The organism is Citrobacter sp. RHBSTW-00599, assembly GCF_013784065.1.
Lineage (GTDB): Bacteria > Pseudomonadota > Gammaproteobacteria > Enterobacterales > Enterobacteriaceae > Citrobacter > Citrobacter braakii.
The window spans coordinates 4,076,618-4,134,288 of record NZ_CP056717.1 but is presented as its reverse complement, the minus strand read 5'-3'; the positions used below and the strand labels follow the sequence as shown (position 1 = coordinate 4,134,288).

Annotated in this window: 52 protein-coding genes, 3 tRNA genes, 3 rRNA genes and 1 pseudogene (2 of these 59 running past the window's edge); 43 read left to right on the top strand and 16 right to left on the bottom strand. The window is 52.0% G+C overall.

Annotated features, from left to right (window positions below):
* The 18 genes from pyrH to tilS form a co-directional block, all read left to right on the top strand.
* Window positions 1–555, top strand: the 3' portion of a protein-coding gene (pyrH, locus tag HV243_RS20245) for a UMP kinase (protein ID WP_005132114.1). It extends 171 nt beyond the left edge of the window; only the last 555 of its 726 coding nucleotides appear in the window; its start codon lies off the left edge, out of view; the stop codon is at window positions 553–555.
* Window positions 556–694: 139 nt separating this feature from the next.
* Window positions 695–1,252 carry a ribosome recycling factor gene (gene frr, locus HV243_RS20240; protein WP_016151760.1) on the top strand — a complete coding sequence of 186 codons (558 nt, stop codon included), beginning with the start codon at window positions 695–697 and terminating at the stop codon, window positions 1,250–1,252.
* A 218-nt stretch (window positions 1,253–1,470) separates the two neighbouring features.
* A complete protein-coding gene (gene ispC / locus HV243_RS20235) occupies window positions 1,471–2,667 on the top strand; it encodes a 1-deoxy-D-xylulose-5-phosphate reductoisomerase (RefSeq protein WP_053389219.1) in 1,197 nt (398 codons plus the stop codon).
* Between the two features lie 312 nt (window positions 2,668–2,979).
* The gene (gene ispU / locus HV243_RS20230; protein WP_003018543.1) at window positions 2,980–3,738 is read left to right on the top strand and encodes a (2E,6E)-farnesyl-diphosphate-specific ditrans,polycis-undecaprenyl-diphosphate synthase; all 759 of its coding nucleotides are present in this window, start codon (window positions 2,980–2,982) and stop codon (window positions 3,736–3,738) included.
* Between the two features lie 12 nt (window positions 3,739–3,750).
* The gene (cdsA, locus tag HV243_RS20225) at window positions 3,751–4,608 is read left to right on the top strand and encodes a phosphatidate cytidylyltransferase (protein WP_016151762.1); all 858 of its coding nucleotides are present in this window, start codon (window positions 3,751–3,753) and stop codon (window positions 4,606–4,608) included.
* 11 nt (window positions 4,609–4,619) lie between these two features.
* Window positions 4,620–5,972 (top strand): sigma E protease regulator RseP, encoded by a 1,353-nt coding sequence (rseP, locus tag HV243_RS20220; RefSeq protein ID WP_046275344.1) that lies wholly within the window; start codon window positions 4,620–4,622, stop codon window positions 5,970–5,972.
* A gap of 29 nt (window positions 5,973–6,001) precedes the next feature.
* Window positions 6,002–8,416 (top strand): outer membrane protein assembly factor BamA, encoded by a 2,415-nt coding sequence (gene bamA, locus HV243_RS20215; RefSeq protein ID WP_016151764.1) that lies wholly within the window; start codon window positions 6,002–6,004, stop codon window positions 8,414–8,416.
* A gap of 122 nt (window positions 8,417–8,538) precedes the next feature.
* Window positions 8,539–9,024 carry a molecular chaperone Skp gene (skp, locus tag HV243_RS20210; RefSeq protein ID WP_016151765.1) on the top strand — a complete coding sequence of 162 codons (486 nt, stop codon included), beginning with the start codon at window positions 8,539–8,541 and terminating at the stop codon, window positions 9,022–9,024.
* A 3-nt stretch (window positions 9,025–9,027) separates the two neighbouring features.
* On the top strand, window positions 9,028–10,053 hold the full coding sequence (gene lpxD, locus HV243_RS20205; RefSeq protein WP_003018531.1) for a UDP-3-O-(3-hydroxymyristoyl)glucosamine N-acyltransferase: 1,026 nt from the start codon (window positions 9,028–9,030) through the stop codon (window positions 10,051–10,053).
* A 103-nt stretch (window positions 10,054–10,156) separates the two neighbouring features.
* Entirely contained in the window at window positions 10,157–10,612 is a 456-nt protein-coding gene (gene fabZ, locus HV243_RS20200; RefSeq protein WP_003018528.1) for a 3-hydroxyacyl-ACP dehydratase FabZ, read from the top strand.
* 3 nt (window positions 10,613–10,615) lie between these two features.
* Entirely contained in the window at window positions 10,616–11,404 is a 789-nt protein-coding gene (gene lpxA / locus HV243_RS20195) for an acyl-ACP--UDP-N-acetylglucosamine O-acyltransferase (RefSeq protein WP_003018525.1), read from the top strand.
* Entirely contained in the window at window positions 11,404–12,552 is a 1,149-nt protein-coding gene (gene lpxB, locus HV243_RS20190; protein WP_053389218.1) for a lipid-A-disaccharide synthase, read from the top strand. Before lpxA ends, lpxB begins: the two co-directional genes overlap by 1 nt.
* Window positions 12,549–13,145, top strand: a complete 597-nt coding sequence (rnhB, locus tag HV243_RS20185) for a ribonuclease HII (protein WP_019078405.1) — start codon at window positions 12,549–12,551, stop codon at window positions 13,143–13,145. Before lpxB ends, rnhB begins: the two co-directional genes overlap by 4 nt.
* 24 nt (window positions 13,146–13,169) lie before the next feature.
* Window positions 13,170–16,652 carry a DNA polymerase III subunit alpha gene (gene dnaE, locus HV243_RS20180; protein ID WP_016151769.1) on the top strand — a complete coding sequence of 1,161 codons (3,483 nt, stop codon included), beginning with the start codon at window positions 13,170–13,172 and terminating at the stop codon, window positions 16,650–16,652.
* A 12-nt stretch (window positions 16,653–16,664) separates the two neighbouring features.
* Window positions 16,665–17,624, top strand: coding sequence for an acetyl-CoA carboxylase carboxyl transferase subunit alpha (gene accA, locus HV243_RS20175; RefSeq protein ID WP_181603868.1), 960 nt, complete (start codon window positions 16,665–16,667; stop codon window positions 17,622–17,624).
* A gap of 99 nt (window positions 17,625–17,723) precedes the next feature.
* A complete protein-coding gene (ldcC, locus tag HV243_RS20170) occupies window positions 17,724–19,862 on the top strand; it encodes a lysine decarboxylase LdcC (protein WP_016151770.1) in 2,139 nt (712 codons plus the stop codon).
* A 66-nt stretch (window positions 19,863–19,928) separates the two neighbouring features.
* Window positions 19,929–20,318: a VOC family protein gene (locus HV243_RS20165; protein WP_049269214.1), complete on the top strand. Its 390-nt coding sequence runs from the start codon at window positions 19,929–19,931 to the stop codon at window positions 20,316–20,318.
* 61 nt (window positions 20,319–20,379) lie between these two features.
* Entirely contained in the window at window positions 20,380–21,672 is a 1,293-nt protein-coding gene (tilS, locus tag HV243_RS20160) for a tRNA lysidine(34) synthetase TilS (RefSeq protein WP_053389217.1), read from the top strand.
* Window positions 21,673–21,726: 54 nt separating this feature from the next.
* On the opposite strand, the gene rof is transcribed toward tilS, so the two are convergent.
* Entirely contained in the window at window positions 21,727–21,987 is a 261-nt protein-coding gene (rof, locus tag HV243_RS20155; RefSeq protein ID WP_016151773.1) for a Rho-binding antiterminator, read from the bottom strand.
* Window positions 21,974–22,174 carry a YaeP family protein gene (locus HV243_RS20150; protein WP_003018499.1) on the bottom strand — a complete coding sequence of 67 codons (201 nt, stop codon included), beginning with the start codon at window positions 22,172–22,174 and terminating at the stop codon, window positions 21,974–21,976. Before HV243_RS20150 ends, rof begins: the two co-directional genes overlap by 14 nt.
* Before the next feature lie 188 nt (window positions 22,175–22,362).
* Between HV243_RS20150 and HV243_RS20145 the strand changes: the two genes are divergently transcribed.
* The 3 genes from HV243_RS20145 to nlpE are packed head-to-tail and all read left to right on the top strand — an operon-like array spanning window position 22,363 to window position 24,059.
* The gene (locus HV243_RS20145) at window positions 22,363–22,908 is read left to right on the top strand and encodes a YaeQ family protein (RefSeq protein ID WP_046275338.1); all 546 of its coding nucleotides are present in this window, start codon (window positions 22,363–22,365) and stop codon (window positions 22,906–22,908) included.
* Window positions 22,905–23,327 (top strand): alternative ribosome rescue aminoacyl-tRNA hydrolase ArfB, encoded by a 423-nt coding sequence (gene arfB / locus HV243_RS20140; protein ID WP_053389216.1) that lies wholly within the window; start codon window positions 22,905–22,907, stop codon window positions 23,325–23,327. Before HV243_RS20145 ends, arfB begins: the two co-directional genes overlap by 4 nt.
* 30 nt (window positions 23,328–23,357) lie before the next feature.
* Complete coding sequence (gene nlpE, locus HV243_RS20135) at window positions 23,358–24,059, top strand: envelope stress response activation lipoprotein NlpE (RefSeq protein WP_100250057.1); 702 nt, start codon at window positions 23,358–23,360, stop codon at window positions 24,057–24,059.
* A gap of 47 nt (window positions 24,060–24,106) precedes the next feature.
* Here nlpE and HV243_RS20130 read toward each other — a convergent pair whose 3' ends face one another.
* From HV243_RS20130 to metN, 7 genes are all read right to left on the bottom strand, one after another.
* Complete coding sequence (locus HV243_RS20130; protein WP_053389214.1) at window positions 24,107–24,931, bottom strand: YaeF family permuted papain-like enzyme; 825 nt, start codon at window positions 24,929–24,931, stop codon at window positions 24,107–24,109.
* A 52-nt stretch (window positions 24,932–24,983) separates the two neighbouring features.
* Entirely contained in the window at window positions 24,984–26,702 is a 1,719-nt protein-coding gene (proS, locus tag HV243_RS20125) for a proline--tRNA ligase (RefSeq protein WP_016151778.1), read from the bottom strand.
* Between the two features lie 113 nt (window positions 26,703–26,815).
* Entirely contained in the window at window positions 26,816–27,523 is a 708-nt protein-coding gene (tsaA, locus tag HV243_RS20120) for a tRNA (N6-threonylcarbamoyladenosine(37)-N6)-methyltransferase TrmO (protein WP_047417110.1), read from the bottom strand.
* Entirely contained in the window at window positions 27,520–27,924 is a 405-nt protein-coding gene (rcsF, locus tag HV243_RS20115) for an Rcs stress response system protein RcsF (RefSeq protein WP_016151780.1), read from the bottom strand. Before rcsF ends, tsaA begins: the two co-directional genes overlap by 4 nt.
* Before the next feature lie 116 nt (window positions 27,925–28,040).
* Window positions 28,041–28,856: a methionine ABC transporter substrate-binding lipoprotein MetQ gene (gene metQ / locus HV243_RS20110; RefSeq protein ID WP_006686809.1), complete on the bottom strand. Its 816-nt coding sequence runs from the start codon at window positions 28,854–28,856 to the stop codon at window positions 28,041–28,043.
* A gap of 44 nt (window positions 28,857–28,900) precedes the next feature.
* A complete protein-coding gene (locus HV243_RS20105; protein ID WP_003018471.1) occupies window positions 28,901–29,554 on the bottom strand; it encodes a methionine ABC transporter permease MetI in 654 nt (217 codons plus the stop codon).
* Window positions 29,547–30,578 carry a methionine ABC transporter ATP-binding protein MetN gene (metN, locus tag HV243_RS20100; RefSeq protein WP_053389213.1) on the bottom strand — a complete coding sequence of 344 codons (1,032 nt, stop codon included), beginning with the start codon at window positions 30,576–30,578 and terminating at the stop codon, window positions 29,547–29,549. The genes HV243_RS20105 and metN overlap by 8 nt, the downstream gene beginning before the upstream one ends.
* 189 nt (window positions 30,579–30,767) lie before the next feature.
* On the opposite strand from metN, the gene gmhB reads away from it, so the two are divergent.
* The 7 genes from gmhB (at window position 30,768) to dkgB (ending at window position 37,840) form a co-directional block, all read left to right on the top strand.
* Window positions 30,768–31,334, top strand: a complete 567-nt coding sequence (gene gmhB, locus HV243_RS20095) for a D-glycero-beta-D-manno-heptose 1,7-bisphosphate 7-phosphatase (RefSeq protein ID WP_016151783.1) — start codon at window positions 30,768–30,770, stop codon at window positions 31,332–31,334.
* A 364-nt stretch (window positions 31,335–31,698) separates the two neighbouring features.
* Window positions 31,699–33,240 (top strand): 16S ribosomal RNA (locus tag HV243_RS20090).
* A gap of 85 nt (window positions 33,241–33,325) precedes the next feature.
* Window positions 33,326–33,401 (top strand) — tRNA-Glu (locus HV243_RS20085).
* 220 nt (window positions 33,402–33,621) lie between these two features.
* Window positions 33,622–36,528: ribosomal RNA gene (locus HV243_RS20080) — 23S ribosomal RNA — on the top strand.
* 96 nt (window positions 36,529–36,624) lie between these two features.
* Window positions 36,625–36,740: ribosomal RNA gene (gene rrf, locus HV243_RS20075) — 5S ribosomal RNA — on the top strand.
* The 16S, 23S and 5S rRNA genes sit together here with 2 tRNA genes alongside, the layout of an rRNA operon.
* Before the next feature lie 55 nt (window positions 36,741–36,795).
* Window positions 36,796–36,872, top strand: a tRNA-Asp gene (locus tag HV243_RS20070).
* A 164-nt stretch (window positions 36,873–37,036) separates the two neighbouring features.
* The gene (dkgB, locus tag HV243_RS20065; protein WP_019076057.1) at window positions 37,037–37,840 is read left to right on the top strand and encodes a 2,5-didehydrogluconate reductase DkgB; all 804 of its coding nucleotides are present in this window, start codon (window positions 37,037–37,039) and stop codon (window positions 37,838–37,840) included.
* Between the two features lie 20 nt (window positions 37,841–37,860).
* Here dkgB and yafC read toward each other — a convergent pair whose 3' ends face one another.
* Window positions 37,861–38,775 (bottom strand): DNA-binding transcriptional regulator YafC, encoded by a 915-nt coding sequence (gene yafC / locus HV243_RS20060; protein WP_016155740.1) that lies wholly within the window; start codon window positions 38,773–38,775, stop codon window positions 37,861–37,863.
* Between the two features lie 104 nt (window positions 38,776–38,879).
* On the opposite strand from yafC, the gene HV243_RS20055 reads away from it, so the two are divergent.
* From HV243_RS20055 to HV243_RS20045, 3 genes are all read left to right on the top strand, one after another.
* Complete coding sequence (locus HV243_RS20055) at window positions 38,880–40,055, top strand: MFS transporter (protein ID WP_053389569.1); 1,176 nt, start codon at window positions 38,880–38,882, stop codon at window positions 40,053–40,055.
* Between the two features lie 131 nt (window positions 40,056–40,186).
* The gene (locus HV243_RS20050; RefSeq protein ID WP_053389570.1) at window positions 40,187–40,987 is read left to right on the top strand and encodes an endonuclease/exonuclease/phosphatase family protein; all 801 of its coding nucleotides are present in this window, start codon (window positions 40,187–40,189) and stop codon (window positions 40,985–40,987) included.
* 76 nt (window positions 40,988–41,063) lie between these two features.
* Window positions 41,064–41,834: a class I SAM-dependent methyltransferase gene (locus tag HV243_RS20045; RefSeq protein WP_049271174.1), complete on the top strand. Its 771-nt coding sequence runs from the start codon at window positions 41,064–41,066 to the stop codon at window positions 41,832–41,834.
* A 49-nt stretch (window positions 41,835–41,883) separates the two neighbouring features.
* On the opposite strand, the gene mltD is transcribed toward HV243_RS20045, so the two are convergent.
* On the bottom strand, window positions 41,884–43,242 hold the full coding sequence (mltD, locus tag HV243_RS20040; protein WP_046274998.1) for a murein transglycosylase D: 1,359 nt from the start codon (window positions 43,240–43,242) through the stop codon (window positions 41,884–41,886).
* Window positions 43,243–43,313: 71 nt separating this feature from the next.
* Complete coding sequence (gloB, locus tag HV243_RS20035) at window positions 43,314–44,069, bottom strand: hydroxyacylglutathione hydrolase (RefSeq protein WP_053389571.1); 756 nt, start codon at window positions 44,067–44,069, stop codon at window positions 43,314–43,316.
* Between the two features lie 33 nt (window positions 44,070–44,102).
* Here gloB and HV243_RS20030 point away from each other — a divergent pair, with 33 nt between their 5' ends.
* A complete protein-coding gene (locus tag HV243_RS20030; protein ID WP_046275000.1) occupies window positions 44,103–44,825 on the top strand; it encodes a class I SAM-dependent methyltransferase in 723 nt (240 codons plus the stop codon).
* Here the strand turns inward: HV243_RS20030 and rnhA are convergent.
* Window positions 44,822–45,400: pseudogene (gene rnhA, locus HV243_RS20025) on the bottom strand (ribonuclease HI). The gene HV243_RS20030 and the pseudogene rnhA sit on opposite strands and share 4 nt — an antisense overlap.
* Here rnhA and dnaQ point away from each other — a divergent pair.
* Complete coding sequence (gene dnaQ, locus HV243_RS20020) at window positions 45,354–46,082, top strand: DNA polymerase III subunit epsilon (protein ID WP_029139417.1); 729 nt, start codon at window positions 45,354–45,356, stop codon at window positions 46,080–46,082. The pseudogene rnhA and the gene dnaQ sit on opposite strands and share 47 nt — an antisense overlap.
* Before the next feature lie 134 nt (window positions 46,083–46,216).
* Window positions 46,217–46,293, top strand: a tRNA-Asp gene (locus HV243_RS20015).
* Window positions 46,294–46,448: 155 nt separating this feature from the next.
* Here HV243_RS20015 and HV243_RS20010 read toward each other — a convergent pair.
* Window positions 46,449–46,967 (bottom strand): hypothetical protein, encoded by a 519-nt coding sequence (locus HV243_RS20010; protein ID WP_016155747.1) that lies wholly within the window; start codon window positions 46,965–46,967, stop codon window positions 46,449–46,451.
* A gap of 1 nt (window position 46,968) precedes the next feature.
* Entirely contained in the window at window positions 46,969–47,652 is a 684-nt protein-coding gene (locus tag HV243_RS20005; protein WP_223307926.1) for a winged helix-turn-helix domain-containing protein, read from the bottom strand.
* 750 nt (window positions 47,653–48,402) lie between these two features.
* Between HV243_RS20005 and HV243_RS20000 the strand changes: the two genes are divergently transcribed.
* The 9 genes from HV243_RS20000 (at window position 48,403) to HV243_RS19960 (ending at window position 57,506) form a co-directional block, all read left to right on the top strand.
* Window positions 48,403–48,951, top strand: a complete 549-nt coding sequence (locus tag HV243_RS20000; protein ID WP_016155749.1) for a fimbrial protein — start codon at window positions 48,403–48,405, stop codon at window positions 48,949–48,951.
* 69 nt (window positions 48,952–49,020) lie between these two features.
* Entirely contained in the window at window positions 49,021–49,569 is a 549-nt protein-coding gene (locus tag HV243_RS19995) for a fimbrial protein (protein WP_019076063.1), read from the top strand.
* A gap of 41 nt (window positions 49,570–49,610) precedes the next feature.
* Window positions 49,611–52,082: a fimbria/pilus outer membrane usher protein gene (locus tag HV243_RS19990; protein WP_053389573.1), complete on the top strand. Its 2,472-nt coding sequence runs from the start codon at window positions 49,611–49,613 to the stop codon at window positions 52,080–52,082.
* A gap of 26 nt (window positions 52,083–52,108) precedes the next feature.
* Window positions 52,109–52,885 (top strand): fimbria/pilus periplasmic chaperone, encoded by a 777-nt coding sequence (locus HV243_RS19985; protein ID WP_053389574.1) that lies wholly within the window; start codon window positions 52,109–52,111, stop codon window positions 52,883–52,885.
* 12 nt (window positions 52,886–52,897) lie between these two features.
* Entirely contained in the window at window positions 52,898–53,503 is a 606-nt protein-coding gene (locus HV243_RS19980) for a fimbrial protein (protein WP_053389575.1), read from the top strand.
* Window positions 53,500–54,564 carry a fimbrial protein gene (locus HV243_RS19975; protein WP_016155754.1) on the top strand — a complete coding sequence of 355 codons (1,065 nt, stop codon included), beginning with the start codon at window positions 53,500–53,502 and terminating at the stop codon, window positions 54,562–54,564. Before HV243_RS19980 ends, HV243_RS19975 begins: the two co-directional genes overlap by 4 nt.
* Window positions 54,565–54,573: 9 nt before the next feature.
* Window positions 54,574–55,116: a fimbrial protein gene (locus HV243_RS19970; protein WP_053389576.1), complete on the top strand. Its 543-nt coding sequence runs from the start codon at window positions 54,574–54,576 to the stop codon at window positions 55,114–55,116.
* A gap of 1 nt (window position 55,117) precedes the next feature.
* Window positions 55,118–56,785: an O-antigen ligase family protein gene (locus tag HV243_RS19965; RefSeq protein ID WP_047417088.1), complete on the top strand. Its 1,668-nt coding sequence runs from the start codon at window positions 55,118–55,120 to the stop codon at window positions 56,783–56,785.
* Between the two features lies 1 nt (window position 56,786).
* Complete coding sequence (locus HV243_RS19960; RefSeq protein ID WP_053389577.1) at window positions 56,787–57,506, top strand: EAL domain-containing protein; 720 nt, start codon at window positions 56,787–56,789, stop codon at window positions 57,504–57,506.
* A gap of 15 nt (window positions 57,507–57,521) precedes the next feature.
* Here HV243_RS19960 and HV243_RS19955 read toward each other — a convergent pair whose 3' ends face one another.
* Window positions 57,522–57,671, bottom strand: the 3' end of a protein-coding gene (locus HV243_RS19955; protein ID WP_053389578.1) for a Spy/CpxP family protein refolding chaperone. 261 nt of this gene lie beyond the right edge of the window; the window shows 150 of its 411 coding nt (coding positions 262–411); the start codon falls outside the window, past its right edge; the stop codon is at window positions 57,522–57,524.

Sequence of the window (57,671 nt, the reverse complement as noted above, 5' to 3'; positions counted from 1 at the left end):
GGTAACCTGTTCCGTGGCGCTGGTCTGGCGAAAGCAGGGATGAACCGCGTTGTGGGCGACCACATGGGCATGTTAGCCACCGTCATGAACGGTCTGGCGATGCGCGATGCGCTTCACCGCGCCTATGTGAACGCTCGCTTGATGTCCGCTATTCCTCTGAATGGCGTGTGTGATAACTACAGCTGGGCGGAAGCAATCAGCCTGCTGCGTAACAACCGCGTTGTTATTTTGTCTGCGGGTACTGGCAATCCGTTCTTCACTACCGACTCTGCGGCTTGCCTGCGTGGTATTGAAATTGAAGCGGATGTGGTACTGAAAGCCACCAAAGTCGATGGCGTATTTACGGCTGACCCGGCTAAAGATCCAACGGCGACTATGTACGAACAGTTGACCTATGCTGAAGTACTGGATAAAGAGCTGAAAGTGATGGATCTTGCGGCGTTTACGCTGGCTCGTGACCACAAATTACCGATTCGTGTCTTTAACATGAACAAACCGGGTGCGCTGCGCCGTGTTGTTATGGGTGAAAAAGAAGGCACGTTAATCACGGAATAATTCCCGTTGCGGCTAAATGCAGGTAATATTCCGCTTTAATGTCGCGGGATACGTCCCTCAAAATTAATCAAGACTATACTTGTCACATCTTGCGTGGTGGGTATGGTCTGACTGAAACAAGCTTTCAAGGATTCGTAACGTGATCAACGATATCAGAAAAGATGCTGAAGTACGCATGGACAAATGCGTCGAAGCGTTCAAAAACCAAATCAGCAAAATTCGCACGGGCCGTGCTTCTCCTAGCCTGCTGGATGGTATTGTCGTGGAATATTACGGCACACCGACCCCGCTGCGCCAGCTGGCAAGCGTAACGGTTGAAGATTCCCGTACCCTGAAAATCAACGTGTTCGACCGTTCTATGGGGCCAGCCGTTGAGAAAGCAATTATGGCTTCCGACCTCGGTCTGAATCCAAGTTCTGCGGGTTCCGACATCCGCGTTCCGCTGCCGCCGCTGACTGAAGAACGTCGTAAAGATCTGACTAAGATCGTGCGTGGCGAAGCTGAAGGCGCGCGCGTTGCCGTACGTAACGTACGCCGTGATGCCAACGACAAAGTGAAAGCGTTGTTGAAAGAAAAAGAGATCAGCGAAGATGACGATCGCCGTTCTCAGGACGACGTACAGAAACTGACTGACGCAGCTATCAAGAAAGTTGATGCGGCGCTGGCAGAGAAAGAAACGGAACTGATGCAGTTCTGATTCGCCTGTACGCTAAAAACGCCGCTTAGAAGGCCTGAGAAGGCTGGATGGCGGCGTTTTGCTTTTTTCTGTCTATATACTCTAAATATTCGAGTTGCAGGAAGGCGGCGACGCAGGGCATCCCCGGGAGCGTACACCCGTGCGTGACAGGGGTGAACGAGGAGAGCCAACGTACATGCAACTTGAAATATGACGAGTAAAATTCTTCTGGATGTCTGATGAAGCAATTAACCATCCTGGGATCAACCGGTTCCATTGGTTGCAGTACGCTGGATGTAGTACGCCATAACCCGGAAAAATTTCGTGTTGCTGCGTTGGTGGCGGGTAAAAATGTCGTCCGTATGGTTGAGCAATGTCTGGAATTTTCTCCTCGCTATGCGGTAATGGACGATGAAAAAAGCGCTGCGTTGGTAAAAGCAGCTCTGCTGGAGCAGGGCAGTCGTACTGAGGTTATGAGCGGGCAGCAGGCTGCCTGTGATATGGCTGCGCTGGATGATGTTGATCAGGTTATGGCGGCGATTGTCGGCGCGGCGGGCTTGCTACCGACGCTGGCGGCAATCCGCGCGGGCAAAAGCATTTTGCTGGCGAATAAAGAGTCTCTGGTGACCTGCGGGCGTCTGTTTATGGACGACGTGCAACGCCACAAAGCACAGCTTTTGCCGGTAGATAGCGAACATAACGCGATTTTTCAGAGTTTACCGCAACCTATCCAACACAATCTGGGATACGCTGACCTTGAGCAAAATGGCGTCATTTCAGTTTTGCTTACCGGGTCTGGTGGCCCTTTCCGTGAAACGCCATTGCGCGATCTGGTTTCTATGACCCCCGATCAGGCATGTCGTCATCCGAATTGGTCGATGGGACGAAAAATCTCTGTCGATTCAGCCACCATGATGAATAAAGGTCTGGAATACATTGAAGCGCGTTGGTTATTTAATGCCAATGCAAGCCAGATGGAAGTGCTGATTCACCCGCAGTCGGTTATTCATTCGATGGTGCGTTATCAGGATGGTAGCGTTCTGGCACAGTTGGGGGAACCTGATATGCGTACGCCTATTGCTCATACGATGGCATGGCCAGAACGAGTGACGTCCGGCGTTAAGCCTGTCGACTTTTGCAAGCTCAGTGCGTTGACGTTTTCCGCACCTGATTACCAGCGTTATCCATGCCTGAAACTGGCGATGGACGCGTTTGAGCAAGGGCAGGCGGCGACGACCGCTTTGAACGCAGCGAATGAAATTACCGTTGCCGCATTCCTGGCGCAGCAGATCCGATTTACCGATATTGCTGACCTGAATTTATCCGTACTGGATAAGATGGATTTGCAGGAGCCACAGAGCGTTGAAGACGTGCAGAAGGTTGATGCTATCGCGCGGGAAGTCGCCAGAAAAGAAGTGATGCGACGCTCAAGCTGATGATAATCCCTCCTCGGAGAATCGCGCTATTTGTTAGCGTTGGGCTTCAGTGATATAGTCTGCGCCACTCGATCGCGGGTATTTGTTTTTTTTCGGTCGGGTAAGCCGTGGTTTGACACGGCTTTTTTGTGGATGCACAAAATCATTCAGGTTGCATCAAGGTGGCAAGTGGATGAGTCCCCTGGAGCATACAAAGAGTATGTGACTTGGGCGAAAATCACAGCCGACGAAGGAGCAGCCTGAAGGATGAAGCGCAAAAGGCTTCAGTATTCCTGAGTACCGTATAATCCTTTCAGGGACTAAAAACGCGTTATGTTGTCTGCAACTAAACCATTAAGCGAAAATTTGCCAGCACATGGTTGTCGCCATGTAGCAATTATCATGGATGGCAATGGCCGCTGGGCGAAAAAGCAAGGGAAGATTCGCGCCTTTGGACATAAGGCCGGAGCAAAGTCCGTCCGCCGGGCTGTCTCTTTTGCTGCCAATAACGGTATTGATGCGTTAACGCTGTATGCCTTTAGCAGTGAGAACTGGAACCGACCTGCGCAGGAAGTGAGCGCGTTAATGGAGCTGTTTGTGTGGGCGCTTGATAGCGAAGTGAAAAACCTGCACCGCCATAACGTACGTCTGCGTATTATCGGGGATATCAGTCGATTTAACTCACGTTTGCAAGAACGGATTCGCAAATCAGAAGCGATTACCGCCCAGAATACCGGGTTGACGCTAAATATTGCAGCGAATTACGGTGGACGGTGGGATATAGTCCAGGGAGTCAGACAACTGGCACAACAGGTGCAGGATGGTCTGCTGCGTCCAGAGCAAATCGATGAAGAGATGCTGGGGCAGCAAATTTGTATGCATGAACTGGCTCCTGTGGATTTAGTGATAAGGACTGGGGGAGAGCATCGAATTAGTAATTTTCTGTTGTGGCAAATTGCCTATGCCGAACTTTACTTTACGGATGTTCTCTGGCCCGATTTCGATGAACAAGACTTTGAAGGTGCGCTGCATGCCTTTGCTAATCGTGAGCGTCGTTTCGGCGGCACCGAGCCCGGTGATGAAAAAGCCTGATGGGGGTCGCTTTTGCTGAAGTATCGCCTGATTTCTGCTTTTGTTTTAATACCCGTTGTCATCGCGGCGCTGTTTTTGCTGCCGCCGGTGGGGTTCGCCATTGTTACGCTGGCCGTCTGTATGCTGGCCGCCTGGGAATGGGGACAGTTAAGCGGTTTTACCACGCGTACGCAGCGAGTCTGGCTGGCTGTTTTGTGCGGGCTATTGCTGGCACTGATGCTATTTTTGTTGCCGGAATACCATCGCAATATTCATCAGCCGCTGGTTGAAGTATCGCTGTGGGCGTCGCTGGGCTGGTGGGTCGTGGCGCTGTTACTGGTGCTGTTTTATCCCGGCTCTGCGTCGGTCTGGCGTAATTCCAAAACATTACGCATAATTTTCGGCGTGTTAACCATAGTCCCTTTCTTTTGGGGAATGCTGGCGCTACGTGCATGGCACTATGATGAGAATCATTATAGTGGCGCGCTATGGCTGCTGTATGTCATGATCCTCGTCTGGGGAGCGGACTCGGGTGCCTATATGTTTGGTAAGTTGTTTGGCAAACATAAGCTGGCGCCGAAGGTTTCTCCTGGTAAAACCTGGCAGGGTTTTATTGGCGGACTCGCCACTGCGGCCGTGATCTCATGGGGTTATGGCATGTGGGCGAATCTTGAGGTTGCGCCTGTCACCTTGCTTATTTGCTCCATCGTAGCAGCCCTGGCCTCCGTGCTGGGTGACCTGACCGAGAGTATGTTTAAGCGTGAAGCAGGTATTAAGGACAGTGGTCACTTAATACCAGGACACGGCGGTATTTTGGATCGTATTGATAGCCTGACGGCTGCGGTACCGGTCTTTGCCTGCCTGTTGTTACTGGTATTCAGGACACTCTAACGGATGGTCTTATGCTGAGTATTCTCTGGAATCTGGCTGCATTCATCGTTGCACTTGGTGTGCTTATCACCGTGCATGAATTTGGTCATTTCTGGGTTGCACGGCGCTGCGGAGTCCGCGTCGAACGCTTTTCCATTGGCTTTGGAAAAGCGCTTTGGCGGCGTACCGATAAATCAGGTACGGAATACGTCATCGCCCTGATTCCCCTCGGCGGTTACGTCAAGATGCTGGATGAGCGCGCTGAACCGGTCGCACCGGAGCTGCGCCATTACGCTTTCAACAATAAAACGGTTGGACAACGCGCAGCCATCATCGCCGCAGGTCCGATTGCCAACTTCCTTTTTGCTATTTTCGCGTATTGGCTGGTGTTTATCATCGGTGTCCCTGGCGTTCGTCCGGTTGTTGGTGAAATAACACCCAACTCGATTGCCGCACAGGCGCAAATTCAGCCGGGTACGGAACTAAAAGCGGTTGATGGTATCGAAACCCCTGATTGGGATGCCGTGCGATTACAACTGGTATCCAAAATTGGCGATGAACATACGACTCTCAGCGTGGCGCAGTTTGGCGGCAACCAGCGGCAGGACAAAACGCTGGATTTACGCCATTGGGCATTTGAGCCAGACAAAGAGGATCCTGTTTCCAGTTTAGGGATTCGCCCACGCGGTCCGCAGATTGAATCGGTGCTGTCAGAAGTGCAGGTAAACTCCGCTGCAAGTAAGGCGGGTTTGCAAGCTGGCGACAGGATCGTTAAAGTCAATGGTCAGCCGCTGACGCAATGGATGACGTTCGTGACGCTGGTGCGCGATAATCCGGATAAGCCGTTAGCGCTAGATATTGAAAGACAAGGAAGTTCCTTGTCTTTAACGTTAACCCCAGATTCAAAACAGGTTAACGGGAAGGCAGAGGGTTTTGCGGGCGTGGTGCCTAAAGTTATTCCTCTGCCTGATGAGTATAAGACTGTACGCCAGTATGGGCCATTCAGCGCCATCCTCGAAGCCTCGGATAAAACGTGGCAGTTGATGAAGCTGACGGTCAGTATGCTGGGAAAATTGATTACCGGTGATGTAAAACTGAACAACCTCAGTGGGCCGATTTCTATCGCCCAGGGGGCTGGGATGTCAGCGGAGTTCGGGGTTATTTATTACCTGATGTTCCTTGCGCTTATCAGCGTGAACTTAGGGATAATCAACCTGTTTCCGTTGCCCGTTCTTGACGGGGGGCATCTGCTGTTCCTGGCGATTGAAAAGCTGAAGGGCGGTCCGGTATCCGAGCGGGTTCAAGACTTTAGTTATCGCATTGGCTCTATCTTGCTGGTGTTGTTAATGGGGCTTGCACTTTTCAATGATTTCTCTCGGTTGTAAGAGAGTGTTAGGAAGAACGCATAATAACGATGGCGATGAAAAAGTTGCTCATAGCGTCGCTGCTGTTTAGCAGCGCCACCGTATACGGTGCTGAAGGGTTCGTAGTGAAAGACATTCATTTCGAAGGCCTACAGCGAGTCGCCGTTGGTGCGGCTCTCCTCAGTATGCCGGTGCGCACAGGCGACACGGTTAATGATGAAGACATCAGTAATACCATTCGTGCTCTGTTCGCCACCGGTAACTTTGAGGATGTCCGCGTCCTGCGCGATGGTGATACCCTTCTGGTTCAGGTAAAAGAACGTCCGACGATTGCCAGCATCACTTTCTCCGGTAACAAATCGGTGAAAGATGACATGCTCAAGCAAAACCTCGAGGCTTCTGGTGTGCGTGTTGGCGAGTCTCTGGATCGCACTACGCTAGCCGATATCGAAAAAGGGCTGGAAGATTTCTACTATAGCGTCGGTAAGTACAGCGCCAGTGTGAAAGCGGTGGTAACGCCGTTGCCGCGTAACCGCGTTGACCTCAAGCTGGTCTTCCAGGAAGGCGTTTCGGCGAAGATCCAACAGATCAATATCGTCGGCAACCATGCTTTCTCGACCGACGAACTGATCTCTCACTTCCAACTGCGTGATGAAGTGCCGTGGTGGAACGTGGTGGGCGATCGTAAATACCAGAAACAGAAACTGGCGGGCGATCTTGAAACCTTGCGCAGCTACTATCTGGATCGCGGTTATGCTCGCTTCAATATCGATTCCACCCAGGTTAGCCTGACGCCGGATAAAAAAGGTATCTACATTACCGTTAACATCACTGAAGGCGATCAATACAAGCTTTCAGGGGTACAGGTGAGCGGTAACCTGGCTGGGCACTCCGCCGAAATTGAGACCCTGACCAAAATCGAGCCAGGCGAACTCTATAACGGCACCAAAGTGACCAAAATGGAAGATGATATCAAGAAGCTTCTGGGTCGCTATGGCTATGCCTATCCGCGCGTACAGTCGCAACCTGAAATCAACGACGCCGACAAAACCGTTAAATTACGCGTAAACGTGGATGCAGGTAACCGTTTCTACGTGCGTAAGATTCGTTTTGAAGGTAACGACACCTCTAAAGATTCTGTTCTGCGTCGCGAAATGCGCCAGATGGAAGGTGCCTGGTTGGGTAGCGATCTGGTCGATCAGGGTAAAGAGCGTCTGAACCGTCTGGGTTACTTTGAAACTGTCGATACCGATACTCAGCGTGTACCGGGTAGCCCGGATCAGGTTGATGTGGTCTATAAGGTTAAAGAGCGTAACACCGGTAGCTTTAACTTCGGCGTTGGTTACGGTACTGAAAGCGGCGTGAGCTTCCAGGCTGGCGTTCAGCAAGATAACTGGTTAGGTACCGGTTATTCAGTCGGGATCAACGGCACCAAAAACGACTATCAGACCTATACTGAGTTGTCTGTCACCAACCCATATTTCACCGTTGATGGGGTGAGCCTTGGTGGTCGCGTTTTCTACAATGACTTTAAAGCGGATGATGCAGACCTGTCCGACTATACCAACAAAAGTTATGGTACTGACGCAACGCTCGGCTTCCCGATCAACGAATACAACACCTTACGTGCGGGTGTGGGTTATGTGCATAACTCCTTGTCTAACATGGATCCACAGGTTGCAATGCAACGTTATCTGGTTTCAATGGGTAAGGATCCTGACGCTGATAGCTTTAAATCAGACGATTTCACCTTCAACTATGGGTGGACATATAACAAGCTGGACCGTGGGTACTTCCCAACGGAAGGTACGCGTGTCAACCTGAACGGTAAAGTAACCATTCCGGGTTCTGACAACGAATACTACAAAGCGACGTTGGATACCGCGACCTATGTGCCGATCGATGACGATCACAAATGGGTTGTTCTGGGTCGCACGAAGTGGGGCTATGGTGACGGCATCGGCAGCAAAGAGATGCCGTTCTACGAGAACTTCTATGCGGGTGGTTCCAGCACCGTGCGTGGTTTCCAGTCCAACACCATCGGTCCAAAGGCTGTCTATTTACCGGCTAATCGTTATAACAACGATAGCGATTACGATAACGAATGTGACGCCACCAATACTTCACCGTGTAAATCGGATGATGCGGTGGGCGGTAACGCCATGGCTGTCGCCAGCCTGGAATTTATTACCCCGACGCCGTTTATCAGCGACAAGTATGCCAACTCGGTCCGTACCTCGTTCTTCTGGGATATGGGTACCGTTTGGGATACGAACTGGGATTCAGCTAAGTACTCTGGTTATCCGGACTACAGCGATCCGAACAATATCCGTATGTCAGCGGGTATCGCTTTACAATGGATGTCCCCATTGGGGCCGTTGGTTTTCTCCTACGCCCAGCCGTTCAAGAAGTACGATGGAGACAAAGCGGAACAGTTCCAGTTTAACATTGGTAAAACCTGGTAATTGTTCTTCGCAAAGGAATGTAGTGGTAGTGTAGCGATGACTTTAGGCGATCTTGCATGGGATCGCCTGGCCACGCAAAGAACTGTACCTTCGGGTGCAAATGGGATGGTAAGGAGTTAATTGTGAAAAAGTGGTTATTAGCTGCAGGTCTCGGTTTAGCGATGGCAACGTCCGCACAGGCTGCTGACAAAATTGCAATCGTCAACATGGGTAGCTTGTTCCAACAGGTTGCACAGAAGACGGGCGTTTCTGCTACGCTGGAAAACGAGTTCAAAGGCCGTGCCAGCGAACTGCAGCGTATGGAATCTGATCTGCAATCTAAAATGCAGCGTCTGCAATCCATGAAAGCGGGTAGCGATCGTACCAAGCTGGAAAAAGACGTCATGGCTCAGCGTCAGACTTTCTCTCAGAAAGCTCAGGCTTTTGAGCAGGATCGTGCGCGTCGTTCCAACGAAGAACGTGGCAAACTGGTTACTCGTATCCAGACAGCGGTGAAATCTGTTGCTAACAGTCAGAGCATCGATCTGGTTGTTGACGCAAACACCGTTGCATACAACAGCAGCGATGTAAAAGACATCACCGCTGACGTACTGAAACAGGTTAAATAAGTAATGCCTTCAATTCGACTGGCTGATTTAGCAGAGCAGTTGGATGCAGAATTACACGGTGATGGCGATATCGTCATCACCGGCGTAGCGTCCATGCAATCTGCGCAAACTGGCAATATCACGTTCATGGTGAATCCTAAGTACCGTGAACACTTAGGCGTATGCCAGGCCTCTGCCGTTGTGATGACGCAGGACGATCTTCCTTTTGCTAAGAGTGCTGCGCTGGTAGTGAAGAATCCCTACCTGACCTATGCACGTATGGCGCAAATCTTAGATACCACGCCGCAGCCCGCACAAAACATTGCACCGAGTGCAGTGATCGATGCGACGGCGAAGCTGGGTAATAATGTTTCTGTGGGCGCAAATGCGGTCATTGAGTCTGGCGTAGAACTGGGCGATAACGTCGTTATCGGCGCAGGCTGCTTCGTCGGAAAAAATACTAAAATCGGCGCAGGTTCACGCTTGTGGGCGAATGTGACGATTTACCACGACATTCAGATCGGTGAGAATTGCCTGATCCAGTCCAGCACTGTCGTCGGATCTGATGGATTTGGTTACGCGAACGATCGCGGTAACTGGGTGAAGATCCCGCAGCTTGGTCGCGTGATTATCGGCGATCGCGTCGAGATCGGCGCTTGTACCACCATTGACCGTGGTGCGCTGGACGATACTGTGATCGGTAATGGTGTTATCATTGATAACCAGTGCCAGATTGCGCATAACGTTGTGATTGGCGACAATACGGCGGTAGCCGGTGGCGTCATTATGGCGGGTAGCCTGAAGATTGGCCGTTACTGCATGATTGGCGGCGCCAGCGTGATCAATGGGCATATGGAAATATGCGATAAAGTCACGGTTACTGGCATGGGTATGGTGATGCGTCCTATCACCGAACCTGGCGTCTATTCCTCAGGCATTCCGCTACAGCCCAATAAGGTATGGCGTAAAACAGCTGCACTGGTGATGAATATTGATGATATGAGCAAGCGTCTCAAAGCGATTGAGCGCAAGGTTAATCAACAAGACTAAAGCACCGTTTTTGCATGTCTGACTTTTCGGCCTGTCCCATTCATACGATTGCGACAGGCCGTGTTATTATTGCCTTTTAGTATATTTTGACAGGAAGAGTATTTTGACTACTAACACTCATACTCTGCATATTGAAGAGATTTTAGAACTTCTGCCGCACCGTTTTCCGTTTCTGCTGGTTGACCGCGTGCTGGATTTTGAAGAAGGTCGCTTTCTGCGCGCAGTGAAAAATGTATCTGTTAACGAGCCTTTCTTCCAGGGCCACTTCCCGGGTAAACCTATTTTCCCAGGCGTACTGATTCTGGAAGCAATGGCGCAGGCCACTGGTATCCTCGCGTTTAAAAGCGTAGGGAAACTGGAACCAGGTGAACTGTACTATTTTGCGGGTATTGACGAAGCGCGCTTTAAGCGTCCTGTCGTGCCAGGCGATCAGATGATCATGGAAGTGACTTTCGAGAAAACGCGCCGCGGCCTGACCCGTTTTAAAGGGGTTGCGCTGGTCGACGGTAAAGTTGTGTGCGAAGCAACGATGATGTGTGCCCGTAGCCGGGAGGCCTGATACGTGATTGATAAATCCGCCTTTATTCACCCAACTGCCATTGTGGAAGAAGGCGCCAGCATTGGCGCTAACGCTCACATTGGCCCATTTTGTATTGTTGGACCCCATGTTGAAATTGGTGAGGGTACCGTACTGAAGTCTCACGTTGTCGTGAATGGCCATACAAAAATTGGTCGCGATAACGAGATCTATCAGTTTGCCTCCATCGGTGAAGTTAACCAGGATCTGAAATATGCTGGCGAACCGACCCGCGTGGAAATTGGCGATCGCAACCGCATCCGCGAAAGCGTCACCATTCATCGTGGCACAGTGCAGGGCGGTGGAGTGACGAAGGTGGGCAGCGATAACTTACTGATGATTAATGCGCACGTCGCGCATGATTGCACGGTAGGCAACCGCTGTATTCTGGCGAATAACGCCACGCTTGCCGGGCATGTATCGCTGGATGATTTTGTTATCATCGGCGGCATGACTGCGGTGCATCAGTTCTGCATCATCGGCGCGCATGTGATGGTTGGCGGCTGTTCTGGCGTTGCTCAGGACGTGCCTCCATACGTTATCGCCCAGGGCAACCACGCAACGCCATTTGGCGTCAATATCGAAGGTCTGAAGCGTCGTGGATTCACCCGCGAAGCGATTACCGCGATTCGTAATGCCTACAAAGCGTTGTACCGTAGCGGTAAAACGCTGGAAGAAGTGAAACCGGAAATCGCGGAACTGGCGAAACAGTACCCTGAAGTTCAGGCTTTCAGCGACTTCTTTGAGCGCTCAACGCGTGGTCTGATTCGTTAATGACTGAGCAGCGTCCTTTAACGATTGCCCTCGTCGCCGGAGAAACCTCCGGCGATATTCTTGGTGCAGGGTTAATTCGTGCACTCAAGGCTCGCGTTCCCAATGCGCGTTTTGTTGGCGTGGCGGGTCCGCTGATGCAGGCCGAAGGCTGTGAAGCCTGGTACGAAATGGAAGAGCTGGCGGTAATGGGCATTGTTGAAGTGCTCGGACGCCTGCGCCGTTTACTGCATATTCGCGCCGATCTCACTCGCCGATTTACCGACTTAAAGCCGGATGTTTTCGTCGGTATTGATGCGCCTGATTTCAATATTACCCTCGAAGGGAATTTGAAAAAGCAGGGCATTAAAACCATTCATTACGTCAGCCCCTCTGTGTGGGCCTGGCGACAGAAACGCGTTTTCAAAATAGGCAGATCCACCAATATGGTGCTGGCCTTTCTGCCTTTCGAAAAAGCGTTTTATGACAAATTTAACGTCCCGTGCCGCTTTATCGGTCATACCATGGCAGATGCCATGCCGTTGGACCCGGATAAAAACGCGGCTCGCGATGTTCTGGGTATTCCCTATGACGCTCACTGCCTGGCGCTATTGCCAGGAAGTCGTGGCGCAGAAGTGGAGATGCTCAGCGCCGATTTTCTGAAAACGGCGCAGTTGTTACGCCAGCATTATCCAGATCTCGAAGTGGTAGTGCCGTTGGTGAATGCCAAACGTCGCGAGCAGTTTGAGCGCATTAAAGCTGAAGTTGCACCGGAGCTTTCCGTACATCTGCTTAATGGGATGGGACGTGAAGCGATGGTTGCCAGCGATGCCGCACTGCTGGCTTCCGGCACCGCTGCGCTGGAATGTATGCTGGCAAAATGCCCGATGGTGGTTGGCTATCGTATGAAACCTTTCACCTTCTGGCTGGCAAAGCGTCTGGTGAAGACCGATTACGTTTCGCTACCTAACCTGCTGGCGGGAAGAGAACTGGTTAAAGAGCTGTTGCAGGAAGAGTGCGAACCGCAGGCGCTGTCGCAAGCGCTGTTGCCGTTGCTGGCGAATGGCAAAACCAGCCATGCAATGCACGACACATTCCGTGAACTGCATCAGCAGATCCGTTGCAACGCTGATGAGCAGGCGGCGGATGCGGTCCTGGAGTTAGCGCAATGATTGAATTTGTATATCCGCATACGCATTTAGTGGCGGGTGTAGATGAAGTTGGACGTGGTCCTTTGGTCGGCGCGGTCGTCACTGCCGCCGTCATTCTGGATCCGGCTCGCCCTATTATCGGTCTTAACGACTCAAAAAAACTGTCGGAAAAACGTCGCCTGGCGCTATTCGATGAGATTAAAGAAAAAGCGTTAAGCTGGAGCCTGGGGCGTGCGGAACCACATGAAATCGACGAGTTGAATATTTTACATGCCACTATGCTGGCCATGCAGCGTGCGGTTGCGGGTCTGCATATAGCGCCGGAATACGTACTGATCGACGGCAATCGTTGCCCGGCATTACCGGTGCCATCGCTGGCGGTGGTAAAAGGTGATAGCCGTGTGGCGGAGATTAGCGCGGCGTCGATACTGGCAAAAGTCACTCGTGATGCTGAAATGGCGGCCCTGGATACGGTGTTCCCGCAGTATGGCTTTGCACAGCACAAAGGCTATCCAACCGCTTTTCATCTGGAAAAGTTGGCAATGCATGGCGCAACAGAGCACCATCGCCGTAGTTTTGGCCCCGTCAAACGCGCACTGGGACTCACGTCCTGATTCTTGTGTCGAAGGAATCTGAAGATGTCTGAACCTCGTTTCGTCCACCTGCGGGTGCACAGCGACTACTCCATGATCGATGGGCTGGCGAAAACCGGGCCGCTGGTGAAAAAGGCGGCCGCGTTAGGCATGCCTGCGCTGGCGATCACCGATTTTACCAACCTGTGTGGTCTGGTGAAGTTTTACGGAGCGGGTCACGGTGCGGGTATCAAGCCGATAGTTGGCGCAGATTTTCATGTCCGTAGCGAGCTGCTGGGCGATGAACTCACGCAGCTCACCGTGCTGGCCGCAAACAATACTGGCTATCAGAACCTGACGTTGTTGATATCGAAAGCCTATCAGCGTGGTTATGGCGCAGAAGGGCCGGTCATCGACCGGGATTGGCTGGCCGAGTTAAAAGAAGGTTTGATTTTGCTCTCCGGCGGCCGCATGGGCGACGTCGGGCGCAGCCTGCTGCGCGGTAATAGCGCACTGGTTGATGAGTGCGTAGCGTTTTACGAAGAACATTTTCCAAATTGCTACTTCCTCGAGCTTATCCGTACCGGTAGGCAAGATGAAGAAAATTATCTGCATGCAGCGGTAGAACTGGCGGAAAGGCGTGGTCTTCCGGTGGTGGCGACCAACGATGTTCGTTTCCTTGAAACCGGTGATTTTGACGCGCATGAAATCCGCGTGGCAATCCATGACGGGTTCACCCTTGACGACCCGAAACGCCCGCGTAATTATTCGCCGCAGCAGTACATGCGTAGCGAAGATGAGATGTGCGAGCTGTTTTCCGATATTCCGGAAGCGCTGCAAAACACCGTTGAGATAGCTAAGCGCTGTAACGTGACGGTACGTCTGGGGGAGTATTTCCTGCCACAGTTCCCGACCGGTGATATGACCACCGAGGATTTCCTCGTGGCGAAATCGCGCGAAGGTCTGGAAGAACGTCTGGCGTTTTTGTTCCCGGACCCTGAAGTTCGCGCGCAGAAGCGCCCGCCTTATGACGAACGTCTGGAAGTTGAACTTAAAGTTATCAACCAGATGGGATTTCCTGGCTACTTCCTGATCGTGATGGAATTTATCCAGTGGTCGAAAGATAACGGCGTACCGGTAGGCCCTGGACGTGGTTCCGGTGCCGGCTCGCTTGTCGCCTATGCGCTGAAAATTACCGACCTGGATCCGCTGGAATTTGACCTGCTGTTCGAACGTTTCCTGAACCCGGAACGTGTCTCAATGCCCGACTTCGACGTTGACTTCTGTATGGAGAAACGCGACCGGGTAATTGAACACGTGGCGGAAATGTACGGTCGTGATGCGGTTTCGCAGATTATTACCTTCGGTACGATGGCGGCCAAAGCGGTTATCCGCGACGTGGGGCGCGTGCTGGGACACCCGTACGGCTTCGTGGACCGTATTTCGAAACTGGTGCCGCCCGATCCGGGCATGACGCTGGCAAAAGCCTTTGAAGCCGAACCCCAACTGCCGGAAATCTATGAGGCAGATGAAGAGGTTAAAGCGCTGATCGATATGGCGCGTAAGCTGGAAGGTGTCACGCGTAACGCCGGTAAACACGCCGGTGGTGTAGTTATCGCGCCGACCAAAATTACCGATTTTGCGCCGCTGTACTGCGATGAACAGGGGCTGCACCCGGTTACTCAGTTTGATAAGAACGACGTGGAATATGCTGGCCTTGTGAAGTTCGACTTCCTCGGCCTGCGTACGCTCACCATCATCAACTGGGCGCTGGAAATGATTAACGCGCGCCGTGAAAAGAACGGCGAGCCGCCGCTGGATATCGCCGCTATCCCGCTGGATGACAAGAAAAGCTTCGACATGCTGCAACGCTCGGAGACCACGGCGGTCTTCCAGCTTGAATCCCGCGGCATGAAAGATCTTATCAAACGTCTGCAGCCTGACTGCTTCGAAGATATGATCGCCCTGGTGGCCCTATTCCGTCCCGGTCCGCTACAGTCGGGGATGGTAGATAACTTTATCGACCGTAAGCATGGTCGCGAAGAGATTTCCTACCCGGACGTACAATGGCAGCATGAGTGTCTGAAACCGGTACTGGAGCCGACCTACGGCATTATCCTGTATCAGGAACAGGTTATGCAGATTGCCCAGGAGTTGTCCGGATATACCCTTGGCGGTGCGGACATGTTGCGTCGTGCGATGGGTAAGAAAAAGCCGGAAGAGATGGCTAAGCAGCGCGGCACCTTTGAAGAAGGGGCGAAAAAGCGCGGCGTCGACGGCGAACTGGCGATGAAAATCTTTGACCTGGTGGAAAAATTCGCCGGTTACGGATTTAACAAATCGCACTCCGCTGCCTATGCGCTGGTCTCTTACCAGACGCTATGGCTGAAGGCGCATTACCCCGCCGAGTTTATGGCGGCGGTAATGACCGCCGATATGGATAACACCGAGAAAGTGGTCGGGCTGGTGGATGAATGCTGGCGTATGGGGCTCAAAATCCTGCCGCCGGATATCAACTCCGGGCTTTATCATTTTCACGTGAATGATGATGGCGAAATTGTCTATGGCATCGGCGCGATAAAAGGCGTGGGTGAAGGGCCAATTGAAGCTATTATTGAGGCGCGCAACGAAGGCGGTTACTTCCGCGAGCTGTTTGATCTCTGTGCGCGCACGGACATCAAAAAACTCAACCGCCGGGTGCTGGAAAAGTTAATCATGTCCGGGGCGTTTGACCGCCTTGGCCCACATCGCGCGGCGTTGATGAATTCACTCAACGATGCGCTAAAAGCCGCCGATCAGCATGCGAAAGCCGAGGCAACGGGTCAGGCGGACATGTTTGGCGTGCTGGCTGAAGAGCCGGAACAAATTGAACAGTCTTATGCTAACTGTACACCGTGGCCGGAGCAGGTGGTATTAGAGGGGGAACGTGAAACGTTAGGGCTTTACCTGACGGGACACCCCATCAACCAGTATTTAAAAGAAATTGAGCGCTATGTTGGAGGCCACAGGCTGAAAGACATGCATCCGACAGAACGTGGTAAAGTCACCACGGCTGCGGGGCTCGTCATTGCTGCGCGGGTAATGGTCACCAAGCGCGGCAATCGTATCGGCATCTGTACCCTGGATGACCGTTCTGGGCGTCTGGAAGTTATGTTGTTTACCGATGCCCTGGATAAATACCAGCAATTGCTGGAAAAAGACCGCATACTTATCGTCAGCGGACAGGTCAGCTTTGATGACTTCAGCGGCGGGCTTAAAATGATGGCCCGTGAAGTCATGGATATTGACGAAGCCCGGGAAAAATATGCTCGCGGGCTTGCTATCTCGCTGACGGACAGGCAAATTGATGACCAGCTTTTAAACCGACTCCGTCAGTCTCTGGAACCCCACCGCTCGGGGACAATTCCAGTACATCTCTACTATCAGAGGGCGGATGCACGTGCGCGATTGCGTTTTGGCGCAACGTGGCGTGTCTCTCCGAGCGATCGTTTGCTAAACGATCTCCGTGGCCTTATTGGTTCGGAGCAGGTGGAACTGGAGTTTGACTAATACAGGAATACTATGAGTCTGAATTTCCTTGATTTTGAACAGCCGATTGCAGAGCTGGAAGCAAAAATCGATTCTCTGACTGCGGTTAGCCGTCAGGATGAGAAACTGGATATTAACATCGATGAAGAAGTGCATCGTCTGCGTGAAAAAAGCGTAGAGCTGACGCGTAAAATCTTCGCCGATCTTGGCGCATGGCAGGTAGCCCAGCTGGCGCGCCATCCACAGCGTCCGTACACCCTGGATTATGTCCGCCTGGCATTTGATGAATTTGATGAGCTGGCGGGCGATCGTGCCTATGCGGATGATAAAGCTATTGTCGGCGGCATCGCGCGTCTGGATGGCCGTCCGGTGATGATCATTGGTCATCAGAAAGGCCGTGAGATCAAAGAAAAAATTCGTCGTAATTTCGGCATGCCGGCACCGGAAGGCTATCGCAAAGCGCTGCGTCTGATGGAAATGGCCGAGCGTTTCAATATGCCGATCATTACCTTCATCGACACCCCAGGGGCTTATCCGGGCGTGGGTGCGGAAGAACGTGGTCAGTCTGAAGCGATTGCGCGCAACCTGCGTGAAATGTCGCGTCTGAGCGTACCGGTAATCTGCACCGTTATTGGTGAAGGTGGTTCCGGCGGCGCGCTGGCGATCGGCGTAGGCGATAAAGTGAATATGCTGCAATACAGCACCTATTCCGTTATCTCCCCGGAAGGTTGTGCCTCCATTCTGTGGAAAAGCGCCGACAAAGCACCGCTGGCCGCAGAAGCGATGGGGATTATCGCGCCGCGTCTGAAAGAGCTGAAGCTTATCGACTCTATCATCCCGGAACCGCTGGGCGGCGCGCACCGCAACCCGGAAGTGATGGCTGCGTCCCTGAAAGCACAGCTGCTGGCCGATCTCGCCGATCTCGACGTGTTAAGCAAAGATGATTTGAAAAACCGTCGTTACCAGCGTCTGATGAGCTACGGTTACGCGTAAACTGCATTAATTCTGAAAAGGGCCACAACGCTGTGGCCCTTTTTTTTACCTGTGGTTTCACCAGGCTATGATTAACTAAGGTTTTTCCAGGAGGAACGCATGAATATCATTGCCATCATGGGACCGCATGGCGTCTTTTATAAAGATGAGCCCATCAAGGAACTTGAGCGTGCGCTGCAACAGCAGGGGTTTCAGATTATCTGGCCGCAGAATAGCGTCGACCTGCTTAAGTTTATCGAACATAACCCACGAATTTGCGGTGTCATTTTTGACTGGGATGAATACAGTCTGGATCTGTGCAGTGACATCAACCAGCTCAACGAGTATCTCCCGCTCTACGCCTTTATTAATACCCATTCGACGATGGATGTCAGCGCGCACGACCTGCGCATGGCGCTGTGGTTTTTTGAGTATGCGCTGGGCCAGTCTGAAGATATTGCAACCCGCATCCGTCAGTACACCAGCGAATACCTCGATAACATCACGCCTCCTTTCACCAAGGCGCTGTTTACCTATGTGAAGGAAGGAAAGTACACCTTCTGCACACCCGGACATATGGCGGGAACGGCGTATCAGAAAAGCCCGGTCGGCTGCCTGTTCTATGATTTCTTTGGCGGCAATACGCTGAAGGCCGACGTGTCTATTTCCGTGACTGAACTCGGATCGCTGCTGGATCATACCGGCCCGCATCTGGAAGCGGAGGAGTATATCGCGCGCACCTTTGGCGCCGAGCAGAGCTATATGGTGACCAACGGCACCTCGACGTCGAACAAGATTGTCGGCATGTATGCCGCGCCTTCAGGCAGTACGCTCCTGATTGATCGCAACTGTCATAAGTCGCTGGCGCATTTGCTCATGATGAGCGATGTGGTGCCAATCTGGCTGAAGCCTACGCGCAATGCGCTGGGGATCCTCGGCGGTATACCTCGTCGGGAATTCACCCGCGCAAGCATTGAACGCAAGGTAGAAGAGACCCCTCAGGCACTATGGCCGGTACACGCGGTGATCACCAATTCCACCTATGACGGCCTGTTGTATAACACCAACTGGATCAAGCAAACCCTGGATGTGCCCTCCATTCATTTTGATTCTGCTTGGGTGCCGTATACCCATTTTCACCCGATCTATCAGGGGAAAAGCGGGATGAGCGGCGAACGGGTGCCGGGGAAAGTGATTTTTGAAACCCAGTCAACCCACAAGATGCTGGCGGCACTATCACAGGCTTCACTGATCCACATTAAGGGCGACTACGACGAAGAGACGTTCAACGAAGCCTTTATGATGCACACTTCCACTTCTCCGAGCTACCCGATTGTCGCGTCGATAGAAACGGCGGCGGCAATGCTGCGTGGCAATTCAGGCAAGCGGTTAATCAATCGTTCGGTGGAGCGGGCGCTGCATTTCCGTAAAGAAGTGCAGCGGCTACGCGAAGAGTCGGATGGCTGGTTCTTTGATATCTGGCAGCCGGAAAGAGTCGATGAAGCGGAGTGCTGGCCGGTAGCGCCTGGTGAAGACTGGCACGGATTTGTTGATGCTGACGCCGACCATATGTTCCTCGACCCGGTGAAGGTCACCATTCTTACGCCGGGAATGGATGAACAGGGAAATATGAGTGAAGAGGGGATCCCTGCGGCGCTGGTGGCGAAATTCCTTGATGAGCGCGGCGTCGTTGTCGAGAAAACGGGACCGTATAATCTCTTGTTCCTGTTCAGTATTGGCATTGATAAAACCCGGGCAATGGGGCTACTGCGCGGCCTGACGGAATTTAAACGCTCGTACGATCTGAATTTACGCGTGAAAAATATGCTGCCGGATCTGTATGCCGAGGATCCCGATTTCTATCGTAATATGCGTATTCAGGATCTGGCGCAGGGGATCCATAAGCTGATCCGCCAGCACGATCTCTCCGGGCTGATGCTGCGGGCATTTGATACCTTACCGGAAATGAAAATGACCCCGCACCAGGCCTGGCAGCGGCAGATCAAAGGTGAGGTCGAAACGGTGGCGCTCGATCAACTGGTGGGGCGCATTTCTGCCAATATGATTCTGCCTTATCCTCCCGGTGTGCCGCTCTTGATGCCCGGGGAAATGATCACGGCCAAAAGTCGGGCTGTACTCGATTTTCTGCTGATGTTGTGTTCAGTGGGCCATCACTATCCTGGATTTGAAACCGATATCCATGGCGCTAAACTGGGTGAAGATGGCGTGTATCGCGTGCGAGTCCTAAAAATGGCATGACGACTTGCGTGAACCCATTACGCACGAGTAACGTGCTGGCAGAAAAACGAAAGAGGCGATGACGCTATGCTGGGATTAAAACAGGTTCACCATATTGCCATTATTGCGACGGACTACGCGGCGAGTAAGGCATTTTACTGTGATGTGCTGGGCTTTACGCTAATCAGCGAAGCCTACCGGGAAGAACGTGACTCGTGGAAGGGGGATCTGGCATTGAACGGTCAGTATGTGATTGAGCTTTTTTCTTTTCCATTTCCGCCTTGCCGTCCGAGCCGACCGGAAGCCTGCGGTTTACGCCATCTGGCGTTCAGCGTAGATGACGTGGAAAAAGCGATCACGCATCTGGAAGCTCACCACGTGAAGTGCGAATCCGTGCGTATCGATCCGTTTACCGGCAAACGCTTTACGTTTTTTAACGATCCGGACGGATTACCGCTCGAACTGTACGAGCTGTAAGTCTTATCATTGTGGCATTAGCCCGGCAATGTGCCGGGCAATGCCATTGTAAGTAACCATCATGACGACACTCACGCTGAATACTTCACTGCTAAATTCTCAATCGATTCTGGTCGCCTTTAGCGGCGGGCTGGATTCCACCGTGCTGCTGCATCAGCTGGTACTGTGGCGAGTGCAAAATCCTGAGGTTGCCTTGCGTGCAATCCATATTCATCACGGATTAAGCCCGCAGGCAGACAGTTGGGTGCAACACTGTGAGTCGGTATGCGCACAGTGGCAGGTGCCGCTGGTGGTTGAACGGGTCCATCTTGAGGATGATGGTCTGGGCATCGAAGCTCAGGCGCGACGTGCGCGCTATCAGGCATTTGCGCAGACCTTACTACCGGGTGAAGTGCTGATGACCGCCCAGCATCTCGACGACCAGTGTGAAACCTTTCTACTGGCGCTTAAGCGCGGCAGTGGTCCTGCCGGGCTTTCCGCCATGGGTGAAAGCTCACCATTTGCCGGAACCCAACTGATTCGACCGCTGCTGGCGCAAACACGAGAGGCGCTTGAAGCATGGGCGCGACAGCATGAATTATGCTGGATCGAAGATGAAAGTAATCAGGATGATGCCTACGATCGCAATTTTCTCAGATTGCGCGTTACCCCTTTGCTCCAACAGCGATGGCCGCACTTCGCGCAAGCCGCAGCCCGCAGCGCCGCGCTGTGCGCCGAGCAGGAGAGTTTACTGGATGAACTGCTGGCCAATGATTTAGCCGACTGCGTGACTGCCCAAGGCACACTGTTACTGGCACCGTTAATGATGATGAGTGGCGTGCGGCGTGCCGCTCTGCTTCGTCGCTGGTTGGCGGGGGTAAATGCACCGATGCCTTCCCGGGACGGGCTGGAACGTATCTGGCAGGAAGTGGCGTTGGCGCGAGAAGATGCTTCCCCCTGTTTTCGTCTAGGAGAATATGAGGTCCGTCGCTATCAGTCACAGCTATGGTGGGTTAAATCGGTCGACGGGCAAAGCGAAACAGTCATCCCGTGGTCATGTCGGGAAACGCCGTTGACGCTGCCTGCCGGGTTAGGCTCGGTGCAGCTAATCTCTGCTGGCGAATTGCGCATGCCGCAAGCAGGTGAAGCGATCAGTATTCGTTTTAAAGCGCCAGGCGTATTGCATATTGTCGGGCGTAACGGTGGACGTAAATTAAAGAAAATCTGGCAGGAGCAGGGGATCCCGCCCTGGCGACGAGATACCACGCCGTTGTTGTTTTACGGTGAAACGTTGATAGCGGCTGCGGGTGTTTTTGTGACGCGTGAGGGTGCGGCGGTAGATGAAGAAGGTATGAGTCTGATTTGGCATGCCTGATGGCGGTGCGATTATCAGGCCTGGTCATTTAGGCCTGATAAGGCGCAAGAAAAGCTAAGATTCGCTGACAACCACGGTACCGATTTGCGGGTGGCTGAAGCTGGCAATTTTATCGAGACGAAGCTCCCGGATTTCACCTGCGACATCTGCGACCAGATACTCCACGTTTTTGCGTGAAACCAGGTCATTCGCTTTCGCCTGCAAAACTTCGCCATCTTTTAGCGCCAGCGTCAGTAACAAATGGTTCTGGCAGGCGAGTTCAAGATTGTCGTAATCATCACAATTGATGGGTTGATACGTTTCATTCATTGACATAATCGCTCACCAGTAAGTTGGCGGCAGCATAGGCCGCTTTTTCCCTGACCGACTCTGGAAGGGCGCTATCTGCCGCCACTTCATTAAGCACCTTCAATACGCAACCCAGCGCATCCGGGATATACCCTAAGTCTCCGCTGGCGATTTCCGCGTACCGCTTGCGTATTAACTCACAATATTTTTCCACATGCCCTCCTGTCAGCACTCTGACTTAACCGTGGATGCAAGTCTAAGCCTACGAAGATAAACTCTGTTTAGCAAGGTGACTATACCATACTCATTCAAGCAATATCAGCGCCTTGATTGAGGTGCTGTTAGCAGCCTTTTGCCGCGGTTTTCGCTACAATGAGCGCCTGATTCGAAAGGAGTTCTCTCATGGCGCTTAAAGCGACAATTTATAAAGCCGTCGTCAACGTAGCGGATCTCGACCGCAACCAGTTCCTTGACGCGGCCTTGACGCTGGCGCGTCATCCCTCTGAAACCCAGGAGCGCATGATGCTGCGCCTGCTGGCCTGGATTAAATATGCCGATGAACGGCTGCAGTTCACGCGTGGCCTGAGTGCTGAAGACGAGCCTGAAGCATGGCTGCGTAACGACCATCTGGGCATCGATCTCTGGATTGAACTGGGTCTGCCGGATGAGCGTCGTATTAAAAAAGCCTGTACCCAGTCTGGTGAGGTTGCTCTGTTTACTTACAACAGCCGTGCGGCCCAGATCTGGTGGCAGCAAAACCAGAACAAGTGTGCGCAGTTTAAAAATCTCACCGTGTGGTATCTGGATGATGAACAGCTGGCGCAACTGAGTGATTTTGCTGGTCGTACAATGGCGCTGCAGGCAACTATCCAGGATGGCGCTATCTGGCTGTCTGATTCTCAGAACAATCTGGAAATTCATCTGACCGCGTGGCAGCCGCGTTCATGATTGTTATCTCCCGAAACGTCTCTATCCCTGACAGTGAGCTGGAAATCACGGCGATTCGGGCACAGGGCGCGGGCGGTCAGCACGTTAACAAGACCTCCACGGCTATCCATTTGCGCTTTGACATTCGGGCCTCAGGCCTGCCAGAGTATTACAAGGAACGTCTGCTGGCCGCCAGCCATCATCTGATTAGCAGCGATGGCGTTATTATCATAAAGGCGCAGGAATACCGTAGCCAGGAGCTAAATCGGGAAGCGGCAATCTCCCGACTGGTGGTGGTGATAAAAGAATTAACCGCGGTGCAAAAAAGCCGACAGGCAACACGTCCTACGCGCGCCTCGAAAGAGCGCAGGTTGTCATCGAAGGCGCAAAAATCCACAGTGAAAGCACTGCGTGGGAGAGTTCGTCGAACGCAAGACTGACGAGCGGGAATAAAAAATTATAAGGAATTCATAGTGAAAACAGCAATATTGTCCGTGGTCGCTGCATGCACGCTTTTTTCCTTGTTCGGCTGTAACAACCGTACTGAAGTCGATGTACTACAGCCGACGCGGGCGGCAGAATTAAAACCGATGCAGCAAAGCTGGCGTGGCATTTTGCCTTGCGCGGACTGCGAAGGAATTGAAACCTCTCTGTTCCTGGAAAAAGACGGCACATGGGTGATGAATGAACGCTATCAGGGCGTGCGAGATGAACCGTCCTCCTTTGCTTCTTATGGTACATGGGCGCGCACTGCCGATAAGCTGGTGCTGACTGACAGCAAAGGTGAGAAGTCGTATTACCGGGCAAAAGGTGAAGCGCTGGAGATGCTCGATCGTGAAGGTAACCCGATTGAGTCACAGTTCAACTACACGCTTGAGCCAGTTTCCGCCAGCTTACCGGTGACGCCAATGCCGATGCGGGGCATGTACTTCTATATGGCTGACGCGGCAACCTTCACTGATTGTGCGACGGGTAAAAGAGTCTCTGTCGCGAACAATGCACAACTGGAGCGAGATTATCTGACTGCGCGTGGTGCAACGGATAAGGCAGTTCTGCTTACTGTGGAAGGGCACTTCACGATGGAAGAAAATCCTGATACGGGCACGCCAGTGAAAACCTTAAGAGCGGATAAAGAAATTAAGTTTATCCCTGGCCAGAGTTGCGATGATTAATCTGCAGCTTATAAAAACTTTCCGGCGATCGCCCGTACAGTTTTTCCTTATCGGATCAATCCAACAAAACGGCTGGTTTTGATATAAATCCCTAACTTCAGGTGGCCGATATACTGTAGCTGCGTTTCAGACTTAAAAGCGGAAATGTCACCTTCGCGCATATGCATCAGGTCGGAAGGGCTAATCCAACCCGGCTGCGCCATTGTTAGCGGGTGCCCGGCTGTGGCAAACGCATCGGTTACGAATTCGGAGCAAAACCACGCCTTCTTTTCTCCTTCGCTGGTATTGTTCAACTGTGCTTTTGCCAGCCCGCTGACGCATTGCTGGCGAAAATCCTCTGAGAAAGGATTCAATGAACATATTTGCCGGGTCACCATAAACGGAATAAATTCGACGATGCCGCGGTAGTTATAGCCGCTATCTTTGATTTTATAAGCGAATGTTTTGATTTCTTCGGCCTGCTGCGGTGTGAGGTTGGGGACCCGCAGAGCAAAAAGCTTATCGCTGTGATTTTCAGCCTTTTTAAGCGAAATGATTTGTACTCCCGCCCCGGTCGCTTCGGCAACTTCATTATCGCCAAGGTAAACGGCGACATGGCTGACAGAAGAGGTGCTGAACGCGCGAATACCAAATGAGGTCACCCCAAGACTGGAGGAAAACAGCAGGTCGCCCGGCCTGAGGTCGGTATCCGTAATTTCATGCAGCGCTTGATCGGTAAATGAGCTTTGATGCTGGAGTTTTATCTCCCATTTCTTTGCCTGGGCATCAACAGCGGTTGCTGATGAATTTTGCTGACTGACGTCAATCGTGCAGGCTGAAAGCAGAAGAACGAAGGGGAGGAGCAGGCGGTAATACGCCGTTGGTTTAGCCATTTTATACAATCCATGTAAAAAAGGCCCTGATCCTCAGGGCCTTGTGCTGGTATTAGCCTTTAATAGCTTTGACCAGGTAGTCGACGATGTCGCCGGTTTTAATCAGCTCTTTCTCGCCGTTACGACGGTATTTGTATTCGATATCGTCGTTGTCGAGGTTACGGTCGCCCAGCACGATGGTATGCGGAATACCGATGAGCTCCATATCAGCAAACATCACGCCTGGACGCTCTTTACGATCGTCCATCAGCACTTCAATACCCTGCGCGCGCAGCTCCGCGTACAGCTTTTCAGCCAGCTCCTGCACACGGTAGGATTTGTGCATGTTCATCGGCAGAATAGCAACCTGGAACGGGGCAATGGCGTCTGGCCATACAATGCCGCGATCGTCGTAGTTCTGTTCAATCGCAGCAGCCACAACGCGAGTGACCCCGATACCGTAGCAGCCCATGGTCAGCGTCTGGTTACGACCATCTTCTCCCTGAACGGCGGCTTTCATCGCTTCAGAGTACTTGGTACCCAACTGGAAGATGTGGCCCACTTCGATACCGCGTTTGATCATCAGCGTACCTTTGCCATCCGGGCTTGGATCGCCGGCGACCACGTTACGAATGTCAGCCACTTCCGGGGTGGCCACATCGCGATCCCAGTTGATACCGAAATAGTGTTTACCGTCGATGTTGGCACCGGCAGCAAAATCGCTCATTACCGCAACGGTACGGTCGATAACCACCGGAATAGGCATGTTCACCGGACCCAGAGATCCTGGACCTGCTTTAACCAGCGCACGAATTTCTTCTTCGGTGGCGAAGGTCAGCGGGCTGGCAACCTGCGGCAGTTTTTCCGCCTTGACTTCGTTCAGCTCGTGATCGCCACGAACCAGCAGCGCAACCAGCGGGTAGCTGCTGCCTTCAACCGCTTTCACCAGCAGGGTTTTCACGGTTTTCTCGATAGGCAGGTTGAATTGTTCAACCAGCTCGGCGATGGTTTTAGCGTTCGGCGTATCAACCAGCGTCATTTCCTGCGTTGCAGCGGCGCGCGGTTCTTTCGGTGCAACAGCTTCGGCAAACTCGATGTTTGCCGCATAGTCGGAAGAGTCAGAGAAGATCACATCGTCTTCACCGCTCTGCGCCAGCACCTGGAATTCGTGAGAGGCGCTGCCGCCGATAGAACCGGTATCCGCTTGTACCGCACGGAAATCCAGCCCCATACGGCTGAAGATTTTGCTGTACGCAGCGTACATCGCGTCGTAGGTTTCCTGCAGAGATTCCTGAGAGGTGTGGAAAGAGTAGGCATCTTTCATCAGGAATTCGCGGGAACGCATCACGCCGAAGCGCGGACGCACTTCGTCACGGAATTTGGTCTGGATCTGATAGAAGTTCAGCGGCAGCTGTTTGTAAGAGCTCAGCTCATTACGGATCAGGTCGGTGATCACTTCTTCATGCGTTGGGCCGAGTACGAACGAACGATCGCCACGGTCAGCAATACGCAGCAGTTCCGGGCCGTATTGTTCCCAACGGCCGCTCTCTTCCCACAGTTCAGAAGGCTGAACGACCGGCATCAACACCTCGATCGCACCGGCATTGTTCATCTCTTCACGCACGATGTTTTCGACTTTTTTCAGGACGCGCACGCCGGTCGGCAGCCAGGTATATAACCCAGAGGCCAGCTTGCGGATCATCCCGGCGCGCAGCATCAGCTGGTGGCTGATGACCTCGGCGTCGGCAGGTGTCTCCTTCAGAGTGGAGAGCAGATATTGGCTAGTACGCATGTTGTTACGGTTCCAGTTGAACGATCGAACAGGCTCAAAATGAGCCTGGCACAAAACAAAAGTGGTTTAGTTTACCAGCGAGAAGGGGATGTCAAAAGAGTACGCGATGCAAATTAGCGGGCTTCCAGAGCAAAGACCTCAAATCCTGACGGCGTCACGCGCCAGCGGACGTTAAAGTCCAGCAACCAGACGGCATAGGTTTTGCCTTCTTCCTCGTTTTTACGGTAGGCAGGACGCGGATCCTGCGCCAGCACTTCGGCAATAAACTGACGAAGATGCGGGTAACGCTGTTCGAGCTTTGGGAGTTGCTCAGCGAGCTCTTCACTGAACGTCACGTCTACACTGGCCTGCGGCGCGTCCTGAGCATAGCTGGCGCGAGCATCAGGCAGCGATTCGGCAAACGGCAGATACGGTTTTATATCCACTACCGGCGTGCCATCAACAAGATCCAGCCCGCCGAGCTCAAGGATTACGTGCTCTTTATGGCAACGGATGCCCCGCAGCTCAACCAACGACATGCCAACAGGGTTCGGACGAAACGTTGAACGCGTGGCAAAGACGCCCATTCTGGCATTGCCGCCAAGACGGGGAGGGCGCACGGTTGGACGCCATCCACCTTCCATTGTCTGGTGAAAAACAAAAATCACCCACAAATGGCTGAAGGCTTCCAGGCCGCGAACGGCATCGGCCTGGTTATAAGGTGCGAGCAAATGCAGTTCACCGCTGGCACTTTTCACCAGACCAGGCTGGCGTGGAACGGCGAACTTTTCTTTATAAGGTGAGCGGATAACGCCTATTTGCTCGAACTGAAAATGGCTCATTTCGCCGAAATGTTCAGTGCAGAACCGATGCAAACCGCCTGGCGATAGCAACCCGGCGTTCCGCTGGTTACTTCGCAACTGTGCAGCAATACCGCATTTGCTTTCATTTTAGATGCGTTAATCTGCATGCGTTTGCGTGCGGTTGGAATGCTCGGCGGAGAATCCTGGTTGGATGCCTGGCAGGATTCGCCGCTGACTTCGCCGAGATCGCGGAACGGTTTGCCAACTAAATCTTCAGCGTTAGTAATGATTCTTACCGGCGCCGCGCGCGGTGCTTTGGGTTTTTCCGGCTCCGCTTTAGGCGGGGTAGCGGTGCTTTGAACGGGTTCAACAGGGGATCTGCTTAACATAGAACAGCCGCTCAGCATGAGTGCTACTAAACAGATCGGTAAAGCACGCATAATATTTCCTCAATGAATGATCTAAACGTCAGATATTGAATCAGGTGCTTGCATAAATGACAAGACGGGCAAGCGCCCGTCCTGATGATATTACAGATTCTGGAAACAGCCTAAAATTACCAGCCCTTAACAGCACCGCCGTTGAAGACTTTGTTTGCTGCTTCGTACACTTCGTCAGACTGGTATGCCTGAACGAATTTCTTCACATTCTCAGCATCTTTATTGTCTTCACGAGTCACGATCAGGTTTACGTACGGAGAATCTTTATCTTCAACAAAGATACCGTCTTTAGCCGGGGTCAGGCCGATCTGGCTGGCGTAGGTCGTGTTGATGACCGCCAGTGCGATTTGTGCATCGTCCAGGGAACGCGGCAACTGCGGCGCTTCCAGTTCAACCAGCTTCAGGTTTTTCGGGTTTTCAATCACGTCCAGCGCGGTCGGCAGCAGACCAACACCGTCTTTCAGTTTGATTAAGCCCACTTTTTGCAGCAGCAGCAGGGAGCGGCCAAGGTTAGTCGGATCGTTTGGAATCGCGACCTGAGAGCCTTCCTGCAACTCATCCAGTGACTTGATTTTTTTAGAGTAGCCCGCAATCGGGTAAACAAAAGTATTACCTGCGGCAACCAGTTTGTAGCCGCGATCTTTGATCTGTTGATCCAGGTACGGTTTGTGCTGGAAGGCGTTAGCATCGATATCGCCTTTGCTCAGCGCTTCGTTAGGCAGGACGTAATCGTTAAACGTGACCAGCTCAACGTCCAGACCGTATTTTTCTTTAGCCACTTTCTGCGCGACTTCTGCGACCTGCTGCTCTGCGCCAACAATAACGCCCACTTTGATGTGGTTAGGATCTTTTTCATCCTGACCGCAACCCACAAGTGCCAGAGAACCGATCAGGGCTCCAACTGCCGCAAAGGTTTTGAATTTGAACGCCATGCTTATTTCCTTTTCTTAATGAGTTTTTAGTGTTGTGTGCAACGTTATTTGTGCGTGACAGCCCGGACGATGCGATCGCCGGATAACTGAATTAAATAAACCAGAACGACGAGCAATACCAGCACTGTATTCATGACGGTAGCGTTGTAGCCAATATAACCGTACTGATAACCAATCTGGCCAAGACCACCGGCACCGACGGCACCGCCCATCGCGGAATACCCCACCAGCGTGATAAGGGTGATGGTGGCCGCATTGACCAGTCCAGGCAGTGCTTCTGGTAGTAATACCTTACGTACAATTTGCAGCGGCGTGGCGCCCATTGCCCGGGAGGCCTCAATCAGCCCGGTCGGGATTTCGAGCAGCGCGTTTTCCACCATACGGGCGATAAACGGCGCGGCGCCGACGGTCAGCGGGACGATAGCGGCCTGCAGCCCAATAGAGGTGCCAACGATCATGCGGGTGAACGGAATCATCCACACCAGCAAGATAATGAACGGGATGGAACGGAAAATATTCACCAGTGCAGAGAGCGTGCGGTAGAGCTTCGCGTTCTCAATGATTTGCCCCGGCCGCGTTACATACAGCAACACGCCAACCGGCAGGCCAATCACAAAACCAAAAAAACCGGACACAAAGGTCATTGCCAGCGTTTCCCATACGCCGCGAACCAGCAGCCACATCATCGGCTCAGACATAACCCAGTACCTCTACTTTTACATGGTGTTCCTGCAACCAGTTAATGGCTGCTTGTGTATCTTCCTGTGTGCCGTGCATTTCAGTCAGCATGATGCCGAACTTCACGCCGCCGGCGTAATCCATCTGCGCGCTAATAATGTTGTTATTCACGTTAAAGCGACGGGCCGTCTCAGAAAGTAATGGCGCATCAACCGAATGACCGGTGAATTCCATGCGCAGCATTGGCACGCTGTCGGCTTCTGGCTTTGCTTTTAAACGTTCCAGATAATCTTCCGGGATATCCAGGTGTAGCGTGGACTGGATAAATTTCTGTGCCAGCGGCGTTTTCGGGTGGGAGAACACTTCGCTGACGGTGTCCTGCTCAATCAGCTCACCATTACTGATGACCGCTACGCAGTCACAAATGCGTTTTACAACGTCCATCTCATGGGTGATCAGCAGAATGGTGAGTCCCAAACGACGGTTAATGTCTTTCAATAATTCCAGAATCGAGCGGGTTGTTGCCGGATCAAGTGCGCTGGTGGCTTCATCACACAGCAACACTTTTGGATTGCTGGCCAGCGCACGCGCAATCGCCACTCGCTGTTTTTGTCCACCGGAAAGGTTGGCCGGGTAGCTGTCGTGCTTGTCGCCAAGGCCGACTAAATCCAGCAGTTCTGTTACACGGCGTTTGATCTCTTCCTTTGGCGTGTTATCCAGTTCCAGCGGCAGCGCGACGTTGCCAAACACGGTACGGGAAGAGAGCAGGTTAAAGTGCTGGAAAATCATGCCGATTTGACGACGAGCTTTAGTCAGCTCGGATTCAGAAAGCGTCGTCAGCTCCTGACCGCCAACCTGAACACTGCCCTCGGTTGGGCGTTCAAGTAAGTTAACGCAGCGAATGAGCGTACTTTTACCGGCACCGGAGGCACCAATGACGCCATAAATCTGCCCGGCAGGAACGTGCAGGCTGACTTTATCTAGCGCCTGAATGGTGCGAGTCCCCTGCTGGAACACTTTGGTGATATTCGAAAGTTTAATCATTGGTTATTTATTATCGTAATTAAGTTAGCCGTGGCATTTTCGTCTGTCTGGGACGGTCGAAGCCGTCAACAAGATGGATGTTAAGGCATCCAGACGTCTAAATCAATCTAGCTTTGCACGATGAGCACTTTCTTGCCCGCCGAAACATGCGATACTAGAGCCACATGCCTTATTCAGGAGCTATAAAAGGTGGCAAAATCTGTACCCGCAATTTTTCTCGACCGCGACGGCACCATTAATGTGGACCACGGTTACGTACATGAGATTGACGAGTTCGAGTTTATCGACGGCGTTATTGATGCCATGCGTGAACTTAAAAATATGGGTTACGCGCTCATTATCGTGACAAACCAGTCTGGTATCGCTCGTGGCAAATTTACTGAGGCACAGTTTGAAACGTTGACCGAATGGATGGACTGGTCGCTGGCCGATCGCGACGTTGATTTGGATGGTATCTACTATTGCCCGCATCATCCGCAGGGCACAGTAGAAGAGTATCGTCAGGTCTGCGACTGTCGTAAACCGCATCCTGGAATGTTGATCTCCGCCCGAGACTTCCTGCATATCGATATGGCCGCTTCCTATATGGTAGGCGACAAGATAGAAGATATGCAGGCAGCAGCAGCGGCGAATGTTGGAACGAAGGTTCTGGTGCGCACGGGTAAACCTGTTACGCCGGAAGCAGAAAATGCGGCAGATTTGGTCATAAACAGTCTGGCAGACCTGCCAATGGCGATAAAAAAGCAGCAAAAGTAAGCGCAATGGATAAAAGGTGAGCGGTTGAAACAAAAATGCATTTTTCCGCTTGTCTTCCTGAGTCGACTCCCTATAATGCGCCTCCATCGACACGGCGGATGTGAATCACTTCACACAAACAGCCGGTTCGGTTGAAGAGAAAAACCTGAAAATGAGGGTTGACTCTGAAAGAGGAAAGCGTAATATACGCCACCTCGCGACAGAGCGCTAAAGCGCGTCGCAACTGCTCTTTAACAATTTATCAGACAATCTGTGTGGGCACTCGAAGATACGGATTCTTAACGTCGCAAGACGAAAAATGAATACCAAGTCTCTGAGTGAACACGTAATTCATTACGAAGTTTAATTCACGAGCATCAAACTTAAATTGAAGAGTTTGATCATGGCTCAGATTGAACGCTGGCGGCAGGCCTAACACATGCAAGTCGAACGGTAGCACAGAGGAGCTTGCTCCTTGGGTGACGAGTGGCGGACGGGTGAGTAATGTCTGGGAAACTGCCCGATGGAGGGGGATAACTACTGGAAACGGTAGCTAATACCGCATAACGTCGCAAGACCAAAGAGGGGGACCTTCGGGCCTCTTGCCATCGGATGTGCCCAGATGGGATTAGCTAGTAGGTGGGGTAACGGCTCACCTAGGCGACGATCCCTAGCTGGTCTGAGAGGATGACCAGCCACACTGGAACTGAGACACGGTCCAGACTCCTACGGGAGGCAGCAGTGGGGAATATTGCACAATGGGCGCAAGCCTGATGCAGCCATGCCGCGTGTATGAAGAAGGCCTTCGGGTTGTAAAGTACTTTCAGCGAGGAGGAAGGTGTTGTGGTTAATAACCGCAGCAATTGACGTTACTCGCAGAAGAAGCACCGGCTAACTCCGTGCCAGCAGCCGCGGTAATACGGAGGGTGCAAGCGTTAATCGGAATTACTGGGCGTAAAGCGCACGCAGGCGGTCTGTCAAGTCGGATGTGAAATCCCCGGGCTCAACCTGGGAACTGCATCCGAAACTGGCAGGCTAGAGTCTTGTAGAGGGGGGTAGAATTCCAGGTGTAGCGGTGAAATGCGTAGAGATCTGGAGGAATACCGGTGGCGAAGGCGGCCCCCTGGACAAAGACTGACGCTCAGGTGCGAAAGCGTGGGGAGCAAACAGGATTAGATACCCTGGTAGTCCACGCCGTAAACGATGTCGACTTGGAGGTTGTGCCCTTGAGGCGTGGCTTCCGGAGCTAACGCGTTAAGTCGACCGCCTGGGGAGTACGGCCGCAAGGTTAAAACTCAAATGAATTGACGGGGGCCCGCACAAGCGGTGGAGCATGTGGTTTAATTCGATGCAACGCGAAGAACCTTACCTACTCTTGACATCCACGGAACTTGGCAGAGATGCCTTGGTGCCTTCGGGAACCGTGAGACAGGTGCTGCATGGCTGTCGTCAGCTCGTGTTGTGAAATGTTGGGTTAAGTCCCGCAACGAGCGCAACCCTTATCCTTTGTTGCCAGCGGTCCGGCCGGGAACTCAAAGGAGACTGCCAGTGATAAACTGGAGGAAGGTGGGGATGACGTCAAGTCATCATGGCCCTTACGAGTAGGGCTACACACGTGCTACAATGGCATATACAAAGAGAAGCGACCTCGCGAGAGCAAGCGGACCTCATAAAGTATGTCGTAGTCCGGATTGGAGTCTGCAACTCGACTCCATGAAGTCGGAATCGCTAGTAATCGTGGATCAGAATGCCACGGTGAATACGTTCCCGGGCCTTGTACACACCGCCCGTCACACCATGGGAGTGGGTTGCAAAAGAAGTAGGTAGCTTAACCTTCGGGAGGGCGCTTACCACTTTGTGATTCATGACTGGGGTGAAGTCGTAACAAGGTAACCGTAGGGGAACCTGCGGTTGGATCACCTCCTTACCTTAAAGAAACGTTCTTTGTAGTGCTCACACAGATTGTCTGATGAAAAGTAAATAGCAAGGCGTCTTGCGATTGAGACTTCAGTGTCCCCTTCGTCTAGAGGCCCAGGACACCGCCCTTTCACGGCGGTAACAGGGGTTCGAATCCCCTAGGGGACGCCACTTGCTGGTATGTGTGAGTGAAAGTCGCCGACCGAAGTATCTCAAAACAGACTTTCGAGTCTCGTTTGAGATATTTGCTCTTTAAAAATCTGGATCAAGCTGAAAATTGAAACGACACACTGTTTCATTTCTCCGTAAACAAGAAATGAAAAGCGGTGTGTTCGAGTCTCTCAAATTTTCGCAACACTGAAGTGTTTTACGAAACATCTTCGGGTTGTGAGGTTAAGCGACTAAGCGTACACGGTGGATGCCCTGGCAGTCAGAGGCGATGAAGGACGTGCTAATCTGCGATAAGCGTCGGTAAGGTGATATGAACCGTTATAACCGGCGATTTCCGAATGGGGAAACCCAGTGTGATTCGTCACACTATCATTACGTGAATACATAGCGTAATGAAGCGAACCGGGGGAACTGAAACATCTAAGTACCCCGAGGAAAAGAAATCAACCGAGATTCCCCCAGTAGCGGCGAGCGAACGGGGAGCAGCCCAGAGTCTGAATCAGCATGTGTGGTAGTGGAACGGTCTGGAAAGTCCGGCGATACAGGGTGATAGCCCCGTACACAAAAGTGCATGTGTTGTGAACTCGAAGAGTAGGGCGGGACACGTGGTATCCTGTCTGAATATGGGGGGACCATCCTCCAAGGCTAAATACTCCTGACTGACCGATAGTGAACCAGTACCGTGAGGGAAAGGCGAAAAGAACCCCGGCGAGGGGAGTGAAAAAGAACCTGAAACCGTGTACGTACAAGCAGTGGGAGCCTCTTTATGGGGTGACTGCGTACCTTTTGTATAATGGGTCAGCGACTTATATTCTGTAGCAAGGTTAACCGAATAGGGGAGCCGAAGGGAAACCGAGTCTTAACTGGGCGTTAAGTTGCAGGGTATAGACCCGAAACCCGGTGATCTAGCCATGGGCAGGTTGAAGGTTGGGTAACACTAACTGGAGGACCGAACCGACTAATGTTGAAAAATTAGCGGATGACTTGTGGCTGGGGGTGAAAGGCCAATCAAACCGGGAGATAGCTGGTTCTCCCCGAAAGCTATTTAGGTAGCGCCTCGTGAACTCATCTTCGGGGGTAGAGCACTGTTTCGGCTAGGGGGTCATCCCGACTTACCAACCCGATGCAAACTGCGAATACCGAAGAATGTTATCACGGGAGACACACGGCGGGTGCTAACGTCCGTCGTGAAGAGGGAAACAACCCAGACCGCCAGCTAAGGTCCCAAAGTCATGGTTAAGTGGGAAACGATGTGGGAAGGCACAGACAGCCAGGATGTTGGCTTAGAAGCAGCCATCATTTAAAGAAAGCGTAATAGCTCACTGGTCGAGTCGGCCTGCGCGGAAGATGTAACGGGGCTAAACCATGCACCGAAGCTGCGGCAGCGACACTATGTGTTGTTGGGTAGGGGAGCGTTCTGTAAGCCGTTGAAGGTGTGCTGTGAGGCATGCTGGAGGTATCAGAAGTGCGAATGCTGACATAAGTAACGATAATGCGGGTGAAAAACCCGCACGCCGGAAGACCAAGGGTTCCTGTCCAACGTTAATCGGGGCAGGGTGAGTCGACCCCTAAGGCGAGGCCGAAAGGCGTAGTCGATGGGAAACAGGTTAATATTCCTGTACTTGGTGTTACTGCGAGGGGGGGACGGAGAAGGCTATGTTAGCCGGGCGACGGTTGTCCCGGTTTAAGCATGTAGGCGGAGATTCCAGGTAAATCCGGAGTCTTGTTAACGCTGAGGTGTGATGACGAGGCACTACGGTGCTGAAGTAACAAATGCCCTGCTTCCAGGAAAAGCCTCTAAGCATCAGGTAACACAAAATCGTACCCCAAACCGACACAGGTGGTCAGGTAGAGAATACCAAGGCGCTTGAGAGAACTCGGGTGAAGGAACTAGGCAAAATGGTGCCGTAACTTCGGGAGAAGGCACGCTGATATGTAGGTGAAGTGATTTACTCATGGAGCTGAAATCAGTCGAAGATACCAGCTGGCTGCAACTGTTTATTAAAAACACAGCACTGTGCAAACACGAAAGTGGACGTATACGGTGTGACGCCTGCCCGGTGCCGGAAGGTTAATTGATGGGGTTATCCGTAAGGAGAAGCTCTTGATCGAAGCCCCGGTAAACGGCGGCCGTAACTATAACGGTCCTAAGGTAGCGAAATTCCTTGTCGGGTAAGTTCCGACCTGCACGAATGGCGTAATGATGGCCAGGCTGTCTCCACCCGAGACTCAGTGAAATTGAACTCGCTGTGAAGATGCAGTGTACCCGCGGCAAGACGGAAAGACCCCGTGAACCTTTACTATAGCTTGACACTGAACACTGGTCCTTGATGTGTAGGATAGGTGGGAGGCTTTGAAGTGTGGACGCCAGTCTGCATGGAGCCAACCTTGAAATACCACCCTTTAATGGCTGGTGTTCTAACGTAGACCCGTGATCCGGGTTGCGGACAGTGTCTGGTGGGTAGTTTGACTGGGGCGGTCTCCTCCTAAAGAGTAACGGAGGAGCACGAAGGTTAGCTAATCCTGGTCGGACATCAGGAGGTTAGTGCAAAGGCATAAGCTAGCTTGACTGCGAGAGTGACGGCTCGAGCAGGTGCGAAAGCAGGTCTTAGTGATCCGGTGGTTCTGAATGGAAGGGCCATCGCTCAACGGATAAAAGGTACTCCGGGGATAACAGGCTGATACCGCCCAAGAGTTCATATCGACGGCGGTGTTTGGCACCTCGATGTCGGCTCATCACATCCTGGGGCTGAAGTAGGTCCCAAGGGTATGGCTGTTCGCCATTTAAAGTGGTACGCGAGCTGGGTTTAGAACGTCGTGAGACAGTTCGGTCCCTATCTGCCGTGGGCGCTGGAGAATTGAGGGGGGCTGCTCCTAGTACGAGAGGACCGGAGTGGACGCATCACTGGTGTTCGGGTTGTCATGCCAATGGCATTGCCCGGTAGCTAAATGCGGAAGAGATAAGTGCTGAAAGCATCTAAGCACGAAACTTGCCCCGAGATGAGTTCTCCCTGACCCTTTAAGGGTCCTGAAGGAACGTTGAAGACGACGACGTTGATAGGTCGGGTGTGTAAGCGTAGCGATACGTTGAGCTAACCGATACTAATGAACCGTGAGGCTTAACCTTACAACGCCGAAGATGTTTTGGCGAAAGAGACATCGAAATTCAGCTTGATTACAGATTACATCGACATGCGAAAAGTGTGTTGATAAACAGAATTTGCCTGGCGGCTGTAGCGCGGTGGTCCCACCTGACCCCATGCCGAACTCAGAAGTGAAACGCCGTAGCGCCGATGGTAGTGTGGGGTCTCCCCATGCGAGAGTAGGGAACTGCCAGGCATCAAATTGCAGTAAACCGGGATGAATAATCCGGGTAGTGACAAAGAAATTCGGTGGAGCGGTAGTTCAGTTGGTTAGAATACCTGCCTGTCACGCAGGGGGTCGCGGGTTCGAGTCCCGTCCGTTCCGCCACTTATTAAGAGCCCTGAGCTAACGCTCAGGGCTTTTTCTTTTCCAGCGATTTAATTATTGCTGAATCCGCAAAAATCCTCTGCATTTTTCACTCTTTTTCGGCAAAGAACTGATGGTCATAATCCTCTCAGTTAACGAACATAGTGATTAAAAAGAGGAATTCTATGACTATCCCTGCATTTGGTTTAGGTACGTTTCGCCTGAAAGACGACGTGGTTATCGCTTCTGTCAAAACGGCGCTTGAGCTGGGCTACCGTGCTGTCGACACTGCGCAAATCTATGAAAATGAAGCGGCTGTTGGTCAGGCAATTGCCGAAAGTGGCGTACCGCGTAACGAGTTGTACATCACCACCAAGATCTGGATTGAAAATCTCAGCAAAGACAAACTGATCCCAAGTCTGAAAGAAAGTCTGAAGAAACTGCGTACGGATTATGTTGATTTGACGCTGATCCACTGGCCATCTCCGGGCGATGCGGTATCCGTTGAAGAGTTTATGCAGGCGCTGCTTGAAGCGAAAGAGCAGGGGCTGACTCGCGAAATTGGTATCTCAAACTTCACTATTCCGCTGATGGAAAAAGCCATTGCTACAGTCGGTGCAGACAATATCGCGACCAACCAGATTGAGCTGTCTCCGTATCTGCAGAGTCGTAAGGTGGTTGACTGGGCTAAAGCGCACGGTATCCACATCACCTCTTACATGACGCTGGCTTACGGTAAGGCGCTAAAAGATGAAGTGATTGCACGCATTGCCGCTAAACATAACGCGACCCCGGCGCAGGTTATTCTGGCATGGGCAATGGATGAAGGTTACTCCGTGATCCCTTCATCTACCAAGCGTGAAAACCTGGCAAGCAACCTGCTGGCGCTGGACCTGCATCTGGATACTGAAGATAAAAAAGCGATCGCGGCACTGGACTGCAACGATCGTCTGGTCAGCCCGGAAGGTCTGGCCCCTGATTGGGATTAATTGCCCGACCCTCTGTACCTTTAACCCTCTTTCACAGCTCCTTCGGGAGCTGTTCTTATATACTCACTTAAAAAGTCTATAAATGCCCGAATGCGTGTACTGACCGCACGATCGCTGTAGTAAACGGCGCTGAAAGGCATTTCTACCGGCAGACGTTTATCGGCCAGCAGCTCCACCAGTTCTCCCCGCGCGATCTCTTTATCAATCATATAATCTGAAAGACATGCGATACCATTGCCGCTCAGGCAAAGCTGTTTTAACGTTTCCCCGCTGTTGGAAGAAATCCCACATTCGACCTCATGGAGCTGTCCGTCGCTACGGGCAATCGGCCAGGTATTGAGTGAAACGGGTTCGGAAAACCCCAGACACAGATGCTGCTTTAACTGTTCGACAGTCTCAGGCTTGCCAAAACGGGCAATATAGTCCGGTGAGGCAATAATCTTACGATAGCTGGTAAACAACGGACGCGCACGCAGGCTTGAGTCAGTCAGCGTACCTGCTCGTATCGCGACATCCACTTTTCGTTCAATAAGATTGATGAACGTTTCTGAGGAGACAAGAGACAACGTCATCTCAGGATATCGCTCACGGAACGGTTTGATTAGCGGCATCAGGAAATGCAGCATCACCGGCGTTGCCGCGTCGATACGCAACAGGCCGCGCGGGGTATTGCGTGACTCCATGATTTCCGTTTCTGCTGCTGCCATCTCTTGCAGTATCTGCTGCACACGCCTGAAGTAGCGTTCTCCTTCTTCTGTCAGGCTTAGCTGTCGGGTCGTTCGATTAAGCAGACTCACACCCAATTTCATCTCCAGCTTTTTTACTGCCCGACTGACTGCGGAATTAGCCTGACCGAGTTGTTCTGCCGCCCGGCTGAAGCTGCCGCTTTCCACAACGGCCACAAAAATCGCAAGTTCTTCAGAGGTTGCTTTCATTTTTGCACCTGACGCAAAATTATATTGAGATTTTGAATGTTTTTGTTATTAAAACATCCCGGCATACTGCGTGTCATCTGATTACTGATGTTACGGAGTTATTTATGCCTCTCGCATTATTTGCACTAACAATAAGTGCCTTCGCTATTGGCACGACTGAGTTTGTGATTGTTGGCCTGGTGCCGACCATTGCTCAACAACTGGCAATCTCGTTACCTTCAGCTGGGATGCTGGTTTCAATCTATGCGCTGGGTGTGGCGATTGGCGCACCAGTGCTGACCGCTCTGACCGGAAGCCTGCCACGTAAAAAGTTGCTTGTCGCGCTGATGGTCCTGTTTACGGCGGGGAATTTACTGGCATGGCAGGCACCCGGGTATATGACACTTATTGTCGCCCGTCTGCTGACGGGGCTGGCTCACGGCGTATTCTTCTCGATTGGTTCCACTATCGCGACAAGTCTGGTGCCAAAAGAAAAAGCGGCTTCCGCTATCGCTATTATGTTCGGTGGCTTAACCGTTGCGTTGGTCACGGGCGTGCCGCTGGGTACGTTTATCGGCCAGCACTTTGGCTGGCGTGAGACTTTCCTGGCAGTATCAATGTTAGGCGTGATTGCGCTGATTAGTAGCCAACTACTGATCCCGGCTAACATTCCTGGTCGAGCGGCCGCCAGCATTCGCGACCAGGTGAAAGTGCTGACTCATCCTCGTCTGTTGCTGATTTACGCCATTACGGCATTGGGCTACGGTGGTGTGTTCACGGCTTTCACCTTCTTGGCACCGATGATGCAGGATCTGGCGGGCTTCTCCCCGGCAGCGGTGAGCTGGATCTTACTGGGTTACGGGGTATCAGTTGCTATCGGCAATATCTGGGGTGGTAAGCTGGCGGATAAGCATGGTGCGGTTCCTGCATTGAAATTCATTTTTGCCGCGCTGTTTGTTCTGCTGATGGTCTTCCAACTGACGGCTTCCACGCAGTACGCCGCGCTGGCTACCATTCTGGTGATGGGGATCTTTGCCTTCGGTAACGTACCAGGATTGCAGGTCTACGTGGTACAGAAAGCGGAACAATTTACGCCCAATGCTGTTGATGTGGCGTCAGGGCTGAACATTGCAGCGTTTAATATTGGTATTGCACTGGGTTCCGTGATTGGCGGACAAACGGTCGAGCATTATGGGTTGGCGCAGACACCATGGATTGGCGCACTTATTGTTCTGGTGGCTTTCGTGCTGATGGGGCTGAGCGGCCGTCTTGATAAGCCCACGCACGTTGCTCTGGGGTAAATCATTGATGTAAGCGCCCACTTACAAAACAAACTGCAATTGTTCGTTGAAAGTGAGTGCTAAAATCCCTATAACAGAAGAACCAGTCCGGCTGCGGACTGGTTGACGTTACAGAGGTTTGAAAGTCTAAAGTGCGAAAAAACACCTATGCCATGCGTTATGTTGCCGGACAACCCGTCGAGCGGATTTTACCGCCGGGCTCGTTTGCGCATATTGGCCAGGCATTACCCGCAGGCGTACCGTTGAGCAGTGAAGATCGCATTCGCGTGCTGGTATGGAATATTTTTAAACAGCAGCGAGCAGAATGGCAGTCGGTGCTGAAGAATTTTGGTAAAGACGCGCATCTCGTGTTATTGCAGGAAGCGCAAACCACACCAGAACTGGTGCAGTTTGCGACCACTAACTATCTCGCTGCCGACCAGGTTCCCGCCTTTGTGCTGCCTCAGCACCCCTCTGGCGTTATGACACTCTCCTCCGCCCATCCTGTTTACTGCTGCCCATTGCGCGAGCGTGAGCCTATTTTACGGCTGGCGAAATCGGCGCTGGTGACGGTGTACCCGTTGCCTGACACTCGGTTGTTAATGGTGGTGAATATCCACGCGGTTAACTTTAGCCTCGGCGTTGATGTCTATAGTAAGCAGTTGCTTCCCATTGGCGATCAGATTGCTCATCACAGCGGTCCGGTGATTATGGCCGGCGATTTTAATGCCTGGAGCCGTCGACGGATGAATGCGCTGTACCGCTTTGCGCGTGAAATGTCGCTGCGCCAGGTGCGCTTTACCGACGATCAGCGCCGCCGCGCGTTTGGTCGTCCTCTCGATTTTGTGTTCTATCGCGGTCTGAACGTGAGTGAGGCCTCTGTGCTGGTCACCCGCGCCTCCGACCACAACCCGCTACTCGTTGAATTCAGTCCCGGCAAACCTGAACAATAACGGTGTGTCAGGTCTGCCGTAGGGCAGGCCTGTGATGGTTGCCCTTCATATTTCACAACAACCGAAGGACAACACAATGACAACACGCTCTCATCATGACAACGTCGAAAAACAGTTTGGTTCTCAGGCTAATGCCTACTTAACCAGTGCGGTGCACGCCTCTGGTCGTGACTTGCAACGTCTGGGGGAAAGGTTGCTGGCATTTCCGCAGGCCCGCGTGTTGGATATGGGATGCGGAGCGGGGCACGCCAGCTTTGTGGCCGCGCAATACGTAAAGCAGGTAGTGGCATATGATTTATCGTCGCAGATGCTTGACGTGGTCACTGAAGCGGCAAAGGACAGAGGTCTGGAGAATATCGCCACACGGCAGGGTTATGCTGAAAGCCTGCCGTTTGAAGATAACGTATTTGACGTGGTGATTAGCCGCTATTCCGCGCATCACTGGCATGATGTCGGGCGTGCGTTGCGAGAAGTGAACCGCGTTCTGAAGCCCGGCGGCGTGCTGATTGTGATGGATGTGATGTCGCCAGGCCATCCTGTACGTGACATCTGGTTGCAAACTGTGGAGGCGTTACGCGATACCTCGCACGTACGCAACTATTCCAGCGGAGAATGGCTGTCGTTAATCAATGACGCCAATCTGATTGCCGATACCTTGTTAACCGATCGTCTGCCGTTGGAGTTCAGTTCGTGGGTGGCGCGGATGCGTACGCCTGCAGCGTTGAGCGACGCGATCCGTGTATACCAACAAAGTGCTTCTGCGGAAGTGAAAGCCTATTTTGCGTTACAGGAAGATGGCTCGTTTACCAGCGACACGATAATGGTTGAAGCACATAAAGCAGGATAAATAAAAAAGGCACTGGGGGGAAACCAGTGCCTTCATTTCTACAATGCTATCAGGAGTCCGGCATACCGTTGTTTTTCACAAACAACGTTAGCTGATCGCCTGGCTGCAGATTGTTCGTATCGCTGTTCCAGCGCATCACATCCTTGATGTTAACCCCGTGGCGTTTGGCAATGCTCGAGAGCGAGTCGCCTTTACGCACACGATAGGTGATGCTATCGCTGTTGTTCGCCAGTCGCTGTGCGCTGGTACCAGCGCCCACCGTCAGATTTTGGCCTACTTTCAGCGATGACCCGCGCAGATTATTCCACTGCTTAAGGTCATTGGTGCTCACGCCAAGACGTGAAGCGACGCCAGAAAGCGTATCGCCAGAGCGAACTTTGTAGCTACGGCTGTTCAGCGGCGTGTTATCCGCAACCAACGTTGACTGCACGGCTGCAATTTCGCCTGAGGCCAGAGACTCACGCAGCTTCTCTGCATGCTTCTTTGGCACCATCACATATTGCGGACCACTGGCACCCAACGTGGAGCCTTTCACGCCTGCATTGAAGGTTTTCAGCTTGCTGACGGAAATACCTGCCATATTGGCAACCTGAGCCATTTCAACCGGGCTACTCAGGCGAACACGTGCCAACGCGCGGCTTTCGTCTGTTGTTGGCAGACGCACGCCATAGCGTTTGCTGTTTTTGAGTATATCGCTCAATGCCAGCATTTTTGGCACATATAGCTTCGTTTCCTGAGGCAATGGCAACGACCAGAAGTCAGTGGGTTTACCACGGGCTTTGTTCGTTTTAATTGCCTTCATGACACGACCTTCACCGCTATTATAAGCAGCAACGGTCAGCAGCCAGTCGCCATCAAACATTTTGTTCAGACGCTGCATCATGTCCAGTGCGGCGGTGGTGGAAGCCACAACGTCGCGACGTGCATCATAATTGCGGGTCTGTTTTAAACCATAATTGCGCCCCGTGCTCGGAATGATCTGCCAAATACCTGCGGCATTGGCGCCAGACGTTGCGTGAGGATCAAAAGCGCTCTCCACTATGGGTAGTAGTACCAGTTCCATTGGCATGTTACGTTTCTTAACCTGCCCGGCTATCCAGTACATATACGGCTCTGCCCGTAAAGTTACATCGTGGAGATAGCTCTTATTGCGTAAATACTTCTGTTTCTGTTCGCGAATCCGGTTGTTTTCCGGAATTCCCATCTTTAGCTCGTCACCAATGAAAGCCCACAAATCTTGATCAGCAGCGATAGATGTTCCGTCGTCCATCCATCGCGCCTGACTTGTAAACTTTCCTGCTTCCCCTTGACCAGCTGCAGAAAGGCTCTGTGCGTGTTGTTGGACGTTACCAGTATTCTGGCACCCAACAAGCAGGACAGAGGCGAGTAATATCGCTTTTGCCTTCATGTGTGTGTCAATAGTTGCTTAAAAGACGACCGATCATAACGGCGAAGTTTTCAAAAGGCAACCCGGAATTGTCAGAACGTATCTTTCTTTGACCTTAACCAAGCAAAACGCTCTTCAGGTTGTTGCAATATTGTTTTTTTATTTATTTCATTAATTAAATCAATATCTTCCGTTCTTAAAAAAAGATTATTTCGTCGCTCATTTTTCAGAATTACGGGCAGTGTCATTTGTTTTTTTACGCGTAACTCATTAACTTTACGATAATATTCATTTATGAACGGATCGTGCGGAAGAATGCTTAAGGAAAACTTCATGTTTGCTAATGTGTACTCATGTGCGCAACAAATCAATGTATCGTCAGGAAGTGCGTTTAGTTTTTTAAGTGATTGATACATTTGAGATGCTGTGCCTTCAAAAAGCCGACCGCAGCCACCGGAGAAGAGCGTGTCGCCGCAAAACAGGTAAGGGTGGCTAAAGTAACAGATATGTCCTAAAGTGTGACCCGGCGTAGCAATTACCGTAAATTCATGCCCCAAAACGAGTGCAATATCGCCATCTTCGACTATATGCGTCGTTCCCTTATCTTGCGTTTCAGCCGGTCCGTATACCGCTATTTGTGGGAAATGTTGCAGAAGTTCTTTCACGCCGCCCACGTGATCCTGATGATGATGTGTCAGCAGAATGGCCTCGGGAACCCAGTTATGTTCTGCAATAGCTTTCAGAACAGGTTCTGCTTCACCCGGGTCCACAATCAGACAATGTTTGTCATTATTCGACAGGACCCAGATGTAATTGTCCTGAAATGCAGGAATACTGTTAAGATTCATAGATTACCTCTCAATGCGTAACGGAAGGTTGTGATGAAACCGGCAAGGATCCCTCAAACTGTCGTAGCGCCCGTTAGTTGGGATGATTTGCCCTGGGGCGAACACTATCGTCAGGCGCTGGAGCATCAGCTTAACCCGTGGTTCGCAAAAATGTACGGATTTCATCTGCTTAAGATTGGTAATTTAAGCGCAGAAATCAATTCCGAAGCGTGCGCGGTTTCTCATCAGGTAAATGTTTCTTTGCAAGGCGCTCCCATGCAGGTGACTGCCGATCCTTTACATCTGCCCTTTGCCGATAAGTCCGTGGATGTTTGTTTGTTGGCTCATACGCTGCCGTGGTGTTCCGATCCACATCGCTTACTGCATGAAGCCGATCGCGTGCTTATTGATGACGGTTGGTTGATTCTGAGCGGCTTTAACCCGGTAAGTCTGATGGGATTGCGTAAACTGGTGCCCGTATTGCGTAAAACATCGCCCTACAACAGCCGGATGTTTACCCTCATGCGGCAGTTGGACTGGCTCTCATTGCTGAATTTTGAAGTACTGCACTATAGCCGTTTTCATGTCCTGCCCTGGAACAAGAAGGGCGGGAAAATGTTAAGCGCCCATATCCCTGCGCTGGGCTGTTTGCAACTGGTGGTTGCGCGTAAGCGAACCATTCCGCTTACGCTCAACCCGATGAAACAAAATAAAAGCAAAACGCCTATCCGCCAGGCCGTTGGTGCAACCCGGCAATACCGTAAACCGGACGCTTAAGCCTCCACCTGATACCCAATATCATCCTGAGTGGGACGCATTGCTGCGGCGCGCGCAAGCTCATCACAGCGTTCGTTTTCCGGATGGCCCGCATGGCCTTTAACCCATTCCCATTTGATTTGATGTGGCCCCAGCGCGGTATCCAGACGTTTCCACAGATCAACGTTCTTCACTGGTTTTTTATCTGCTGTTTTCCAGCCGCGCTTCTTCCAGTTGTGGATCCACTGCGTAATGCCCTGGCGCACATACTGGCTGTCCGTGCTGAGTATCACTTCACACTGTTCTTTCAGGGCTTCCAGCGCAACGATTGCCGCCATCAGCTCCATGCGATTATTGGTGGTGAGGTTGTAGCCTTCGCTAAATGTTTTTTCGTGCCCGCGATAGCGTAAAATCGCCCCATAACCACCTGGCCCTGGATTTCCCAGGCAAGAACCATCGGTGAAAATCTCTACCTGTTTAAGCATCTCTGGTAGACTTCCTGTTTTAGCAAATCGAAATCAAACGATAAGTCTGACATAAATGACCGTTATGAGCACTGGAATTACACGACAGATCGTCCTCGATACCGAAACCACCGGTATGAACCAGATTGGCGCCCACTACGAAGGCCACAAGATCATTGAGATCGGTGCGGTTGAAGTGGTGAACCGCCGCCTGACCGGGAATAACTTCCACGTTTACCTGAAACCGGATCGGCTGGTGGACCCGGAAGCGTTTGGTGTACACGGAATCGCAGACGAATTCCTGCTTGATAAACCTACGTTTGCCGATGTGGCCGATGAGTTTCTCGACTACATCCGCGGTGCGGAGCTGGTCATCCATAACGCATCGTTTGATATCGGCTTTATGGATTACGAATTCGCTAAACTCAGGCGGGATATTCCGAAGACAAACGAATTCTGCAAAATTACCGATAGCCTGGCGCTGGCGAGGAAAATGTTTCCTGGCAAGCGCAACAGCCTTGATGCGTTATGCTCACGCTATGAAATAGACAACAGTAAGCGAACCCTGCACGGCGCATTGCTCGATGCCCAGATTCTGGCCGACGTTTATCTGATGATGACCGGTGGGCAGACCACGATGGCGTTCTCAATGGAAGGTGACAGCCAGCAGCAGAATGACACGGGGATCCAGCGTATTGTGCGACAGTCCAGCAAACTACGCGTTGTTTTCGCCACTGATGAAGAGTTAGCGGCCCATGAGTCGCGCCTTGACCTGGTGCAGAAGAAAGGCGGAAGTTGCCTCTGGCGGGCATAGTTTGTACGTTTTCCGTATGGAAATGACCATTCGGGTGATTTTTGCAGCAAACGATTAAAAAACGTGAGAAAAAGCGTTGACGAGGCGTGAGGCAATCCGTAATATTCGCTTCGTTCCCAAGCGGAACACAACGCGGAGTGGTAGTTCAGTTGGTTAGAATACCTGCCTGTCACGCAGGGGGTCGCGGGTTCGAGTCCCGTCCATTCCGCCACTATTCAGAAAGCCTGAATCAGAAATGATTCAGGCTTTCGTCGTTTTAGCCCGCCACAATAATAATCTCATCATCACACTTTATCGACCACGTCCGTGCTATCGGGCAGGCAACACATCAGGTCATCCTTAACCCGACGCATATCCAGGGGCAGATCAACCTGCGAAGTGATTCATCACGCAGGCGAAGCGGGGTGAAAAGTTATCGCCGATAAGCACCGTTTCTTCATTCAAGTGCTTTAGCATATACAGCTTGTCGGCACGTTCGTAAGCGTCGAAGAAGAGATAATCGACAGCATCCGTTGCTTCATCATCGGGGGATTTTTCACGTCCGTTGGGAGTGAGCATGAAAACACCAGCAGTATGGCCGAGTGGTCGGGCATAGCGAAAGAACAGTTTTCGGTTCACAGCAAACTCGCCATCATCACTTTTGAGTTTCCCTTGTACTGACAATGAAAGGTGTCCGGAGTTGTAGCTGGTAATCAGCATTATTCCATGGAGTACCTTTTTTGTATCCTGGATGTCGAGTATCGACGTGAATTCCGAGGAGCAGGAAAAACTGATTTCTTGTTTTTTCGCATTCCCGGCGATAATAAAAAAAGCGATAGCCGCCAGCCCAAAAATGGCAATCACGACTGACCATAGTAAAGGAGAGTGATCGCTTTCTTGCTTCATATCATTCCTCATGATGGCGATACTGGCTGATGCAATGGTAATAGCCGAGGTTCAGCCCGCATTCAGCGGCAAACGACCACTCAACCAGATTATGGTTGCTCGCCCAGGTATTGAGATACAGATCTTTTGGGTACGAACAGTCGGGGTTAATGCCCACGGACTTGAAAATATCCAGCGCTTTCTTTTCGGTTATGGTGTCGGTGAGGGCGTTTCCTAATATATGTACACGGCATTGTTCATAGTCGATAGTCCGCAGGATAGTCGCGTCCGTCATGGCGATTTCATTGGGAATCCATGTTAACCACGCTGTCGCCAGCACGGCGATACCAGTAATTAACGCGGTTATCGCCACAGGCCAACGGCTTTGTTTCTTTTTGTTGAGCGTCGATGCAACATTGGCAATTCTGGCGGGAGCTTGCGCTTCTTCCAGTTGCTGAATATTGATATTAGCGTCGCCCATCCGAAATCCCATCCGCGGAATTGTGACGATGAGTTCTGCAGGATGACCCGTAGACGTTATTGCTTTGCGCAGAAATGAAATGTGCTGATTGAGATTCGCATCCGTCGCTCTGGCGCCATTATGCTGAAAAACATTCAGCAGAATTTCATCACGCGAGGATATCTCTTTACCATTTTGCAACAAATAGAGCAGTAATTGTGTTGCCACATTATTCAATGTGGCCATTTCACCAGATGCCAGGTCTTTTAGGGTATTTTTATGTGGTCTGAAAACTAAGCCATCACCAATAATTACGGATTTAATTTTGTTTATTGGTATATGAGAAATCACTGATGTCTCCTTTAAAGCAGGATATCTCGCATTCGAGTGGGTGAAGCAATAGCATAACATAATTCATTTATAAAAAATGGTTGTACCATAGATCGCTTTATTAATATTTATATAACAATATTTTAATATCTCTTATAGAATCCTCTTTTCTCCTTCCTCTCTTTCACTATCTTATTGTCATTACTCGCTTTTGATATCCAATTTCATTTTTACAAAAATTTCATAAATACATTTTGCCTGTTGTTCTGGCTAAATAAAAAAATAGTTGATAGATAAAAACTCTATAAAAATGCTGAATAATAGATATTAACACTGATTATGTCGTGATTTTTGGCGGTTTTTTAGGTAAACGATCGCTGTGCAGACAGTGTGACAACATGATTCCCTGAGTTTGATTAATACCGGATTTTTGCATTGTGTCATTTTCCCGTCGACTTAATATAAGCCCCGAAACAGCGTAAACAACTGTGGACGGTATTTCGGATGGAATACCAATGAAGTTCAAAATACGGGGCGGCTTGAGATGGATTGTTTGCAAGGATATGCGCTACCGCCACCTGCAGATCAGGATTTTCCGGACATAAATTATCTGCGGAAATAGATCTTCGGAATAACTAAAAAACAGATATAAGGTTAAGTAGTAATATGAAAATGAAAAACGTGGCTGTGGCCTGTGCGCTGATGGCGGGAATGACTTTTACTGCCTCTTCTGCTTTTGCTGCAAAAAATGTCGAACCGACTAACGGTAAAATTCACTTCACCGGTTCTCTGGTTAATTCCGCATGTGGTCTGGCACCAGAATCCAGCCCGGTACAGGTTAATTTTGGTGAGATCCCAACTTCTCAGTTAAAAGACAACCAACGTGCTGGCGTTAAGCATGCCAAAATCGTTCTGCAGGGCTGTGATACGACCGTCGCGAAAACAGCCACTGTGACTTATACCCCGGCAACGATTGATACAGACAACAACGCACTAGCTGCGTTCACCTCTGGTACTGCAAAGGGCGCGGGCATCGGTATGATTGACAGTGGCAACCAGGACGTGGAATGGGGCCAAGCCGCTTCTCAGGTCAACATTACCGATGGTGAAACCGACATTGATTTCGTCGCTTACCTGCAGGCAAACAACGCATCTGCAGCGGTAACCCCAGGTGATTTCGAATCTACCGTTAATTTCCAGATCGACTACCAGTAACGATCTGCAGCAGGCGCATTAACGCGCCTGCTTAACCCTTCCTGCGAATAACTGAAAGGAAATGCGGTGATGCCTGGATGGCGAATTTTACTGCTTTTTATCTTCATATCGCCTGCATGGGTTTTGGCTGACACCAATCGTCTTGTCAGTACGCCCGGCAAAATGCGCATGCGCGGAAATATTATTGAGGCTGCCTGTTATGTCGATCCACGCGACCGGTCGCTACTGGTTGAATTTGATGATCTCTCAGCCAGAGATATTTCCGGAAAACCAGAGAAAGTATCAGCGCATGATTTCAGCATTCATTTGTTGGGATGTTCATTAGGGGATTCTCAACACCCCGGGAATCTGTTTCAACGCGCCAATATTACCTTTTCTGGCGCACCGGATAGTGACAATCCTGATTATCTAAGCGTGCAATCGGAAACTGAAAATTTAGCGATAGAAATATATGACAGCAACGGACAGCAAATTCATCTGGGTGAGCCATCACCGGACTATGTGCTTAATCCAGGGAAAAACACGCTCAATTTTACGGCTTATTTGATCTCCCGCGACGGAAGAATGACATCTGGCGAATTTACTGCGGTCACGCATTTTGTTGTGAATTATCTCTGAGCTGCACTGCAATTCGGGTATCTGAAGGTTTGCTAACGAAAATGATCACGCTGAAAACAGATAAAAAACGTCTGGCGCTTTTTATTGCTCTGGTCTGTGCCTCTTCATGGGCTGAAGCGGATGAGGCCATTGAATTTAATACCGACGTACTGGATGCCAGCGACAGGCACAATGTCGATTTGCAGCGTTTTTCCGAAGGCAACTTTGTGACTCCCGGAGAATATCTGCTGGATGTTCGTATTAACAGCCAGGAGATTCCACAGCAGTCGATCCGTTATATCGTCGATCCTGCCAACCCGCATAAATCCATGGCATGTCTGACCCCGCAACAACTCGAATTACTGGCGCTCAAAGAAGAAGCGCTGGCCTATATTCATCCGATTAGCGCGACCTGCTATGACATTTCCCGCCTGCCGGGTGTGGCGTTGAATAATAGCGCAGGCGTACTGGACATTATCGTGCCTCAGGCGTGGATGAAATATACCGATCCAGACTGGACGCCACCGGAACGCTGGGATAACGGCGTCGCGGGGCTGATTTTTGACTACAGCGTCTCGGGCCAGGCCACACATTATGAACAGGGCGGCGATCGTTATCGCTCTCTGTCTGGCTATGGGCAGACAGGTTTTAACCTCGGCGCGTGGCGATTTCGTGGCCAGTATCAGGCCAATTACGCTTCGGATGATAATCGCGGCCGTATCGACTGGGATCAGATCTATGCCTATCGACCGTTGCCGATGCAGGCTGCAAAACTGACGGTCGGCGAAATCTACCTGAATTCACAGGTTTTTGATTCGGTACGTTTCACCGGGGCTAACCTCGCCAGCGACGAGCGTATGTTGCCACCGAATTTGCAGGGCTACGCGCCTGAAGTGCACGGCATCGCCCGCAGCAATGCGAAGGTTACCGTCAGTCAGCAGGGCCGTGTTATCTATCAAACCACCGTTCCTGCTGGGCCATTTAATATTCAGGATCTGCACGGTTCGGTACGCGGCACGCTGGATGTTCGCGTCGAGGAGCAGGATGGCAGCGTACACACTTTTCAGGTCAATACGGCCGATATTCCTTACCTGACGCGACCAGGCTATGTGCGCTACAACGCCGCGGTCGGGAAGCCATCACGTTATAACCATGACGTTCAGGGGCCTGCGTTTTATAGCAGTGATTTTTCATGGGGGGTCAGCAATGCATGGTCGCTGTACGGCGGCGCGCTGCTGACTGGCGATCGCTATAACGCCTGGTCGATGGGGATTGGGCGGGACTTGAGCTGGCTGGGGGCGCTGTCGGCTGATGCGACGCAATCCGTGAGTCGGGTAAAGCATCAGGCTGAACAAAAAGGCATGTCCTTTAAGCTCAGCTACGCCAAAACTTTTGATGAGTACAACAGCGCCATCACCTTTGCCGGTTACCGCTTCTCACAGCGTAACTTCCGCACTTTCTCGCAGTTTCTCGACGAGCAGTATGAAAATAACAACAGTGCCGGCAACGAAAAAGAGATGTACACCATCACCGGCAACAAAACCTTCTTTGCTGACGATCCACTATTAGCGACCACGCTGTACCTGACCTATACCCACCAGAACTATTGGGATCGCGGTTCCCAGGATCGTTACGGATTATCGATGGGGCACAGCTTTTCATTTGCTGGCATCCAGGGGATCAGCGCCAACGTTGCGGCTTACCGCTCTGAGTATCAGGGCAAACGAGACGACAGTCTTTCGCTTTCAATCTCGGTGCCATGGAGCGATGGCCGCTCTATGGATTACGAATTGCAGAACAGCGGCAACCAGACCAGCCAGATGGTTTCGTATTCCGATAACCGCGACCGTAACAATCCGTGGCGTTTGCGCACAGGGGTTTCCGGTGAAGGGCGTACGGCGTTTGATGGCTATTACAAGCACCGCAGCATGATGGCGGAACTGGAATCTAACGTCAGCTGGCAGCAATCACGTTATTTCTCCGTTGGCGGCACGATGCGCGGCGGCTTTACCGCGACGCGTCACGGTGCGGCGCTGCACAACAGCCAGGCGTCGATGAATACCGCCAGAGTGATGGTTGATACCGACGGGGTGGCGAACGTGCCGCTGAACGGCGAACAGGCGCACTCAAACCGCTTCGGTATTGCCGTCGTACCGGACGTCGTTAGCTATCACAGCTTTGATACCCGTATCGATGTGGACGCAATGGACGAGGACATTTCCGCGACTAAAGCCATCGTGACCAACACCCTGACGGAAGGTGCGATTGGCTACCAGCATTTTGCCGTGGCGCAGGGGCAAAAAATGATGGCGCTGCTGCGCCTTAAGGATGGTTCGGTACCGCCGTTTGGCGCCGAAGTGTTTAACGCTAACGGCGTTAGCGTCGCCATGGTAATGGAAAACGGTATGGCCTGGATTGCGGGTGTGAATCCGGCTGAGCGTCTTTCCGTTGCCTGGGCTGGCCGTGCGCAGTGCCACTTACAGGTGCCACAACAAATCAACCCGGAAGGTAACGTGCTGTTGCCTTGTGAATAATTTCAATAACCTGAATGAATTTTGTCATGAATAATCAAGCTTTTTACTCCGTGCAGCGTTGGCTTAAACCCGTGGCCTGTGGCCTGCTTTTGATTGCCGAGATCAACACCTCATGGGCAGGTATTGCGCTCGACCGTACCCGCATGATCATCACTGGTGATGTGCGCTCAGTCAGTGCGAACTTAACCAATACCAGCCCGAGCATTCCGTTTCTGGCTCAGTCGTGGGTGGAAGATGCCAACGGAACAAAAATTACCTCGCCGCTAATGGTCTTACCGCCGCTGCAACGAATTAACGGCGGGCAAAAGGGAATTGCCCGCGTGACGAAAACCAGCGGGATCAACGCCCTGCCGCAGGATCGCGAGAGCTTGTTCTACCTGAACGTACGTGAAATTCCGCCTAAACCGGATAAGCCGAACGTGCTGCAACTGGCGATGCAGTCGCGCATCAAATTGTTCTACCGTCCGGCCGCCATTGTGCCGGAAACGCCGGGCGCCGTGTGGCAAAACCAACTGGTCTTTCACAAGCAGGGCCAGCGCTGGAGTGTGGATAACCCAACGCCTTACTTCGTCACCTTAATCGGCTTAAGCCGCAAGCCAGAAGCGCAGGGAGGCGGCAGATTGACCGACTTCCCCGGCGTTATGGTCTCACCAAAATCCTCTCTCGATTTCAGCGTCACGGACGGCAGCGTCAGCCAGTTCAGCATGATGTACGTGAACGATTTTGGCGGTCATCCCGAACTGAAATTCAGCTGCACAGGCAATGTATGTAAAGCATTGCCGATGGAGCAACAGCCCCGGTAACAGGAATCGTAAATGAAAAAGATGCTTTGCGCCCTGCTGATGGCGGGCATGGCCTGGCAGGTTCAGGCCACCAGCGGCCGCCAGGATATGAGCAACGTGTCCGGTGAGTATGGCAACGTCCGCTTTCACGGCCGGGTCTACGTGTCGCCGTGCGTGCTGGATATGGCCTCACGCGATCAGACCATCAATCTTGGTGATATTTCCGCCAGTCGGTTTCGCCAGGGAGGCGATCGCAGCGAACCGGTGTTGGTCACGCTGTACCTGAACGGCTGCTTAAAGGGCTCTGGTCATACCCTGAGGGATTTCCCCGGGCAGACCAGCGAAATGCCTGAGCTGGCGCACAGCACGGTGGAACGCGGCGTTTCGATGACGCTGATGGCCGAAGGCGCGTCGGAAAACAGTGACCTGGGGCGTATTCGTGGTGATGTGCGCGGCGCGGGCATTCGGCTACTGACCGAGCGTAATCAGCTGATCCATCTGAACCAACCGCAACGTATGTGGATCCTCAAACCAGGCGATAACGCCATTCACTTTCTGGCCACGCTGGAATCTTTTGGGCCAGAGGTGACTGCCGGAGAATTTAACGGCCTGGTGAGACTTAAGCTGGAGTATCTATGAGCGTATTACGCAAAGCGCTGTTGTGGGTTGCCCTGGCTGGCTGTCCACTGGCCGGGCAGGCATTTACACAGGGGGAAGGTGAGCCGGAGGGCGGGTCGCCGCATCAGTACGATATCGAATTGAGCTCGCTGGATGTCAGTAAAAACCACGTGGGGGGCAGAACGGATCCGTTTACCTGGAACCTGGGCAGTTGGTATGTGGTGAATTTCTATTGCGAGCAGGCTGACATCTCCCGGTCGCCGATTTACTACACCACCACGACTACGATGCCGCCTTCAAATCAGGGGGCGAACCGTTTTCGGCTAAATGAGTATCTGGATGTGGAAGTGCAGGTGTGGGTTGCCGGGGGCTATAAACAGTATGTTCAGGCGCCTTTTACCAACGTTTCAAACCGCAACAGCAATAACACTTGCAAAAAGCGCAAGGGCTACACGCGCGCCACTAACGTTGAAAGTGGTTCAAAAGGGAAAGTGACGTTTATTGTCACTAAACCCATTATCAACGGCATCAATATCACTTCCCAATCGCTGGTGGAGGTAGCCGGGCGCATGGGGAGCGCGGGACCTACGCCCACTACGGCGATTTCCCGTGTGGTGATTAAATCCGGGCTGATTACCGTACCGGACAAATGCACCTTCAACCGGGGAGACAAAATCAGTATTGAGTTTGGCGATCTGCCAGGATCCGCTGCCCGGCTCAATGGCACTAACTACAGCAAGTCGATCCCCATTCATGTTGTTTGTGAAGGCGGCAGCTTCGATCAGGGCGCGCTGAACATTAATCTTGGCGTACAAACTACCACGGCGTCAGGCACGGCGGGGTTCAACGATCATCTCCTCGGCACGCTGAGCGGCGGACAAAAGCGCGACGATCTCGGCATTATGCTTAAAGACGAGAGCGGTGGCACCGTCGTGCCCAATCAATTCTATAACGTGAAAGGTTTTTACCAGAATCAGGGCGACTGGAATCTCACCGCTGCACCGGTGGCAAAGCCGGGCGTGGGAAGCGTTAAGGAAGGTGAGTTTGAAGCCTCTGCCACCGTTGTTGCGCAGTTTCAGTAGGGGGATGCCATGAGATGTTCGGCGTTATTCGCGATCGGCGTGTTACTGCTTGGCGGCATGGTGCAGGCCGACACCAAACTGGTCGGCGGTGATATGTATTTTCACGGCACTATCAGAGCGCTGGCCTGCAGCCTGGCACCAGGAGGCGACAAAATCGAGGTCGATTTCGGGCAAATCGCGACGCAGGATCTCTATCTTTCGGGGCGCAGTAAGCCGGAAAAATTCAGCATTCAGCTACGCGACTGCAACCCCGAGGTTTTTCGCGGGATCTCGGTCACTTTCAGTGGTAGTGAGGATGCTGAACTGGACGATCATCTGGCGCTGGATAGCAGTGAACAGGGCGGCGCGACAGGGATCGGTATTGGGATGAGCGAAGAGGACGGCACGGCAATTCGCCTTGATGAGAGCACGTCAGTCAAAGAGATAACTGCAGGCTCGATGACGCTAAATTTTTGGGCGTGGGTCGCAGCAGAGCCGTCGGCGATAAAAAATCAGTCTCTCGAATACGGTCCGTTCAGCGCCAGCGGAACCTGGACACTGAACTACCAGTAGCATGATGAACGCACTGAATCGTATTGCCCCGCTGCCTGCGCAGAAATTATTGCTCGTTATTAGTCTGTTTTTCTGGTGTGGGGTAATGCATCTCTACTGGCCGAATAACGGCGGCAGCGGTCTGTCGTTGCCGCTTAATATTACGAGCTGGATTTATGCCGTTGTGCTGGCTGCAAGCGCATCAGTGCTGGTGCCTCGTCAACGCTGGCGTATCACTGTCCCCGCCACGGTTTTTTCGATGGGGGCGCTCATCCTGACGCTGCTTTGTCTGCTGACGCCTGGCGTCTGGCAGTTCGAGGCGCAGCTGGTCGCAGGGGCGCTGCTGGGAGGCGTGCTCGTCTATCTGGTGACATTGCAGATTCCGCTTGCGGCAAACACCCTGACGGTACTGCTGACCCTGCTATGGGGCGCGTGCGTCATCGAATGTCTGGCGTTTTTGTATCAGTACTGGCATTTGCCGGGTGTTGATTACTGGGAGTTTGCCTGGCGACGCGGTACGCGGCCCTACGGTATTTTTCAGCAGGTCAATCTGATGGCCAGCTTCACTGCATCTGGTGTGCTGCTGTCAGCTCCGCTCTTTTTACGGCTACGCGACAGATATCGAATTGTCATCGGGGTTGCTCTGGTGATGATGGGCTTTGTGCTGCATGAATCCCAGTCGCAAACCGGCTATGTGTCTGTGGTGGTAGGTGAAGTCTTGCTGCTGGTGGTTTTCCCGGCGCAACGCCGTATGTTGTTGCTACTTCTGCTGCCGCTGGCGTTAGGCATGGTGGCGGGCACGCTCGCTCGCCATTTTTTGTCCGTTGCTACAGTCGATCACCTGACCACTTCCCAGGTGCGCTGGACGGTGCTTAAAACGTCACTAGCATTATTTGCCGAACGCCCGTGGACGGGGTGGGGCGTTGGCAGTTTTGCCGCCGTGTTTCTCGAACGCGCGGGGCCGTTGGGGCTGAGCAGCATCTCGCATCCGCACAATGAGCTGGTGCTGTGGCTGGTGGAGGGCGGCCTGGTTGGGCTGGCGGGGGCGCTGTGCTTTATTACGGGAGGCTTCTGGCTGTGGATGCACGGAAATCGCTGGCGTCGCGCTTGTCTGGTGGCGGCGCTGCCGGTGGTTATTCATATGTTGACGGAATACCCCGTCAGGCAGTCAACACCACACTGGTTACTGCTGGTCCTGTTGCTTCGTTGTGCAGATAGCCCGCTAAAAGGGGTTCGTCTGACGCTTACGTCGACGTCGCTGATTCGTGCGCTGGCATTGATCTCGTTTTTAACCTTCACGCCATTGTTGCTTCTCTCACTGCACACGCAACAGCAGTTGACGCTGGCGGAGCGACAGTCAGCGCAGTGGCGTCTGGTCGAGTCGCTCCCGGTAGGAGGCTGGCTCCTTGCCCCTCGCTACCGGTTTGATGTTCAGATGGGGTATCTGCAACGGTATCAGCGTACCCGGGACGCTCGCTGGCTGGAAGCGGTTCGCCGCTGGGCGCCTGACTATGTGCGTGTTCACCCAGACCCGAATGTCTCCTTCACGCAAATCTTGCTGGCGTTACAGCAGCGCGACCTACCTGAGGCGCATCGTCTGGTGACGCGCTTTTACCTGACATACCCGAACGATCGCCGTATCCCGTGGCTGCAGGATGCACGACGTCCTTTCAATCAAAAAATGGAATGATATGAACAGATTCAGCGAACAGACCCGCCATGTGCCAGAGCTTCCCCGCAACGCCGAGCTGCTGCGGATCACCGGGATCCGTTTGCAGCGCATCCATTTTTTTGATGATGCATCGCTGGATGTCTGTGAGGTGTTAAGTCAGGTACGCACGCCGCTACCGCTCGATCTTTTTTTCAAGCACCTTTCCATCACCGCAAAACAGCAGCTATTTCTGTGGCAAATGCGGCAGGTACTGGCACTCTCAGGAAGTTATTCGCTGAATTTATCCGTCAGGATGCTGACCTGTCTGTCGTGGATTGCGCAGCTCGCCCGGCAGGCGCATCAGGGGCGGATTGTTATCGAAATACAGGATCCTGGCACCATGATGCGACTGGAAAAGGCAGAACAGCAGGCCGTATGCATTGCCGTTAAAACCCTGGTGCGTCACGGGTTTCGCGTGTGGTTGGATGATGTTTCGCCTGAGCTATTTTTTGTCTGGCGACTGTCTGGCATCCGTTTCGATGCCATCAAAATTGAAAGCGGAATGTTTCATCAGTTCAGGACGTCGGATTGGCAGTTAAGGGTACTGGTCAATCAATTTCGCGGGCTGGGAGAACGGGTTGTGATCGAGGGGGTGGAAACGCCGCAGGATTACGCCATTTGCCGTATGAGCGGCGCAGATGCTGTACAGGGATTTTTGTTCGAGCAGGAAGTATTACCGAAAAGCCTGAATCATTGCTGATTCAGGCCATGGTCATTATTCGCTCAGCGTCTGTGCGATATCTTTTTGCACCTGCTGGCGCTGTTCTGGGGTCAGTACTTTGTTCAGGTCGAAATAGTATTTCACGCGGTAATAACGCGCCTGCTGTTCAATATTGCTGAACGCGGAAAGCTGTTTTTTGACGGC

Excerpts from the sequence above, each read along its gene's own strand:
- ispC (WP_053389219.1), top strand. The coding sequence starts at position 1,471 with ATGAAGCAATTAACCATCCTGGGATCAACCGGTTCCATTGGTTGCAGT.
- HV243_RS20045 (WP_049271174.1), top strand. The coding sequence starts at position 41,064 with ATGACAACACGCTCTCATCATGACAACGTCGAAAAACAGTTTGGTTCT.
- yafC (WP_016155740.1), bottom strand. The coding sequence starts at position 38,775 with ATGAAAGCAACCTCTGAAGAACTTGCGATTTTTGTGGCCGTTGTGGAA.
- dnaE (WP_016151769.1), top strand. The coding sequence starts at position 13,170 with ATGTCTGAACCTCGTTTCGTCCACCTGCGGGTGCACAGCGACTACTCC.
- proS (WP_016151778.1), bottom strand. The coding sequence starts at position 26,702 with ATGCGTACTAGCCAATATCTGCTCTCCACTCTGAAGGAGACACCTGCC.
- gloB (WP_053389571.1), bottom strand. The coding sequence starts at position 44,069 with ATGAATCTTAACAGTATTCCTGCATTTCAGGACAATTACATCTGGGTC.
- HV243_RS20010 (WP_016155747.1), bottom strand. The coding sequence starts at position 46,967 with ATGAAGCAAGAAAGCGATCACTCTCCTTTACTATGGTCAGTCGTGATT.
- HV243_RS19970 (WP_053389576.1), top strand. The coding sequence starts at position 54,574 with ATGAGATGTTCGGCGTTATTCGCGATCGGCGTGTTACTGCTTGGCGGC.
- HV243_RS19995 (WP_019076063.1), top strand. The coding sequence starts at position 49,021 with ATGCCTGGATGGCGAATTTTACTGCTTTTTATCTTCATATCGCCTGCA.
- HV243_RS20005 (WP_223307926.1), bottom strand. The coding sequence starts at position 47,652 with ATGGCCACATTGAATAATGTGGCAACACAATTACTGCTCTATTTGTTG.
- dnaQ (WP_029139417.1), top strand. The coding sequence starts at position 45,354 with ATGAGCACTGGAATTACACGACAGATCGTCCTCGATACCGAAACCACC.
- HV243_RS20130 (WP_053389214.1), bottom strand. The coding sequence starts at position 24,931 with ATGGCTAAACCAACGGCGTATTACCGCCTGCTCCTCCCCTTCGTTCTT.
- HV243_RS20165 (WP_049269214.1), top strand. The coding sequence starts at position 19,929 with ATGCTGGGATTAAAACAGGTTCACCATATTGCCATTATTGCGACGGAC.
- tsaA (WP_047417110.1), bottom strand. The coding sequence starts at position 27,523 with ATGAGCCATTTTCAGTTCGAGCAAATAGGCGTTATCCGCTCACCTTAT.
- HV243_RS19990 (WP_053389573.1), top strand. The coding sequence starts at position 49,611 with ATGATCACGCTGAAAACAGATAAAAAACGTCTGGCGCTTTTTATTGCT.
- HV243_RS20000 (WP_016155749.1), top strand. The coding sequence starts at position 48,403 with ATGAAAATGAAAAACGTGGCTGTGGCCTGTGCGCTGATGGCGGGAATG.
- ispU (WP_003018543.1), top strand. The coding sequence starts at position 2,980 with ATGTTGTCTGCAACTAAACCATTAAGCGAAAATTTGCCAGCACATGGT.
- rcsF (WP_016151780.1), bottom strand. The coding sequence starts at position 27,924 with ATGCGTGCTTTACCGATCTGTTTAGTAGCACTCATGCTGAGCGGCTGT.
- arfB (WP_053389216.1), top strand. The coding sequence starts at position 22,905 with ATGATTGTTATCTCCCGAAACGTCTCTATCCCTGACAGTGAGCTGGAA.
- metN (WP_053389213.1), bottom strand. The coding sequence starts at position 30,578 with ATGATTAAACTTTCGAATATCACCAAAGTGTTCCAGCAGGGGACTCGC.
- rof (WP_016151773.1), bottom strand. The coding sequence starts at position 21,987 with ATGTCAATGAATGAAACGTATCAACCCATCAATTGTGATGATTACGAC.
- HV243_RS19980 (WP_053389575.1), top strand. The coding sequence starts at position 52,898 with ATGAAAAAGATGCTTTGCGCCCTGCTGATGGCGGGCATGGCCTGGCAG.
- bamA (WP_016151764.1), top strand. The coding sequence starts at position 6,002 with ATGGCGATGAAAAAGTTGCTCATAGCGTCGCTGCTGTTTAGCAGCGCC.
- dkgB (WP_019076057.1), top strand. The coding sequence starts at position 37,037 with ATGACTATCCCTGCATTTGGTTTAGGTACGTTTCGCCTGAAAGACGAC.
- HV243_RS20055 (WP_053389569.1), top strand. The coding sequence starts at position 38,880 with ATGCCTCTCGCATTATTTGCACTAACAATAAGTGCCTTCGCTATTGGC.
- lpxB (WP_053389218.1), top strand. The coding sequence starts at position 11,404 with ATGACTGAGCAGCGTCCTTTAACGATTGCCCTCGTCGCCGGAGAAACC.
- mltD (WP_046274998.1), bottom strand. The coding sequence starts at position 43,242 with ATGAAGGCAAAAGCGATATTACTCGCCTCTGTCCTGCTTGTTGGGTGC.
- lpxD (WP_003018531.1), top strand. The coding sequence starts at position 9,028 with ATGCCTTCAATTCGACTGGCTGATTTAGCAGAGCAGTTGGATGCAGAA.
- ldcC (WP_016151770.1), top strand. The coding sequence starts at position 17,724 with ATGAATATCATTGCCATCATGGGACCGCATGGCGTCTTTTATAAAGAT.
- HV243_RS20030 (WP_046275000.1), top strand. The coding sequence starts at position 44,103 with ATGAAACCGGCAAGGATCCCTCAAACTGTCGTAGCGCCCGTTAGTTGG.
- HV243_RS20145 (WP_046275338.1), top strand. The coding sequence starts at position 22,363 with ATGGCGCTTAAAGCGACAATTTATAAAGCCGTCGTCAACGTAGCGGAT.
- tilS (WP_053389217.1), top strand. The coding sequence starts at position 20,380 with ATGACGACACTCACGCTGAATACTTCACTGCTAAATTCTCAATCGATT.
- metQ (WP_006686809.1), bottom strand. The coding sequence starts at position 28,856 with ATGGCGTTCAAATTCAAAACCTTTGCGGCAGTTGGAGCCCTGATCGGT.
- HV243_RS19960 (WP_053389577.1), top strand. The coding sequence starts at position 56,787 with ATGAACAGATTCAGCGAACAGACCCGCCATGTGCCAGAGCTTCCCCGC.
- HV243_RS19965 (WP_047417088.1), top strand. The coding sequence starts at position 55,118 with ATGATGAACGCACTGAATCGTATTGCCCCGCTGCCTGCGCAGAAATTA.
- rseP (WP_046275344.1), top strand. The coding sequence starts at position 4,620 with ATGCTGAGTATTCTCTGGAATCTGGCTGCATTCATCGTTGCACTTGGT.
- HV243_RS20105 (WP_003018471.1), bottom strand. The coding sequence starts at position 29,554 with ATGTCTGAGCCGATGATGTGGCTGCTGGTTCGCGGCGTATGGGAAACG.
- accA (WP_181603868.1), top strand. The coding sequence starts at position 16,665 with ATGAGTCTGAATTTCCTTGATTTTGAACAGCCGATTGCAGAGCTGGAA.
- HV243_RS19975 (WP_016155754.1), top strand. The coding sequence starts at position 53,500 with ATGAGCGTATTACGCAAAGCGCTGTTGTGGGTTGCCCTGGCTGGCTGT.
- HV243_RS19985 (WP_053389574.1), top strand. The coding sequence starts at position 52,109 with ATGAATAATCAAGCTTTTTACTCCGTGCAGCGTTGGCTTAAACCCGTG.
- rnhB (WP_019078405.1), top strand. The coding sequence starts at position 12,549 with ATGATTGAATTTGTATATCCGCATACGCATTTAGTGGCGGGTGTAGAT.